This is a genomic window from Haloechinothrix alba (genome assembly GCF_900188115.1).
Lineage (GTDB): Bacteria > Actinomycetota > Actinomycetes > Mycobacteriales > Pseudonocardiaceae > Haloechinothrix > Haloechinothrix alba.
In genome coordinates, this window is sequence record NZ_FZNW01000005.1 from 57672 (window position 1) to 112973 (window position 55302).

Below are 55302 nucleotides of genomic sequence, written 5' to 3' on the forward strand. Positions count from 1 at the left end.
CGGCCCCGATCGCCCGGCACATCCTGGCCAGCGAGAACAGCGTGTGGCGCAAAGTGCTCACCGACCCCGCCAGCGGCGCGGTGCTGGACGTGGGTCGCAGGCGTTACCGGCCCACCGCCGCCATCCGCGATCTCATCGCCGTGCGCGACGCCGAATGCGTAGCGCCGGGCTGCCACCGGCCCGCCCAGCACAGCGACTACGACCACCTGCACGGCTGGCGCCAAAGCGGGGTCACCGCCGAGACCAACGGCGGAGCCAAATGCCGATGGCACCACCAGCTCAAAGACCACCCCCACTGGTTCCTCGACCACGACCCCGCCAGCGGCACCACCACCATCACCACACCAGCCGGCCGGTGCTACACCTCGAAGCGGCGTTCACCACCCGAGGTACGAAAACCCTCCATACTGGACCGGCGCAGCGGATCCGCGCCACACGCGCACGATCCACCGGGCGACCCACCTTTCTGATCCTTCCCGTGGGTGCTGGCATCCCGGCCGAGCGACTGCCCGTCACTGCCCGACCCTCACGGGCTTACCGGCGCGGGCGGACTCCTCGCACGCCTCCGCCAGGCGGAGGCTGGTCAGGCTGTCCCGCGCCGGAGACGGGTTACTCGCCTTGCCCGCCACGATCTCGGTGAACACCCGCATCTCGTTGAGATACGCGGGCCGGTAGCGCTCCTGGAAGCTCGAGTAGGCGTTCGGGCTGAGCCGCGGCCCGTCCGGCTCCGCAGAGTGCAGCGGCGTTCGCGCGTCCACACCGATACCGAGCGAGTCCGCGCTGGTGAACACCTCGGTGCGGCAGTCGTAGCCGACGGGGTCGTGCCGCCCCGCCGACAGCAGCGCGTGCGCCCCGCCCGCGAAACGCAGGGTAGCGACCACGTTGTCCCAGTCGCCGACCTCGGCGAACGAGGAGTTCACCAGCACCGACCCCGAGGCGTAAACCTCCTCGACCTCGTCGCCCACCAGCCATGGAACCGCGTCCAGGTCATGGATCAGGCAGTCCTTGACCAGCCCGCCGGACGAGGCGATGAACTCGGGCGGAGGGGGATCGGCATCGTTGCACACCGCACGAACCAGATACACCCGCCCGGCCTCGCCGGAACGCAACCGCCGATACACCTCCACAGTGGCGGGGTCGAACCGGCGGTGGAAACCGACCACGACCGGCAAACCGGTCGCCTCGATGTCGACGACCAGCGACTCCGTCTCCGCAAGACTCCCCGCCAGCGGTTTCTCGCACAGCACCGGCGTGTCCGCGCTGATCGCCCTACGCACGATATCCGGATGGCTCCCGGTCGGGGTTGCCACCAGCACCCCGTCGGAATCCGACAGCAGCGCGTCCGGATCGGCGACCGACCGTGCCTTCGTGCCCACCGCACCCGCGGCCTCGGCGGACTTGCCCGTGACGGGGTCGTAGAGCAGCACGGCTTCGACCGCGTCGAGGGTAGCCAGGTTCGTGGCGTGCATCAGGCCGATGCGGCCCAGCCCAACCACTCCGATCTTCATCCGTAACCCTTTCGCCGCACGTCGACTACGTCCCGACACTCCGGGCCCATTAGAGCGCTCTATCGGTTAGAGCGCTCTAATCCTGTATGGTGATCTCGGCGGGTGTCAAGGGGAACGCAGCGAGGAGCGTCTGGTGGCCACACCGACTATGGAGGACGTCGCCGAGCGTGCCGGGGTCTCGCGCGCCCTGGTCTCGCTGGTGATGCGCAGCTCCCCCAAGGTCAGCGCGGGGCGCAGGGAAGCCGTGCTACGCGCCGCCGAGGAGCTGGGCTACTCGCCACACGCGGCCGCGCGGTCCCTGGCGAGCAGGAACTCCAGGATCCTCGGCGTACTGGTGTCCGACCTGCACAACCCGTTCTTCGCCGAGATCATCGACGGGATCGATGTCGCCACGCACGCCGAGGGGTTCGAACTTGTCATCAACACCGGCGGGCGCAGCCCTTCCCGCGAGCGCGCGGCCGTGACGAACCTGCTGTCGTTCCGCCCCGCAGGCATTCTCCTCCTCGGGCCCGCCGTGCCTGCCTCGGTGATCGCCGATGCCGCCGCGAAGCTGCCCGTCGTGCTGGTCGCGCGCGGCTCCCGGCTGGCGTCCGTGGATACCGTGCAGGATCACGGCAAGGTCGGGTCCGCCCTGGCCGTCGACCGGCTCGTCGAGCTGGGCCACAGCCGCATCGCACATTTCGACGGCGGGAAGGCCGCCCAGTCCGCTGCGCGGCGCACCGGTTACCGCACGGCGATGCGCAGACACGGGCTCGAACCCGACGTGTTTCCGAGCGAGTACACCGAGGTGGCCGGGGAGAAGGCTGCAGCCGAGCTACTCGCGCGCGGCGACCCCCTCCCCACTGCCGTGCTCGCGGCCAACGACGTGAACGCGATCGGAGCGATCTCCACGTTCGGCCGGGCCGGGCTCCGCGTCCCGGAGGACATCTCGGTCGTCGGCTACGACAACACCTCGCTGGCCGCCTTCCGGCACATCGGCCTGACAACGGTGCACCAGCCGCGCGCCGAGATGGGGCGGCTGGCCACCGAAGCGTTGCTGCAACGGGTGCGGGGCGAGCGCGCCACACCGGTTCGCCACCTGCTGCGCCCCGCGCTCGTCGAGCGCACCACGACCGGCGCGACCTCGTGAGCCCCGGTCGCGCCGGTACGAACCGCGACACCGTCTAGCCTGGGATCACGGGCTCGACAGCGATAGCATTAGGCGGCACCCGTATCCACGTGGCGAGCATGACCTGGGGGCTCCATGACGACCGGACCGGCCCACGAGGAGACCAGGGCGGCACGCGGCCCGGTGCGGGCGGACGAGCGTTCGCTCGCTCCCGACCTCGCCCGGGGGCTGATGTTGCTGCTGATCGTGCTGTCCAACACGGCGTACTTCCTGTGGGGCACCGACTACAACAGCCCGGGCGAGTACCCGGAGCCGGAGTCCCTCGCCGACTCGGCGACGCAGTTCCTGATGATCGCCGTACTCGACGTCCGCGTCTACCCGCTGTTCGCGTTCCTGTTCGGCTACGGGATGGTGCAGCTGTACCACCGCCAACTCCGGGCAGGAAGCGATGAGCGCGCGGCACAGGTGCTGCTGCGCAGGCGCAGCCTCTGGCTGGTGCTGTTCGGCTTCGTCCACGCTGCCCTGCTGCTCGCTACCGAGGTACTCGCGGCCTACGGTCTGATCAGCCTCGTGCTGGGCTGGCTGTTCCTCCGCAGGCGGATGAGCACGATGCTCACGTGGTGCGCGGTCGGCACGGGTGTGCTGACCGTCGGTTTCGTCATGGCGGCCGGGACCGTGGTGGCGCTGGCGAGCGGAGCACTCACCATCCCCGGCGAGGCCGAGCTCGCCGGCACGCGACCGGAGCTGGCAGGCGCCGGTGAGGAAAGTTGGTTCGCCGCGATGGGCGTCCGGCTGACGAGCTGGGCGGTGATCCTGGGGCTGAACTCGCTCGCCGTGGTTCCGCCCGTCGCCATGCTGCTCGGCATGTGGGCAGCGCACCGGCGCGTCCTGGAAGAACCGCACGATCACCTGCCGCTGCTACGGCGGGTCGCCGTGCTCGGCGTCGCCATCGGGCCGGCCGGTTCGTTGCCGTCGGCACTGCAGCACGTAGGGCTGATCGACATCCAGCAGGCAGCCGGCCTCACCTGGGAGCTGCTGTTCGTCATGCAGTGGACCACCGGGCTGGCAGGCGGCATGGGTTACGTCGCGCTGTTCGGGCTCACGGCCAACGCGCTGTCGGCGAGAGCGCGGGCGAGCACCCCGGTGCTGGCGGTGAGCGCGCTCGGGAAGCGGTCGCTTTCCGGCTACCTCAGCCACTCGGTCGTCATGGCACCCGTGCTCGCGGCCTGGGGGCTCGGACTCGGAGCGTCGCTGACCAGTGCGAGCATGGCGGCGTTCGCCGTGGGGTTGTGGCTGCTGACCGTCATCGCGGCACTCGCCCTGGATCGTGCCGGGCTCCGCGGACCGGGCGAATGGCTGCTGCGCAAGCTCATCTACCGCTGACACACCCCGGCGCTGTGGCCCGCTCACACCCCCGAAAATGGCATGCGATCCTCATCGATGATCATGCATGCTCGCGACATGACGGCACACCGGCCCCGCATCAGGTACGCGACCACTCAGGACACATCCGAGATCATCCGGCTCGCCTCGCTCATGTACGAGTCGATCGACCTCGATGCCTCGACGCGAGCCTGGCGGGAAGCGGCACGATCGGCGATCACGGAGCGCCTCGGCGACGGTCTGGCGATCGTCGTTGCCGAACACCCGAGCGGCTCCGGCAGCCTCGTCGCATCCGGTGCGGGGTCGATCTGCACGCGCCTACCCGGACCCGCCAACCTCAGCGCGCGCGTCGGCTACATCCAGTGGGTCGCCACCGACCCCGAGTGGCGCAAGCAGGGACTCGCCAGGCAGATCCTCACAACCCTGCTCGACTGGTACCGCAACGAGGGGATCATCCGGGTCGAGCTGCACGCCACCACGGACGGCGAGCCACTGTACCGCTCGCTGGGTTTCGGTGAGGGCAACTACCCAGGCATGAGGATCTCCCTGCACGACACCGGCTGAGCGGCGCGTACCCGCCCCCTACCGCGCCCATGGGAAACCCTCGGCACCCGCGTCCCGCGCGCGGGTGCCGAGGGTCGACTACCGCCGGCCGATGCTCAGCTCAGCTCCGCTCGCCGGTTCCTGCCGGTTCCTCCTCTCGCGGGACCGACGGGTAACGGATGCTCTCCACCAGCTCGGCAAGGTGGGCGGGCGGCGGCGCCGTCGCCTTGGACACCGCGACGGCCACCAGGACGTTGACCAGCGCACCGATGGACCCGATGCCCTCCGGGCTGACACCGAGGATGTGCTCGTGCGCCTCGGTACCGAACACGTCGAGCGTGTAGATCATGTACGTGATGGTCAGGGCCAGGCCGGCCACGATCCCGGCCGCCGCACCGGTGGCGTTGCAGCGCTTCCAGAAGATGCCGAGGACCAGCGCCGGGAAGAAGCTCGCCGCCGCCAGGCCGAACGCGAACGCGACCACCTCCGCGACGAACGCAGGCGGGTTGATCCCTGCGACGACCGCCACGATCACCGCCGCCGTCATGGCCAACCGCCCGACCAGCAACCGCTCGGAGTCCGACGCGGACTTCTTGATGCGCCGGAAGTAGAAGTCGTGCGACACCGACGAGGAGATCACCAGAAGCAACCCCGCCGCAGTCGACATCGCCGCCGCCATGCCGCCCGCGGCAACCAGGCCGACGATCGGCGCGGGCAGGCCGGCGATCTCCGGCGTGGCGAGCACCAGGATGTCGTTGTTGACCGTCAGGTCCGCGCCCGCGGCGGGGTCGTTGCTGACCGAGTTGATCGTCTCCGCACCGTCGGCCACCGACACCAGACCCGTCGCCGCCCAGTTGTCCACCCAGTCGGGCAGCTGGGCGACCGCGGTCCCGTTCACCCCGTCGAGCAGGTTGAACTTGGTGAAGGCACCGATCGCCGGGGCCGTGGTGTAGAGCAGTGCGATGAAGAACAACGCCCAGAATGCCGAGTACCGCGCACCGCGCACGGTCTTGGTGGTGTAGAAGCGGATGATCACGTGCGGGAGACCGGCCGTACCCAGCATCAGGGCCAGCGTCACCAGGAACACGTCGACCATCGGCCGTTCGGAGAACGCCGCCGTGTACTCGTTGAGCCCCAGCTCGGCGCTGAGCGCGTTCAGCTCGGACAGGATCTGACCGAACGTCACCTGGGGGATCGGCAACCCGGTGAACTGCTGCGCGATCGCCACGGCCGGGATGAGGTAGGCGATGATCAGCACCGTGTACTGGGCGACCTGCGTCCAGGTGATGCCCTTCATCCCGCCGAGCACCGAGTAGACGAAGATGATCGCGGCAGCGACCATCACGCCGCCGGTCAGGTTCAGGTTGAGGAAGCGGCTGAACACGATGCCGCCGCCGTTCATCTGCCCGACGATGTAGGTGAACGAGATGAGGACCGCCGCGACGGCTGCCAGCGTGCGCACCAGCTCGGAGTAGCGGTCACCGACGAACTCGGGAACCGTGTACTTGCCCCATTTACGCAGGTACGGGGCCAGCAGGAGGGCGAGCAGCACGAAACCGCCCGTCCATCCCATGAGGTAGACCGAGCCGTCCGAGCCGAGGAAGGCCACCAGCCCGGCCATGGAGATGAACGAGGCCGCCGACATCCAGTCCGCGGCGACGGCCGCACCGTTGGCGACGGCGGGGATCCCGTGGCCTGCCACGTAGAAGCCCGATGTCTCCTTCACCCTGCTGCGCCAGGCGATCCCGATGTAGAGGCCGAAGGTGAGGACGATGAATACGGTGGTCCACAGTTGTATGTCGGTCACTGCTCCTGCCCCTCCTCAGCACGCTCGCTGACGCCGAACTTGCGGTCCAGGCGATCCATCAGGACCGCGTAGACGAGGATCAGCAGCAGGAACGTGTAGATCGCTCCTTGCTGGGCGAACCAGAACCCGACGGGGAATCCGGCGATGGTGATGGCATTGAGCTGCTCGACGAGCAGAACGCCGCAACCGAGCGAAACGAACGCCCATATCGCCAGCAGCACGACCATCAGCCGAAGGTTGCTCCGCCAGTAGTCGCGCCTCCACTGCTCGAGGTGGTCGGGTGGTCTTTGTGGTGATGCGTGGGTCACGTCCGGGCTCCCTTCGTGCTCGGCGACAGCGCCGACGGCGTGCGGCACGTGACCGCCTCGGGGTGCGCGGTCACCTGTGAGCTCACACACTGATCACCCGCGCGGGGCAGGACAAGGCCCGTTCCCGCAGGCGGCTCCAGCATGATGGTCAGTGGTCGGCATGCGGGGAACGAGCGGTCACGGTGCCCGCCGACGACCGCTCGGGACGGGCAGCGGACCACTCGCACACCGCTGCGAACCTCCGGCGAACTCGCGGCTGTGGATACCGGCCCGCACGCCCTACACTTCGGCCATGACATCGGTCACACACCCCGCGCAACCCGCCACGAAGCATGCCGGGAGCCGGGTACTGCACACCGGCAGCCCCGGCATGCTCTTGGGGGGACTTCTCCTCCTGGTCGGCTCGCTGCTTCCGTGGGTGTCCACCCCCGTCGGCTCGCTGGCCGGGACCGTCGGCCCCGGCCTGTGGACGCTGTGCGCGGGAACGCTGGTGATCGCGGGGGCGCTGCTGCCGTACCAGCGGGTAGCGCTGCTGCACGCGGTGCTTCCGGCCCTGGTCGTGGCGACGATCGTGGTCTGGCAACTCGGCAGGATGATCCACATCAGCGCCACCACCGGCGGCTGGGGCCAGGTCCTGCCCGGCATCGGGCTCGTCATGGTCGCCGGTGGAGCGGTGATCGTGCTGCGGGCCGCGCGGCGCATACACGCGACTAGCTAGGGCCGCCATGACAATCTCCAAGGCCGAGCTGGTGACCCCACGGATACGAACTGGTGTGGGGCACGACAGCACATTCGGTGTGCCACGCACCGTCAGCTTCTGGTGCGCCGAGGTCAACGGCTGGCCACAAACCGGCCCCGGCCAGGTGCTGAGCGACTTACTGCCCGACAACTAGACTCGGCCGTATCGGCTGCCAGTCGATCCGCATGCCCGGCCGCTCGGCTAGCAACGGTGAGTGATGTGGGGTCCACACTCTCGAAGACGGAAGCGCACTACGCGTGCCGCATCGGCTGGTCCACACCCGCCTGCGGGCCCGCTCGCACAGCGGTGAGCTGATCGTCACCGCGATCGCTCACACCGCTGACCCAGAACTGTGTCGGCGCTGCATAACACGAGCACCTACGAATTTCCGCCGACCACCAGGAGGGAACTGCCACAACCGCCACTGGGAAGCCAATGACAATTGACATGGGAGAGGCCGTATGTCCTATGGCAAACCCAGCGATCTGGTCCGAAGCGTCACGAGGGCCGCCCGCATCCTTGAAGAATTGGGAACCTGCCGTCAGGGGCTGACCGCAAAGCAAATTGCAGCCCGCTGTAGTCTCAACCTTGCCACGACTTACCACCTGCTTCGCACGCTGCGCTACGAGAAATATATTGTCCAAGCACCTGGTCATCGATACTGGCTTGGTCCCAGGGTCGCCAGCCATTTCCATGATCTTAAGGCCGCGATCGAACGACCGCCCCAGGTTAGCGAGGTCCTTCGCTATCTCGCTGAAACGACAGGACAAAGTGCCTACTACGGCCAATTCGTCGGCGATCATCTACTCGTCACGGACGTAGTAGAAGGACCTTATTCACCGCACCTCGAACAACTCATGGTTCACGCCGACGAAGCATCCCACGCCACAGCCCTGGGCAAGGCACTCCTCTGGAGCTTACCTAGCCACACCCGCGAGGACCATCTCCGTCAGCGCGGTCTACGACCGTTCACGAACAACACTGTCGTACACCCCGCCGAATTAGACCATGAACTCCGAGCGCTCGGTCACCGCCAAGTTTTCATCGAACAGGAACAATACCGAAACAACGTCTGCTGCGGTGCCGTCCTCATACGTCATAATAACCATACCACGGGCGCCATCGGTATTCCCTCCTCCGCCGACCGTTGGCGACAATCGAATACTCTCCTGATACGCCAACTTCGCAAGGTCGTGGCAGACCTGTATCGTTACCCCAAGTCCGGAGTCGCGTGATCCGAGAGACGCCGAACCCAGCGCTGACGCGGAGAGTTACGAACAATCTCATCCAGCGTTGCCGATACACGACGCTCCCAGCTGTCGCAGCGTGTCCAACGGGCTTCCCAAAATCAGTCGCAGAGCATTTTTGCAGGCAAGTAGCCGAGATGAGTGGAAGCCACGCTGTCGCCGGAGAACTCGATCGGCTGTCGGAAATACAGCGCGCACGTTTGGCTGTCCCTCCATGGCTGGATCCAGCCGGTCCGCGTGCTCGTCGTCGGTCTCGATGAACTCACTGTCCAGCTCGTCCGACATGACCGCGATCTTGTCGAACTCGGCCGTGCCGTCCCCGCGACTCGACGTGGACAACGGCACGCCCTGACCGAACTCATCGACGCAGTGGCCTACCGTGCCACGGTACATGTTGCCAGCCCGGCTCCCGGCCCGTCGTAGATCCGGTCGAGCGCAGACCAACCGCCACCTCTCGTGATCGAGACGCCAGGCTGCACGCGTTCCCTCTACGCGAACGCCTGGCCCGCGACGACGACAGCGGCCGCGAGGGCATGTGCGCCACAGTCGCAGCCACTTGAAGAACCGATTTCTCCTAGTAATGAATTCCTTGGCTTAGGACCCCGGGGATTCCCCAATAATCCACAAAACCGGGCTTCGTCCACGAGTCGCGTTATCTATCGCCCGTGGCTAACCTGCACGAGACGGCCTAGTTCCAGTCGATGTCCGTAAGCTGCCCTACGGACGACCCCTGACGACTGACTTATGAATAACCCTCCGGACCGCACGGTTCAGCGTTCTCCGCACTGAGCACCAATGATCATACCCCACTAATGTCACGCGACCTCGGGCTGGTTGAAAGATTGCTACTCATCGACTCGTCGAAGTGCTCTTCTGGTCTGTAACCGTTGTTTCGTACTATATCCGCAGCCTCCGTCAGGCCCTCTATATATTTACGGAAAAAGGCCGGCGGAACGCGATCCCTTTCCGGGGTGACGGCCCACGTTTCACGCATTTTTTCTACTTCGAGTTCTATAACCCTGGCAATGTTTTTCCGCTCGCGCATGCCCATCTTCAGTCGTCCTGTCATCTTGCGAGTTCGGTATATCATTCTTCACGCGATTTCTCAATTAATCCATGAATATCATTCCTCTACGATCAACGTTCCACTCATCTCCGGATGGACTTGACATGTGAACTCGTAGGTTCCAGGGGATAGTGATTCGACACCGTGAACGTCACGCACGTGCCCGTGATCGACGAGCCCGCTGCTGAAACTCGGATAATCGCATGTTCCATTTCCCGGGTTATTGCCAGTATACGGAGGTGCAGTACAGCGGGGGACAACTTCAACGATGCTGTGTCCAGGGATTCCCGCGCGTCCGTCATAATTGCCGAAGGTAAAGGTCTCACCCTGCTGCACCCGCACGGTTCCGGGGATGTACTGGCCCTCTATCGCGGTGACATCACCCGGGTGATCCTCTCCGGTTACCGGATCGGCAGCCACGGCGCCTCCCGCGCCGATCACGGGCAATACGACTGCGGCGGTAACGAGCCACTTCCGTCGCTTCCTCAATACCGCCTTCCAGTGCCTTGCTCGGTTACTATTGATCCACACTTTTATTCCCTTCCTTCGCTAGCCTGAGAACCGGCCCCTGGCGGCTATCCGACTGACACCCAGGGAAAGGTCGCTCGACCTTTATCTACTGGCCGGCTACCAGGCAGGCCAAGAACCGGGTAGGGCAGGCAGCCCGCGTGGGTTTGCAGGCCGAACACAATTCTCACGGTCTCGCCGTCCTCCGGCGTTGCGCGCAAGGGTATGTTGATCGTCCCCGTCCGCTCGTTCGCGTTGTCCCTCGGTCCCAGGGCAGCGCCGTGCCCAAGCCACCCGCTGGACGAGCCGGTAACGATCGCGTTCATGACCAACGCGTCTGTCAGAATCGCCTCCGTATAGTGAATCTCCACCGACGAAATCGCTTCGCGCACCGTGTGGTTTATCTCAAGAGTCGCCATCGGCCCGTTGCCGACGCAATGCACGAAGGCCGCCTGCCGCGTGTTGCGCTGCGCGACCCCAACCGTTCCGGCGTCCGCATTGACGTTGGTGACCGTAAAGCTATCGCCCCCGGTCGGCCCGGTCTCGTACGGCGGCCGGTGGACGGTGCCCGGCCCGTCCTGAGCGGGAAGCGGCTCGGCCTGCGTGGTATGCACCCTGCCTAAGGCCGCGCCGTCCTGGACCGTGCTCGCACCTGCTGCCCCCGCCCCACCAATTACAGCAGAACGCGCATGCCCGGGATTGTTTCGTCTTCCTTGCATCAGTCTGCCTTCCTGGTTTACTGACCGATTGCGCGATTAAGGGGAGTAGTCTGGCGATTTCACGAAGTTCACGAATTCGCGCCGAGTGCGAGGGCCCAAAATCCTGTTTGTCTTGTACGGTGTCCGTTCCTTGGCGGTTCCGGCGTTTTCGACGTAGCCCTCGCGCAATTTATTCACATCGTCGCAATCGATCTTGTGACGTACCGCGTCAGGGTCAAGCCCGTATGCAGCCGCCGCGTTCCGACCGAGAATCCCATTGCGGATGGTACGTTCCGGATGGGGTCGACCATCGGTTGGCCAGCCGTCGACATTCGGGTGGGTGCTTTGGTAGCTCGTGCCATCAAGAGCATTCTCGCGAGGGTCCCACCGATCACCGTCGAGTCCATGGGGCAGGTTATAAAGCTCCTTCGCCTGCGGAGTAAACTGAAAAGCCCGCATCATCACGTACTGGGGCTGGGGATTGCCGTACCAGATGCAGTCGGTGCCCAGCACGATCCGCCGCGGCCCTACGAAGGTGATGAGCTTGCCCAACAGGTGAGCTGCTTGGCTTGCGTCATGCATCACGTTCCACCACGTAGTGCCGAGTTCAGCATAACTATTGGGCGAATTGCCGTGTTCAAGACCGCGTGGAATGAATCGAGTGGCATCTTGCCCGTTTTCGCGCAGGCTCTTGATGAACGCGTCCACGCCGCGGTTGGAGGAGTTGACCTTGTCATCACCAGGGTACGGTTCTTGACGTTCGCCGTCATAACCCGAGTGGTAGGTGTAGAATGTGACATCCGGGTACAGCCGGGCGATGATACCCATATCGCGCGGCGAGAATTTTGCCGAGTCAAACACCCCGTTAAAGGCAAGGCCTTTATGAGTGCAGATAACGGGCGGTAGACCGTACTTTTGGGACAGATTGCGGATGTGCTCGGTGATGGCAAGGCCGTTATCGTCGTCAAACCACCAACCGTTCATTGCCGGAAACGAACCCAGGGTGTGAAAATTACCGGCTCCGCTGTCGCCCCAGCCGCAGTACAGCTTCCATCCCGACGGGCGAATGTCTCTTGCTGTCTGCTCCATCCACGCGAAGTCCTCGTCCTGGTATATCGGTTTACGGTCACGGCTTATAAAGCCGCGATTGGGCTGCGAAAAGGCATGGATGAAACAGCGCTGCGACCCAGACAGACTGTTCGCAAGGTCCATTGTTTCCTTAGCATGAGCGACAGGGGTGATGTTCGTTTCATCCGGCAGGTTAGGCAGCGCAGTGAGCAGACTGACAGTTGTGGACGAGTCCAGGAACATCTCCTTAAAGTAGTGGAACTGTCCGATATTCTCGATGGGGTCCACTTCGCCGGCACCGAACCCCCGTGGCGGGTCAACTCCCGGCAGCCGCCCCATAGCCTGCGAGGTCCACAGCGCCAGAAACTCTGTGAAGCCGGGGTTTTCGACGCGCCAACGGCCCTCATCGTCGACATGGTGACCTTGAGTATCCAGGATGAACTCGCCCGGTAGGTTGGCGAGCTGGGAGCCGGGGTTCTCCAAATCGCACGCGTCCGTAGTATCCGTGCCATCGGCCCAGGCGAACCGACCCCACGATCCTCCCGTCACCTGATTGACCGCCCATACTCCGATCGCCATGGCCGCTGACGTACGGACGAAGTCGCGCCGATTCATGCTAAACTTCTGGCGCATTTCGTCGATCTTCTCGTTCTGCAGCCCCATAATCGCTCGCTGCTGCTTGCTCGGCGGCTTGGGAACGTATTCGCCATTCGAAGCTGGCATGACGTCAATAGCAGGGTCTTCTGGGGGTTCCGGCTCATTTTTGCCAGGGATCCGCATGGCTACCTCTCCAATCGATGACCTGGTCGCGGCCAATTGGGAGCAAACGGCTATCAGGGATTGAACGCCCGATGCGCTCAGTTAGTGCAGGTGACGCTAAGTCTGTGAGCGGTACCTGACAACACTTACGTGAAGGTAATATGACGCTGTTCAAATGGTGAACAAAGAATTGGGGTGATATTCAAAAGACACACCTACGGGTAGCGCTACCGTTGCTTGCGGAGTGCCACTCATCAGCCCGGTCCGGGGCGTTTTCGATGATCTGGGCATTTCGTGCTGTTTTTACGGTTCGCGGAGGTGCCTGCGAACGACCACGTTGTCGAACCAAGAGGTGCCACCACACCGCCGTACAAACGGCCTGGATGTCGATCCTCCGCACACCGACTCACGTCCTGTTCGGCGCCTTCCAAGCCGATCACGTGCCTTTCGTAGCAAGTTCGCGCTGTCGTATGGTTCGAGATGTGCCCTCATCCGGCGGCGACTCACCGCGTCCCGACTCAGAGCACCGTGAGCAGGGCGGCTACGACATTACCGACGAGTACGACATGCCTGCCGAGGTCGACGCGACGTTCCGCACGCTGCGGCGGGTCGCGTTCGGCTACTTCGCGCTCTTCGTGGTCGTGGTCGCCGCCGTACCCGGGTTGACGCTCGCGCTGGACTGGTGGTCGCAAGGGCGGCTCGTCGGCGGCATGAGCCCCAGCTTCGTCATGGCCGCGTTCGGGCTCTACGTCTTCTTCTTCGCACTGGCCGTCGCCGCGGCCACCCTCGCCAACGCCGTCGAGGACCGCATGCTCGGCGGCCCCGAACGGGAGCACCCCGAGCAACGGGGCGACGCGCCATGATCACGGCGAGCATCATCGGGCTGGCCGCCCTGCTACTCGTCGTGCTCGGCATCGCGCTGGTCCTCCAGCCGCGCGGTGCGTCCACTCTGGATTTCTACCTGGCAGGCAGGCGCGTCGGGGTCGTCACCAACGCCTGCGCCATCTGCGGCGACTACTTCTCGGCGGCCTCGTTCCTGGGGGTCGCCGCTGCCGTGTACGTCTCCGGTCTCGACGGCGTCTGGTACGCGACGGGATTCGCGGCGGGATTCATCCCCGTGCTGCTGTTCGTGGCGGCGCCGCTGCGGCGGTTCGGGGAGTTCTCCATCCCCGACTTCCTGGGACGCAGGCTCACCTCGGACCGGGTGCGACTGACCGCCGTCTGCGTCGTGCAGCTGATCATCCTGTCCTACCTGGTGCCGCAGGCCGTCGGGAGCGGGATCACCTGGGAGTTGCTCGTCGGGCACGGCATCGCCGGGCTGAGCCCGTACGCGACGGGGGTGATCGTGTCCACCGCAGCCATCACCGCGCTCGTCGCGCTCGGCGGGATGCGCGGCACCACCTGGACACAGGCTGTGCAGTTCCTCGTGCTGCTGTGCGCGTTCATCTGGCTGACCGTCGCCGCGATCGGCTCGGGATTCCACTACCCAGAGGCCGTCGACAGGCTCAGCGAACAGCCGCTGACCAACCCGACCGCCACCGAGGAGGGGCAGTGGCACCTGGAAACGGAGCAGGACCGCATCGACGGCGAGGACCCGGCCACCTTCGGTGAGCCCGGCGCCCGCTACGGCAGCCTCGGGCAGTTCGCACTGATCATCACCCTCATCATGGGCACAGCGGGCCTGCCGCACATCATGAACCGGTACTTCACCAGCCCCACCGGCCTCGCCGCACGCATGACGACGGTGTGGGTGCTCGGTCTGGCCAGCCTGTTCTACGCGCTGGCCGTGCTGCTGGGTACGGCAGCGCGCTCGCTCATCCCCGGAGCCGCCGCCGAGCACGCCTGGATGGAGGAGCTGACCGTCGACGGTGTGCTGAAGGTGCCCGAGCACGCGCTGCTCGTCCTCGGCCGGGTGTACGGCGGGGAGATCGGGCTCGGGTTCATCGCAAGCGGCGCGCTGATCGCGGTCATGTCCACCATCGCGGGCCTCCTGCTGGCCTCGGCCGCGTCCTGGGGGCACGACGTCTACGAGCGGCACATCAACCCGCACGCCTCGCAACGCCAGGCGGTGTGGGCCGGCCGTGGCGCGGTCGTGCTCGTCGCGGTTCTCTCGGCGGCGGTCGCGGTCGGCCTGCGGCCCGACTCGCTGACCGCGCTGTTGCCTTCGATCGTGGCCACCATGGTGACCTGGGCATTCGCGCTCGCCGGGTCCGCGCTGACCCCGGTGTTCATCCTGACCATCTGGTGGCAACGCACCACAGCGCCCGCCGCGATCACCGGCATGATCACCGGTGCGCTCACGGCGATCACCATGTTCGCGCTCGGTACCGTCTACGGCGACGCGGGACTCAGCGAGATGCTGCTCACCCCGACCATCGTGGCCGCACCGCTGTCGGCGGTGGTCACCGTGGTCGTCTCCCGCTTCACCACCACCCCGGCCGAGCTGGACCGGCTGTGGCTCAAGCTGCACGGCACCGCCGCCGACCGGCACACGTTACGGCTGGCCAGGCTTACCATCACAGGCGTGACCAGGCGGTCGAAGGAGGCACCATGACGGGGGTGAACCGGGCGCCTGCCGCGCGCCGGCTCGGCGGTGGCGCCCTGAGCAACGGCAGTCTCCCGCTCGCAGCCGCTCTCGCCGTGGCCTGGGGACTGGTCTACCTGATCACGCAGGTTATCGCCGCCCCGCCGCTCGGCGTCGGTACCACACTGCTGATCGGCGTGGGTCTGACGCTGCTGCTGACGGTCGGCTACCCCTCGGCGCTGCGCGGGCCGCGCGGCGCGCGGCTGGTCCCGCGACAGCAGGGCAAGCAAGGCGCGATCAACCGGCCCGGGCAGACCATCGCCGCCGTCGGCAGGTCGATCCCGCTACGATCCGGCCTGACGTCCGAGGCCGCGCAGCGCACCGCACAGCTGCTCCACCCCCTGCTCGGCGGCGACTCGGTGGCGATAACCGACCGGCACAAGGTGCTCGCGTTCCTCGGCCCCGGTTCGGACCACCACACCGTCGGGGACCCACCGCGCACCGACATCTCGGCGAAGGTCCTCGACCGCGCGAAGACGGTGATGGTGCGGCACCGCGCCAAGCTGGGCTGCCCGGAGCCGAGCTGCCCGCTGCAGACGGCGGTTGTCGCGCCGCTGGCGATCGGCAAGCGGGTGGTCGGTGCCTTGAAGGTGTACCGGCTGGACGAGACCCCACCGCCGCGTGGACTGGTCGAAGGCATGGCGGGGATCCTGTCGCTGCACCTCGAGCTGGCCGAGCTGGACCGGGAACGCAAACTCGCGGTGGATGCCAAGCTCGACGCGCTGCGTGCCCAGATCAACCCGCACTTCCTGTTCAACACGCTGAACACGATCGCGTCCAAGGCCCGCACCGACCCCGAAGAGGCCCGTCAGCTCCTGCTGCGACTGTCCGACTTCTTCCGTTACGCCGTCCGGCAGGACGGGCACTTCGCCGAGTTCGGTCAGGAGTACTTCTTCGTCCGCACCTACCTCTCGCTCGAGCAGGCCCGCTACGGGGATCGCTTGCGGGTACGCTACGACGTCGACCCCCAGGTACTGACCACCAACGTGCCGGTGCTGACCATCCAGCCGCTCGTGGAGAACGCCGTCAAGCACGGGCTGGCGAACAAGGTGGACGGAGGGACGGTGACGTTGAAGGCGCGAGTCGACCCGCTGACCCGGACCACCACCATCCAGGTGTCCGACGACGGAGTCGGTATCGAGGACGAGGAGCTCGAGAAGATCGTCTCGGGTGATGTCACAGCGGAAGGTGGCATCGGGTTGCGCAACATCTCCGAACGGCTCGACACGTTGTTCGGGGAGCGATACCGCTTCGACGTCCGGTCGACCGTTGGGCAAGGCACTGTTGTCGACCTGCGTATCCCCTTAGGGTAGGCCGATGCGCGCTCGCTGTCTCATCGTCGACGACGAGGCTCCCGCACGGGCCGAGTTGCGGTACCTGCTGGACACCTTCGAGCACGTCCAGGTCGTCGGCGAGGCAACCAACGCCGAGGAGGCGCTGACGCTGCTTCGCTCGCTGCACTACGACGTCGTGCTGCTGGACGTGCGGATGCCGGGCGGCACCGGCCTCGAGGTCGCGGCGGCGCTACGCGAGGCGACACACCGGCCGAAGATCATCTTCACCACTGCCTACCCGGACCACGCCGTCGAGGCGTTCGACCTGGAAGCTGTCGACTACCTGGTCAAACCCTTCGACGCGGAACGCCTCGGCAGGGCACTGGAACGCGCCCTCTCCGGCGCCCCGGACGAGAGCGAGCCGCAGCAACCCGCTACCGGTGGCGGCTCGCAGGGCGACGCGCTGGGGCGAATCCCCGTACAACGCGGCGACCGGACCGTACTGATCGACCAGTCGTCGATCGTCTACGCCAGCGCGGCACGCGGTTACTCGTACCTGCAGCTCGCCCAGGAACGGGTGCTGGTGAGCCTCTCGCTCAACGAGCTCGAACGCAGGCTGCGGGGGCACTTCTTCCGGGCGCACCGGTCGTACCTGGTCAACCTCGACCACATCACGGAGCTGGTGCCCGACTTCAAGGGCGCCCTCGTACTGGTGATGAACGACCACCAGCACAGCAAGGTCGAGGTCTCCCGCCGCCAGGCCCGCGAACTGCGCCGCCTCCTCGGCATGTAGGTGTGTGCTGAATGACGCTTTCAGTCCACGAGATGGACTGAAAGCGTCATTCAGCACAACACGGTGGTGGGGCGTGGTGAGGTCACCCGTGGACGCCACCGATCAGGCCGGGAAGCTGGGCGATCGAGTCGACGAACTCTCCTGTTGAGTCAACCACTCCCTCGGCGTTCTGGTCGGCGAACTTGCCCGTGCGCACCTGCACGGACCGTGCGCCGGCCGCGCGACCCCCGGCGACATCGCTGAGCGCGTCGTCCCCGAGGACGAGGCACTGGCCGACGTCGGCCCCCGCGGAGGCGGCAGCCAGAGCGAAGAACTCGGTGGACGGTTTGCCCAGTACCCGCGCCTGTGTGCCGGTGGAGTGCTCGAGCGCGGCGACGATCGCGCCCGCGTCGATGTGATCGCCGTCGGCGCGCTTGAAGTACCGGGACCGCTGCAGCGCGACCAGCTCGGCCCCCTCCCGCACCGCGCGGAACGCTTCGTCGAGTGCCTCGTAGCTGAGCACGTCCCGGCAGTCGCCGACGAGGACGTGCGTGTAGGGAGGTGACGTCACCAGACGGTCCAGCAAGCCGTGCACGGCGACGTTGACCAGCGGGTACACCCGCGCCTGGCGGTCAGCGTCGAACGCGGCCCGTGCCGCGGCGATCGGTGTGAAGACCTCGTCCTCCGAGACGTCGAGGCCGAAGCCGACGAGCTGGACCACGATCGTCGCAGGCGACCGCGAGTCGATGTTGGTCACGAAGCGTACCGGGATGTCCCGCTCACGCAGCCATGCCAGGGCCTCCGCAGCACCCGGGACGAGCCCGTCCCCGGAGTACACCGTCCCTTCGATATCGAGCAGTACGGCGCGGACCGTTGCAGCGGACATGCCCGGTCACCTCCACCACCGGCTGGCTCACACCCGTTCCTACTCAGCCAGCGTGCCCGTTCGCGCCCGGTTCCGCACACCGGCCGGATGGCGCGGATGGCTCAGCCGAGCACCCGCTGCTCGGTGCTGGCCAACTCACGCCAGGCGAGACGGAGCCGCCGGATACCGTCCTGCACGGTGTCCCACGGGCGATCCACGCAGATCCGGATCCGGGAGCTCGGTGCGCGGGCGGGAACAGCGATGCTGCCCGGGGCGACGTGGGCCCCATGGCGGGCGGCCAGCGGGACGTAGGAACCGGTGTCGGCCACCGGCAACGCGACCCACAGGACCGACCCACCGGCAGGTTCGGTGACCGTCCAGTCCGGGAGCTCGGTACGCAGGTACTCCACGGCCCGTCCGACGATCTCGCTCAGGCCCGCGCGCCGCCGCGCCGCGAGCTCGTCGAGCTGCGGGAGCAGCTGGAGCACGAGGAGCTGGGAGGGAACGGAGGGACCGAGATCGTTCGCCAGCCGCAGGTACATGGTCCGCTCGATGAAGGCCTCCGGGGCGCGCAACCACCCCACACGCAGGCCACCCCACGCGACCTTGCTGAACGAACCCGCACTGACGACCGTGGCGCTGCGGCACAGGTCGGCCAGCTCGACGGGCATGGGGCCCGCGAAGGCGAGCTCGGCCAGCGCGCGATCCTCCACGACGGTCGTGTCGTGCCGGTCGCACACCGCCGCCAGCGCTCGCAACCGCTCGGACGTCGGCACAAGACCGGTGGGGTTGTGCGGCCCGTTCTGCGTGTAGATCGCTACCGGCCGGTGCTCGGCGAGGGCGCGGTCGAGCTCCTCGGGAACCAGTCCCGCGCCGTCGGTACGCACCGGGACGGGGCGGGCTCCGAGGGAGTCGATGATGTCGAAAACACCGGGATAGCTGGTGTCCTCGACGACGACAGGGGTGTTCCGGGTGGCTACCGCGCCCAAGGCCAACGAGACGGCCTGGTGACCGCCCGCGGTGACGTGGACCTGGTCCGGGGTGGTGGGCCTGCCCCGCTCGCTGTCGTGGTCGGCAAGCGCGGCGCGCAGGGCAGGCAGGCCGAGCGGCTGCACGCCCGGCCCACCGCCTGCCAGCAGGGTGGCGACATCGACCTGCAACGGGGGCAGATGCGCGGCGTCCAGCGGGTTGCCCGCCGCCAGGTCGATACCCTGCGCGGTGGAGAAGTGCTCCGCGATCCTGGTGCCCGAGATGGCCGGGGCGTACCGGTTGCACACCCTGGTGCCGCTGCCCTGGCGCGACTCCACCAGGCCTTCGGCGCGCAACTCGTCGAGCGCGGCAGTCACCGTCGAGCGGCTGATCGCCAGGGCTGACGCGATCGCGCGCTCGGCAGGCAGCAACGTGCCGTCGGACAGCATCCCTGACTGCACACCGCGCCGGACGGCATGGGCGAGTCGCTGTGCCAAGGTCCCGTGGTCGGCATCGGTCCAGCCGGCCAGTACCGAGCCGAGTTCCTCACTGTTCATGACACGGAACTCCAATTGGAGTGTCGATTTACATACCAATCATGCTCGATTGGATCGTGATCTGGCAAGCGATGGCGGTCATGCTGTGGAGGACCCTGGAGGTGTACCACCGATGTTCGCTCCCTACTGCCCTACCTGCCGTAGCCGGATACTGCTGGGAACCCGGCGCATCGTTCGCATCGCGTGGGACGGCACGGCCGACCCCTGCGTCGTGCTGCGTTGCTTCTGCGGCACGCTCGTGCACGCCGACGCGCAGCCACCCGCGGCAGGCTCCGAGCCGGCACATCGGCCCGCAGCCGAGGTCCCGGAGCAGCAGCCGGGCGGTACTCGTGAGCCGGGGCAGGTGGACGTCGGCGGTCACCGGTAGCCGCGCCCCATCCAGAGGCTCTCCCTGCGTCAGCACCACCCCGCCGCTACCGACCTCCTGCCACCGAGTGCGTCTGGACCGGTTTCCTGGCCAGCACGAACCCCTGTGGTGTCTCCTCGGGGAAGTCCCCGTCGTCATCGGGCTCGCGCAGAAGCCGGGCCCGGACGACCAACCCGGCCTGGTTCAGGAGTTCGGCGACGTACTCCGGCTGCCGTCGGTAGAAGTCGAGCGAGATCTCGTGGCCTGCAGCCTCGGTTCGGTGCTTGATCTCGTCGCCCACCTGGAAGGCGAGCTGGACGTAACCGCCGGGCGCCAAGACTCGATGGAACTCGGCGAAGACGCCCGGCAGGCACTCGTCCGGGACATGAATGATCGAGTACCAGGCCACGATGCCACCGAGCGCACCGTCTTCGTGATCCAGAGCCAGCATCGATCCTTCGTCGAAGCGCAGTGCCGGGTATCTCCTTCGCGCCACAGCGATCATCCGCGGCGACAGATCCATGCCGAACACCGACAGGCCAAGACTGTCCAGATGCGCGGTCACCCGTCCGGGGCCACATCCGATGTCGGCCACGGGTCCGTCCGCGGCCCGCGCGAGCTCGGCGAACCCACCGAGCACGGCGCGGTCCAACGGCTTGACCGCCAATTCGTCACGGATCCACTCGGCGTAGTCGCCGGCCACAGTGTCATAGGACCACCGGCTGCGCTGCACGAAGTCGGGCTCAGTCACAAACAGGCATCCTAAGCGGCCCGACCAGGCACGTAACCGCGAGAGCGGTCCCCTCGCGCGGAATCGTCGCGCACGAGCCCCCGCTGGACGAGCTGCTCGATGACCGCGAACAGCTCCACGCGCAGACCGACGACATCGTCGCCACTCATCTCGCCGGGGACCTCACGGGGGCCTGGCGGAAGTTCCTCGACCAGGCCAACGTCGTCCTGCCGGATGGCGCGTTCGAGGAGATGTTCACAGGGGAACGCGACCCGCGGCAACTCGCGGACGAACACTTCTGGTTCGCCCGCGAGCTCCGCGCGACCACCCACTGGCGGCCCGACCTCGCCGCGCTGCGTTCAGCGCCGACGCGCATCGTGGTCGGTATCGGCGAGGAGTCGAGCGGGGAGCTCTGTGACCGGACGTCACGCGCCCTGGCCTCGGCGCTCGGCATCGACCCCACGAGCTTTCCCGGCGGCCACATCGGCTTCGCCGAGGATCCCGACGGGTTCGAGCCCCGGCTGCGCGCGGTCCTGCAGGGCAACTGAGTCAACCAGCGGTCCCATGGGGAGCCCAAGGTGACCTCGGTTCCATAGAGGGAGCCGAACGTTACATCGGGCTCTCCCCTGGCCCGACGCCGTCGCCGGCCGCCCGAGTCGCTGCGAAGGTCACGGCTGCCGCGCTTACCGCACCCACCAGCGTGAGTGTGATCAAGTACCGGGGGCCCAAGCCGTTGTCCACGGGCAGCCCCAGGAACCCGATCGCCGCCGGAACGGCGACCGCGACTCCCGACGCCGTCGCCGGCCGAGCGGCTCCGGCACGACGCAGCAGCCGCCTGCCGAGCCACCACAGGCCGACCAGGACCCCGAGCAGCAGCACCAGCAGGACGTACTGACCGACGTGTGCACGTGTTTCGTAGCCGAGCATCATCGGCCCGATCGTCAGAAAGAGCAACGCGTAGATGCCGATCAGCGCGGCCGGTGCGGGCCAGGCCGCGCCGGCCAACGCCGCGACAGCGACCGGTCGCCACCCTCTCGCAGGGCGCGCACCACCGGAACCCGACGGCATGTCCCCCATCGTTCATCCCCTCCCCGCATGCGGCGGGATCTCACCGTTGCGGATCCGGCCCGAGCGTTCGGCACGTCGCCAACCGCGTGGCGTCTCGACGTCCCGTTCGGTGCGATGATGCCCCGCCGTCCGGGGCTACTGGTAGCGGCTGCGGGACCCGATCAGCAAGCGATACAGGCCCAGGATGGCCAGGGAACCTGCGATAGCCAGTCCCCAGGTCCGGATGTCGAAGAACGTCCCGAGACCGACGTTGAACGCCGCCTGGCCGATCCATCCACCGAGCAGCGCTCCCCCGATGCCCAGGAGGATCGTGATGATGCACCCGCCGGGGTCCTTGCCCGGCATGAGCATCTTCGCGATGGCTCCAGCGATCAGTCCCAGAACGATCCAACCGATGATTCCCACTGGCAGTGTCCTTCCATCCCGGTCGAGGTGCACGGACCGAACGAGCGATGACAGGTGCAGTCTCGCAAACCCGTACGGTACCCGCACCCGCCCGGTGAACGAGGCGTGACGCCCGGCTCACGAGCGGCCTCGTCATCGGATGGGATGCGCCCGCGTCGCGTTCCGTGATGGGATGGCGCCACACGGTCGAGACACGGCGCGCAGGAGGCGATGTGGGATACGCCTACGTGGTCGGGACGTTCGACACCAAAGGCACCGAGCTCACGTACGTCGCGGAGCTGATCACCGCGGCGGGAGTAGCGGCCCGCACCGTGGACCTCGCCCCGACCGGGGCGCGTTCCGAGGCGGACGTGCCGGCAACCGAGGTCGCCGCCTGCCACCCCGACGGCGCCGACGCGGTCTTCACCAGCGACCGAGGCAGCGCCGTCGCTGCCATGACCATCGCGTTCGGCAGGTACCTCGCCGGTCGCGGGGACGTCGACGGGGTCATCGGTCTCGGCGGTTCCGGCGGTACCGCGCTGATCACACCCGCGATGCGGGCGCTGCCCGTCGGTGTCCCCAAGGTCATGGTCTCCACCGTGGCTTCCGGGGACACATCCCGCTACGTCGAGGGCAGCGACATCGCCATGGTGCACTCGGTCACCGACGTCGCGGGCCTGAACCGCATCTCGCGCCGGGTGCTCGGCAACGCCGCCCACGCCCTGGCCGGCGCCTGCGCGCACCCCGTCCCGGTCAGCGACGACCGTCCCGCGATCGGGCTGACGATGTTCGGCGTGACGACGCCGTGCGTGAACACGGTGACCGAGCGGCTCGAGGACCGGTTCGACTGCCTGGTCTTCCACGCAACCGGTACCGGCGGCAAGGCCATGGAGAAGCTCGTCGACGACCGGCTGGTCACCGGTGTACTCGATATCAGCACCACCGAGGTGTGCGACCTCATCGCAGGCGGCGTGCTCAGTGCCGGTGAGGAGCGCCTGGACGCGATCGCCCGGACACGGGTGCCGTACGTCGGTTCCTGCGGCGCGCTCGACATGGTGAACTTCGGCGCACCGGACACCGTGCCCCAGCGGTACTCCGACCGGAACCTGTACCCGCACAACCCGCAGATCACGCTCATGCGCACCACCGAGGAGGAATGCGAGCGTATCGCCTCGTTCATCGCGGGCAAGCTCAACGCCTGCGACGGCCCTGTGCGTTTCCTGCTCCCGGAAGGCGGGGTCTCCGCTCTGGACAGTCCGGGCCAGCCGTTCCACGACCCGCGCGCCGATGAGGTGCTGTTCAGCACGCTGGAGCGCGAGGTCGAACAGACCGCCGACCGCCGCGTGCTGCGGTCACCGCACCACATCAACGACCCGGAGTTCGCCGCTGAGCTGGTGGCCGCTTTCGACGAGATCCACGACGCGCCGCGAGAGGGGAGCTGACGTGCCACGAGTGCCAAGGGACGAGCTGGTATCGCGATTCTCGGCGATGGCCGCGCGGGGCGAGACCATCGTGGGCGGTGGCGCGGGGACCGGCCTGTCCGCCAAGTGCGAGGAGGCGGGCGGGATCGACCTGATCGTCATCTACAACTCCGGGCGCTTCCGGATGGCCGGCCGCGGATCCCTGGCCGGGTTGCTCGCCTTCGGCAACGCCAACGACATCGTCGTGGAGATGGCCCCGGAGGTACTGCCGGTCGTGCGCCACACACCCGTGCTGGCCGGGGTCAACGCCACCGATCCCTTCCTGGACACCGACCGTTTCCTCGGCGAGCTGGCGCGGCTGGGCTTCTCCGGTGTGCAGAACTTCCCCACGGTCGGGCTGATCGACGGGACGTTCCGCGCCAACCTCGAAGAGACCGGGATGGGCTACCAGGCCGAAGTGGACATGGTCGCGGCTGCGCGCGAGGCGGGCATGTTCACCACCCCGTACGTGTTCTCCGCCGAGGACGCACGCGCGATGACGCGTGCGGGCGCCGACATGCTGGTGTGCCATATGGGGCTGACCACGGGCGGCACCATCGGCGCGGAGACCGGTAAGGGCCTGGACGACTGCGTCGCGCTCATCGACGAGTGGGCGGCCGCTGCCCGCGAGGTGCGTGAGGACGTGCTGGTGCTGTGCCACGGCGGACCCATCGCCATGCCCGAGGACGCCGCCTACGTGCTGGCGCGAACCAGCTACTGTCACGGCTTCTACGGAGCGAGCAGTATGGAACGCCTGCCCGTCGAACAGGCCCTTACCGAACAGACGCGGTCGTTCAAGCGGCTGCGGACCGAGCCGGACAACTGAGGAGCACCGATGCCGAAACCCTATGCCAGTGGAATCGTCCCCGCCGATGCGGACGCCGTCTGGGGCCTCGTGCGCGACTTCGACGGCCTGCCCTCCTGGCATCCGGCCATCGCGGGCAGTGAGATCGAGCCGGGCCCCCGAGCCGCCGAGATCGGCGCGGTGCGCAAGCTGGCACTGACCGACGGGAACACCGTACGCGAGCGGCTGGTGCGGCTGGACGACACCGAACGCGGCTACACCTACGACATCCTGGAAAGCCCGTTCCCGATCCGGGGCTACCGCGCGACGATCCGGGTGGCCCCGGTCACCTCGACCGGAGAGGCGTTCGTGGAATGGTGGTGCCACTTCGACGCCGATGCCACCGACGAGGCCGAGCTCGCCGACACCTTCGCGAACGGCGTGTTCGCGACCGGCATCACCTCGCTCGCCCAGAAGTTCGGGGCCGGTGAGCAATAGACCGCGTTCCGCCGATGGATTCGCGCCGTCGGGAGGGCCTGTACCGGTGACAGCCGCCGACCAGGGAGGCCTGTCATTGCGACGAGCACGCTCACCAGCGTCATGCTGGCCGGCACCGACCCTGACAAGCTCCGTTTCTGGCACGTCCAGGCGATGGATACCGGTCAAGCGTCACACGTCGAGCGCGGCCCGCACGATCGCCAGCGCTTCCTCCCGGTCGATACCGAGACCGTCGACGGCGCGGGCATACTCCGCTGCGTGCTCGGCGGCCTGGAGCCTGCTGCGGTCGCCGCTGGAGGAGACGAACGTGCCCGACCGTCCCCTCGTATCGATCATCCCCGCGGATTCCAGCTCGCGGTAGGCGCGGGCGGCGGTGTTGGCGGCGATGCCCAGCTCCGCAGCCAGTGCCCGCACCGTGGGCAGCTTGGTGCCGACGGCCAACGTGCCGTCGTTGATCTGCTGCGCCAGTTGTGCGCGCACTTGTTCGAACGGCGGGACTGCGGAGTCGCCGTGCACGGTGACGTTCATGGGCAGGCCGATCCTAGGTCACGGGTTGCAGCACTAGGGTAACACGATCGTTGGTACAAACCGCGACCCTCACTCGCCTACGCGCTGATCGTCGCTGGTAAGAAGGCTGCACTATTTCCGGGAAAGCTCCAACGAGCGCGGCGCTCCTGTGGCATTCTGTGCCAGGTCGGTGACTCGGGAGATCCAGCATGGGCGGCTACGAAGCGATTATCGGTGAGATCAGGCGGCGTGGCGAGGACGCCATCGACGTCGGCGAGGCCACCGCGAAGGTCGAGCTGGGCGAGGCCGCGGGTGGCATCGCCGCCGCGATGCCGGGCAGTGCCGAGACCCCCGGTGAAGCCGAGCAGCTGAGCGAGCACTGGGAGGGCGTGCTCCGCGACCTCGGCAGGCGCGTGTCCTCGTACGGCGACGACATGGTGCGAGCCGCCGAGCGGTACGAGGAGGAGGACGAGCCCGCAGCGGAGAACCTGCGCCTGCACACGCCCGGGCCAGGAGGTCCGGTGTGAACTGGGGCGACATCCGCGACTGGGATCCCGCGGTCCTGGAGAGCGCGGCCGAAGACCTCAAGGCCGCACTCGACCAGCTGCGGCGGCATGCGGAGGACCTCGGTGGCTCCCATCCCCGCGAGTGGATCGGCGAGGCCTCGCGAGCCGCGCGCACGAAGCGCGGTGAGCTGGTCGATGAGTACGAGGATGTCACACACGCCGCCGAGCCGGTGTGGAAGCAGCTACAAGACGCGGCGGATGCCATCACCGACCTGCATCGCGAGCAGGACGAGGCCGACGAGCTGGCCCGGCGTTACTTCTGGCGGATCACCGATGCCGGGGCGCTGGAGAGCACCCTGGACGGGGTGGAGCAGCTCGACCCCGAGTTCGCCCAGCTACGCCGGGACACCGCCCGCCAGCTGTCCGATGCCATCTCCGCCGTCGAGGACAAGGCCGGGGAGATCGATGCCGAGCTGGCTGCCGCGATGCGGCGTGCGCACTCGCCGACCGTGTTCACCGACGAGGACGGGGACAAGGACCGGTTGGCATTGCCCCCGTCCGGGACCGATCCCGCGCAAGTGAGCGAGTGGTGGCACGGCCTGTCGGCCGAGGAGCGTGCGGAGCTCATCCGCACCGAACCCGCCGCGATCGGCAACCTCGACGGCGTGCCGTACAGCGCCCGCCACGAGGCCAACGTCGCCCGCATCCCGGACGAGCGTGCGCGGTTGCAGGATCGGCTCGACGAGCTGCGGGCCGAGCGGAGCGAGCTACAACGTGGACCGCGCAGGAGCGAGACCTCCGAGCATCGCGAGTACGACGAACGCATCGAACGGGTCGAGAACAAGCTGGACGCGCTGGATGCACTTGATGGTCAGATCGTGGACGGCAACCAGGTACTAGCACTGGACACATCGGGGGCGGGAGTGCGTTCGGCTGTCGGAATCGGTGACGTCGACAGTGCGGCTAACCTGAGCGTGTATACCCCGGGGATGAACTCCGCTGTCGAGCGCAACATGGATCGCTACGTCGACGAGGTAGAGGAACTCAACCGCTACGCCAACAACATGCTTGACAAGGATCCTGCAAGACGAAATGAGACGGCAGCGAGCGTTGTATGGATGGACTACCACGCCCCGCAGACGGTGTCGAGCGTGCTGTCGGATTCCCGAGCGGGGGCGGGCGCCGAGCGGCTGGCGGGTTTCATGGACGGCATGCAGGCAACTCGTGCCGACGATCCGCCGCAACGCCTCGCCGGAGTCAGTCACTCCTACGGCACCACAACCATGGGGTTAGCGCTGAAACAGACTGACGCAGCGGATGCATTCGTCACGCAAGGTTCGCCCGGTTGGTACGGCAGTGAGGATCTCCAGGTACCTGAAACGGAACGGTTCAACCTCTCGGCCCGCGGGGACGCCGTCGCTGACTTCGGTGGCTTCGTTCATGGCGGCAACCCCAGCAATGATCCCTCTGTCCAGGAACTCTCCACCGACGACGCGGTAGCTCCCGACACAGGCGAGGAACTTCATGCTGTCACAGGCCACACTGACTACGCGATAGCCGACGAGGAGATGTCCACCAGCGAGTACAACACCGCGGCCGCGATCATTGGTCAGGAAAGCAACTACATCGACCAGCAGCTTCCCGAACAACCCGAGTTCCCCCACGGAGCGCCATGACCACTCGAATCGTCGCTGCCCTCTCGAGCACTGCCCTCATTGCGCTATCACTGGCCAACTGTACAAAGGATCCCACGGACACGAACGATATGAACCTAGACGAACAGTACGAACAGCTCGCACAGCGTCCCGATCGCGACGAAGCCAAGAATAACTACGAGTCCTTACAAGAAGACGTCCGTTCGGCACTCCGCGATAGATTCGAGTTACCCGAATGGGAAAAGGGAGGTAGCGAGGAGAGCGCAAGCCCGGCATGTACCGAGTTTCCGGAAATCGGGGGGTGGGACGCCGGCAAGGTCACATTGCAGAACTGGGTCACCGAAGAAAGCATCACGATAGATTCCTGGCCAGATGCGAAAGCGGCAGTACAGGATATCACGGGAGAGCACGGATTCGACCAGGTTACTCTCGACGTCGAACAGAGCGACAACTTGACCTACGAACTCATGGACAACTGGGGCGCCAAGCTCACCCTGATGTCGGGTCGAAGCTCCAACACAGTCGTTAGCATCCGGACCGGCTGCCACCTACGTCCCGAGGCCAAGGAGCGCGGCAGGCCCATCTCGAAGGAGGAGCGTCGCGAGATGCCTGAGGAATCCCGCTGACGTAACCCGTGGCAGCGCATGGTCCCGTGGCGACCACCAACCGACGACCCAACCGCGAACCATCCCGCGAGTGACCTCGCACCCGCAGGCTCGTTGAGACAGCAGAATCCACGTCGGGCAACGGGCAACCAGCGAGGACGGAGGCCCCGGGATGTGGTCGACGCTCCGGGTGACACGACGGCGCTCTCGGGCGGTGGCGGTGGTACTCGCGATCGGTGTCGCGCTGTCCACCGTGCTCGCGGGAACGGCTTCGGCGCACGACGAACGGGTGGTCACGGAGCCGGAGAGCACCGGCTACCCCGACTACCGGGACACCGGGCCTTCCGTCGTGGTGTGCAAGCCGAACTCCGCCGACCTCATCCGCACGCTCCCGGCGCCGGTGCGCGAGCGCAACCTGGGGCTGCTGGAGCGCTGCCGCTTCAACCACATCCAGGAAGCGGTGAACTGGGTCGAGCACGAGGGCGAGCCCGGCACGCGGATCCAGGTACTGCCCGGCGTCTACCGGGAGGAGCCGAGCAGGACGGCACGCGCCGAGCGCCATGGTGCGCCGCTGGACCGGCCCGACCTCGCCGAGACGTGCGCACACGTCGCCGAGGACACCGACCACGGGGACGAGGCACTGACCTACGAGGAGCAGCTGACCTGCCCGCACCTGGAGAACCTGGTCGCCGTCCTCGGCGACAGCTCCCCCGGGGACGACTCGGTCGCCTGCGACAGCAGGCTGTGTGACCTGCAGATCGAAGGGACCGGAACCCGGCCGTACGACGTGGTCATCGACGGTGAGTTCGACACCTTCCTCAACGGCCTGCGCGCCGACCGGACCAGCGGGCTGTACCTCAGCAACTTCGCTACCCAGCACTTCGAGTTCAACGGCGTCTACCTGATCGAGACGAGCGGGGCCACCGTCGACCGGGTGGAGGGCAGCTTCAACCACGAGTACGGCTTCCTGAGCTTCGTGTCGTTCGTGCGCTACCAGAACTGCGGGGGCCAGGCCAACGGCGACTCGGCCATCTACCCTGGCGCCTCGCCCAACGTACTGGCCGGTTCCGGATTGATCTCCCGACAGGAACGACCGGAGTTCTCCACCGAGGTCCGCAACTGCCGCAGCCACCACAACGCCCTCGGCTACTCCGGGACGACCGGGAACTCGGTGCACGCCTACCGCAACGAGTTCGACCACAACTCCACCGGACTGGCCACCGACAGCCTGTTCCCCGGCCATCCCGGGACCCCGCAGAACCACGCGCTGTGGGAGGAGAACGTCTTCCACAGCAACAACGTCAACTACGCGGCCCGGCACGCCCAGCAGGGCCAGTGCACGGGACCGCTGGACGAGCGGGACTACGAGGACGGCGCCGTCTGCCCCGCGGTTCCCCTCCCCGTGGGGACTGGCCTGTTCATCGCGGGCGGCAACTTCAACTGGGTCAAGGGCAACGACTTCTACGACAACTGGCGTCAGGGCACCTACCAGCTCTGGGTCCCTGCCGAGCTGCGCGAGCAGGAGCCCGTCCCCGATGCGCACCTGCGCGACGTCTGCGGACCCGACGGCGGCCGGCCGTGCCCGCCGCAGGAGACCTCGCACTGGAACACCTACAGCGGCAACCGGATGGCAGGGAACGTTCCGCAGGGAACCACGCAACCCAACGGGGCCGACTTCGGCTGGGACCTGGAAGGTCAGGGCAACTGCTGGGCCCGGTCCGGTGACGACGCGAACACCTCGGCCGCGGGTGAGGTCACCTACTCCGGTATCGACACGACGATCGAGCAGGAAGACCTACCCGCCTTCCCCGGCTGCCGGGAGCGGGAGGCGACCTACTCGCCGGTGTCGACCAACGCGCTCGAGGCCGGCTGCATCGAGTACGACCCGAGCGACAACCCCGACCCGGCCGGATGCGACTGGTTCGACCCGCTTCCCGCTCCGGACGGGCGGCAACCGGCCTCCCCCACGCTCGAACGGCTCTCGCAGGGCGGCCCGGTGGGTGACTCGGTGCTCGCGTCCCAGGAGGGATACCCGACGGGCGCGCCGACAGTGGTGCTCGCCGCTGCCGAGGAACCGGCCGAGGCACTGGCCGCCGCACCACTGGCCCACGCGCGTGGCGGGCCGGTGCTGCTCACCTCCGGAGACCGGCTCGACGCCGAGACCGCCGAGGAGATCGAACGGCTGGGGGCGACCTCCGCCGTGCTGGTCGGCGACCGGGAGTCGCTGTCCCCGCGACTGGCCGCGGACCTGCGCCGGATGGGCTTCGGCGGTGACGACATCCAGCGCCTTGGTGGGTCGAGCCCCGCCGAGACCGCCGCGGAGATCGCGAGCAGCATGACCGCCACCGACGCCTTCGTCGTCCCGAACGACGGCTGGCGCGCCGCCGGCACCGTCGGCTCCGTGGCCGCGCTGCTGGAACGGCCGATACTGCTGTCCGGGCGGGACTCGCTGCCCGAACCGACCGGCGAGGTGCTCGCCCGGGGCGACATCGAGGCCGTCGACGTGGTCGGCGGTAGCGACGCCCTCAGCGACGGGGTGGTCGACGACCTGTCGACCCGTCTCGACGACGTCGAGCGCATCGGCGGCTCCGACCGCTACGAGCTCGCCCTGAACGTGGTCCGGTTCGCGCTCCAGGCCGGTGCCGACCCGACCGAGCTGTGGCTGGCGGGCGGGGACGACGCCGCGACCGGCGCCGCCGGTTCGGCAGCCGCCGTGGACGAAGGTGTCATGTTGCTGGCAGGTGACGGGGTCGGCGGCACCCCCACGGAGACGTGGCTGAACGAGACACCGAACCACCCCGAGGGTGGTGCCACGGTCGCCGACATCCTGGAACAGGTGCGCATCCTCGGTGACACCTCCCAGGTCGGCTCGGGTGTCACCACCGACCTGGAGGACGACTACGGCGCCTCACGGGGCGACGCCCGTGGCGACCGCAGCAGCGGAGCACCGCTGTGGCACGCGCGCATGCACGGCGGGGCGACCGGCTCCGCCGAGGTGCAGCGGGCCGTGGCCGGGGCGACCGCGCTGCGGCTGCGGGCAGCCGGGCTGGAGCCGGGCGAGACCTACACGGCGACGGTGCAGCGCGGCTCCTGCGACGCGGATTCACAGCCACTGACGTTCGACGGCGGCGAGGAGCTCGGCGCCGAGGTGACCGCGGACGCGCACGGGGTCGCCGTCGCCGACCGGACCGTGTACTCCAGCGCCGGCGACCCCGGGTCGGTCGCGCTGCGGCACGGTGGTTCCCGGGTCGCGTGCGCCGATCTGGGCTGACGGCGCCGGCGTCCTCAGCCACGACCACGCGGTGTGCAGGAAAGGGTTACTCGGCCGCTGCCGGTGCCGCACCGGGATCAGTGACGGTCGCTCATACGGAACGTCAGCGAGATCCGGCGGGCGCCGCCCAGGCCGGGTCCGCGCAGCACCGTCAGGCTCCCCGGCGTGGTGCGCCACTCCCGGGCCACCGTGCCGTCCCGGTCAGTGCAGAGAGCGAGCGGCGCCGAACCTTCCACCGTGAAGATCGCGACCAGTAGGCGATACCGCTTGCCGTCACGATGCACCCCGATGCCGCCCGCTTCAGCCGGGTAACGCTGCACGGTCGCCTCGTTCGGCTCCCACCCGGCGCCGCCGACATCCCCGCCCTGGTCACGCACGAGCCCGACGAGCTCCCGGCGTAGCCGGTCGATCGCGGGCCAGCCGGTGATGTCGTCGCCGTACACGAAGAACTGCCCGCCGTGCTGGCGCACGCCGTAGACACCCACGTGATCCGGCATCTCCTCGAACGGCGCGTCCCTGATCTCGCGGGCCAGCACCTCGCGGAACGGCTCCCCCAGGGCACACGACACGAAGACGCCACCGGAGCACGCCGCCTGGCGCAGCGGTTCACCGAGATCCAGCTCCGGGTGCAGCGCCCTCATAGTGACGATGGTGCCAGCTCAGGCGACCGGGTTGACCCGGACGACGGCCCTGAGGCTCACCAGTCCCGCCGACGCCCCGGCCATGCGGTAGCCGCCGAAGTCTGTTGCCGAAGCCTCCTGCCGCCGTTGCCGGACTCGGCCACTACCTTCGGTCTCATGGTCCACGCTCTCGCATCGCCTACCCTGCCGTCGCCAGTACCGAGCACGCACCACGCACGGCGGCCACGGTGAACCTGCTCCTCGGGCTCGGTGCCGCACTCGGGTACGGCGCAGGCGACTTCTTGGTGGGGCTGGCCGGGCGGCGCGGCGGCGTGTGGCCGGTGCTGGCGGGCACGCAAGTCATCGGCCTGCTCGCCGTACTGGTGGTGCTCCCGTTCGCTCCCGGGGCGTCTCCCGACCCCGCCGACCTCGCATGGGGCCTGGCCGCTGGGCTCGGCAAGGGAGCGGGCGCGCTGTTCCTGCTGCGGGGCATGCTGATCGGGCGGATGAACGTGGTGGCCCCGGTCAGCTCACTGTCCGGGGCGGGACTGCCGATCCTCGCGGCGTTGCTGCTCGGTGAGCGCCCCACACTGCTCGCGTGGGCGGGAGTGGCGCTGGGGCTGCTGGCGATCGGTCTCGTCTCGGCGGGCGGTGAGCAGGCCCGGGCAGGCAGGCTCGGCGGTCGTCTCGCGGCCGGCTTCGGGTTCGGTCTCGCGGCGGGAGGCGGCTTCGCGACGCTCTATCTCGCGCTCGACCGCACCAGCGGCGACAGCGGGATCTGGCCGGTGCTGGCCGCCCAGTGTGCGGTCGCCGCGATCTTCCTGCTCCTTCTGATCGTCAGTGGACAGTCGTTCGTGCCTGCTCGGCCGTCCTGGGCACCGCTGGCCGGTGCGGGGGTGATCGGCACGCTTGCCACCGTGTCCTTCCTGCTCGGCACCCGTGCGGGACTGGTCAGCATCACCGCCGTGCTCGCCTCCCTGTCCCCGGCAGTCACCGTGTTGCTCGCCCGACTCGCGCTCGCCGAACGCCTCCCCGCGCGCCGAGCTGCGGGCCTGGTCGTGGCGATCGCCGCGCTGGTACTGATCGGACTGGGATAGACGCCGGGGACGGGAGCAAACGTGACAGTCGACCTGTCGACCGCCGGGCGTGGTGACTCGAGTCGATATATCGACTTATTCCGGTCAAGGGCACGTCACACGTCAGGCGGGGCCGGCGACACTGACCCCCTGGCGTCGGCAGCCACAGCGAGTCGTTGATCGTAGGTCACCGGAGCCGTCAACGCCGACCCCGGCATCAATGCCGTAGCCAGATGGACGACATCCGACGGACGCAGAACCGGGCCGGGCAGCGGAAATGCCGTGTCGCACGCTCTCGCGGTTCCCGGACACCCATCGACTCGGCGACAGGAAGTGTCGCACTCGTCGTGCTACGTAGCACGGTAAGGAGTGCGGCCGCTCCAGGCGTGCCGCATCAGTCCTTCCCCGCGACGTAGTACAGGTTGAACGGATCAGTCTCGACCTCCCGGACGTCCACGCGGGAGAACCCGGCGTCGTCGAGCATCCCCACGGCCCGTTGACGGCCCCACACCGTGCCGAGCCCGTCCCCGCCGAGTGCTAGCGACACGGTCATGCAGTGCATCGTCGACACCGTGTACAGCCACGGCGCCCACGGGATGTCCTGGTTGTCCTCCAGGTAGCTGGACGCCTTGATATCAGCGGCCAGGAATGTGCCGCCCGGCCGCAGCGCCCGGTACACCGCGCCGAGCACGGTGGCGGGCCGTGCCTGATCGTGGATCGCGTCGAAGGCGGTGATCACGTCGAACGCGCCGGGCACATCCAGCGTCGTGACGTCACACAGCTCGAAACGCACGTTCGACAACCCACGCTCCTCCGCCTCCGTGCGGGCCGTGGCGATCGCCTCCTCCGAGAAGTCGTAGCCGACGAACCTGCTTTCCGGGTACTCCTCCGCCATGATGTTGAGAGCGCGGCCGCTGCCGCAGCCGATGTCGGCCACGTCGACGCCGCGCGCGAGCCGCTCCGGTAGTCCGTCCACCAGCGGGAGGATCGTGTCGATGAGCGAGGCGTCGAAGACCTTGCCGTTCTGCTCGGCCATGAGCGCGTGGAAGTCGTGGAACGCCGCGTAGCCGACCCCGCCACCCTCGCGGAACGCGTCGGTCACCTGCCCCTCGACCTGGGCGAGCAGCGGGATGAACCGCAGGATCGTGGCGAAGTTGTCCGGACCCGCGGCGCGAGTCAGGCACGCGGCGTGCTCCGCGGGAAGCCGGTAGGTGCCGGCGTCCGGGTCGTACTCCACGATCCCGCCCGTGGTCACACCCCCGAGCCATTCGCGTACGTAGCGCTCCTGCAGTCCGGCCCGCTCGGCGAGTTCTTCACTGCGCACGTCCCCCAGCTCCGCCAGGGTGTCGAACAACCCGAGCCGGTGGCCGATGCTGCCGAGCAACGCGACGCTGGCGCCGCTGAGCACCTCGACCATCTTTCCCATGAACTCATCGACCCGTGCCTGGTCGAGCTGCTGCGATGCGGTCATCGTGTCGTCATCTCCTTCACTCCTGGACATCGGCCGGGCGGGCCGGACGTGCCGATCACTGCCCTGCCCACCCTCGGCAGCCAGCATGCGCGACGTGGACCAGCGACGCATCGGGCGGATGACCCATTCGCACCGATCCGGTGGTGGGTACCGATGGGCACGGCCGGCCCTGACACCCGGTCCTACTCGGTGAGGTCCGCGCTGAGATCCCTCTCGAACGCGTATCGTGCGGCGGCGGTGCGTGATCCGACCCCGAGCTTGGTGAAGATGTTCGACAGGTGGCGTGCGACGGTCTTGCGGCTGATGAACAGCGCCTCTGCGATCTCCGGATTGCTGCGCCCCTCGGCCACGAGCCCGAGCACCTCCAGTTCCCGGTCGGACAGCCCGTACGAACCGGCACCGCCGCCACCCGCCTCGCCGAGCCCGGTCGCGGCGTCGATTCCGAGGCGGGCGAACAGGGTGGCCGCAGCCTGAGCCTCGCGTCCGGCCGCCTCGGCATCCCCCATCGCGCGGTACGCGCGGGACAGCGAAACACACGTGCGGGCGGCCTCGTACGGCGCGTCCAGCTCCCGCCACGCACGACACGCCTGCCGCAGGTACGGCAGGGCTCGCTCCGCCCTGCCCTCCGCCAGCTCGACGGTGCCGCGCGCGGCGGCTGCCATCGCGCCGGGCGCCTGGCCCGTCCCGCTCGCGCCCGCTTCCTCCAACGCCGCGCACGCCGCGCGGGCCGTTGCGGTATCCCCGGCGGCGACGGCGATCTCGACCCGAGCCGCGTGCAGCGTGGCCAGCGGGTACGGCTCGCCGCCCGCCGCAGCGATCGCCGTCCGGATCGCCGCGTGCGCGGCCTCGATCCGTCCCTGCCCGAGCCGTAGCAGCGCGAGACCCGGCTGCGGGTCGCGCCCGTGCGCATGCGCGGCGGAGAACGCCTGCTCCGCACCGTCCAGGTCGGCCCGCCTGCGGCGGACCTCCCCGATCGCGTACCAGGCCTCGGCGACGTTGGCCACGGAAATCCCCGCCAGTTCCTCGCACACGCGCGTAGCCTCTCGCTCGGCGCGCACCCAGTCCCCGGCGAGTGCTGCCAGCTGCGCCCGGTGCACCCGGCAAATACCCGCGAACAGCGCCGCCGCGGGAAGTGTCTCCAACCACCGCTCGGTCAGCTCCGTCCACCGTGCCATCCGCCGGAAATCACCCAGCTCGTGGCAGGCCGCGATGGTGTTGCAGTACAGGTTACCCGCCCAGGCGTCGTCGACCTCCCCGGCGAGCACCGCCGTCATTGCCTCGTCCAGCAGAGCGAGGCCACGGCCTGCCTCGCCCGACCTGATCAGTGCCCGGCCCTCGCCGTTGAGCCCGCAGGCCACCAGGGTCGTCTCGCCGTGTGCACGGCCCAGGTCCCGGACGCGGCGCGCCGCATCGACGGCCCCGTCGAGTTCGGCCGCGCCGAGCTGCGCCTCGACCTCCAAGATGTAGCGCAGGTAGCCATGCACCGGCCCCTCGGGCACGGTTTCGGCCAGCCGGGCGGCGCGGCCGAGCCAGCCCGAACCCACCGGCTCGTCCCCGCGCAGCAAGTGATCCACCCCGAGTTCCAGCGCGGCCATCGCGGCAGCGGCCTGATCCCCCTCGTCGAGGTAAGCGCGGTGTACCCGTTCGAGCAGGGCGGCGCAGTCGGACATCTCCCCCAGCCACCAGGCGCACTGGGACAGCGCGTACAGGTCGTCAGTGGACAGCGAGTGCTCGTCGGCCGCGGAGCGGAAGCACTCCGCGGCCGTGCGCCAGTCGCGGCGCCGGTAGGCGTCCCGGGCCGCCCCCAGCGTCTCGCCCAGCTCCGTGCCATCCACCCTCGACGCCCGGTATCGCGGCCGGTAGCGGGCTCAGCGCCGGTCGAGAGCGGTGAGGAAGGCGCGCCACGCGGGCACGGCGACTCGCAGGGCACCACCGGACGGTGCCTTGGAGTCGCGCACCAGCGCCTCGGCGTCCCGCCGCCAGCCGACCTCGACGCAACCCCCGTTCGCCGCGCTGTACGTACTCTTGCGCCAGCCGACCTCGACGCAGTTGCCGCCGTTGCCGCTGTAGCTGCTGGTCCGCCATGCCACGTCGCTGAAGCTATCCCGCTCGGCCGGGGTGATCATCGCTCTCTCCATCCGCGTAGAGTTCCGTCGCCACGGAGGCGATCAGCTCCCGCGATTGTCCCTCATCCAGCGCGGTGTCCTCCAGCGTGGCAAGGATGTTGCGGTACGCATCGATCTCGACGGGAAGCTCCAGGAACAGGCTGGACGTCTCACTCTCCAGGTAGACGATCGGCTTGAACTCCTTCACATCCAGCAACGTGAACGGACCCGACATCCCGGCGTGGGCGCCGACGTGCGCGGGTAGCACTCGCAATGCGATGTGCGGACGAATGGCGACGCGTAGCAAGTGATGAAGCTGGTCGGACATCACGATCGGACCGCCCACAGGTGTGCGCAGCACGAACTCATGCAAGAAGAAGGCGCAGGCTGGGGCCTGACGTCGGCTCAACAGGCTCTGCCGTGCCAACCGCGCCGCCACCCGATCATCAATCTCATCGACAGGCACCCGCCGATTGCCGTCGATGACGGCGCGCGCGTAGTCCCCGGTCTGCAACAAGCCCGGCACGACCACAGTCTGGAAGTCGCTGATCGACAACGCCATACTCTCGTGGTCGATCAGGGTCCGGACCTGTTTGGGGAGCACGGGACCGTGCTGCTGGAACCAGCCCTTCTTGTCCTGGTCGACGGTCAGCGCCATCAGCCGGTCCCGCTCGGCTCCCTTCACCCCGCACACCGCGAGGAAGGCCGAGACGTCGTAGCCCGTGCCGCCGCGCTTGCCGGACAGCAACCGGGATACCCTGCTCGGCGACCAGTCGAGCAGGCGGGCGATCTCGCTGGCGTGGTACCCGGCGTAGGTCATCGCCTGGCGCAGCCCCTCGCCCAGCTCCCGGCTCCGGATGGTGGGTGCTCGATCCTCCATGACCGGCACCGTAGCGAGACGACACGTTGTGTCCGGTGGACAAAACCGTCATTTCACTCAAGCGGACGAATGCGGTGTCCCACCGTCACAGGATGCACTGGCATCCATGGACAGCACAGCCCTCACCCGCGCCGACGCGTTCCACCTGCTGCGGCAGGACCTCTACGGGCACCTCGACGAGACCGAGTACCTGGCGATGAAGACCGCAGGGTGGACGGAAACCGACGCCGACATCGCCCGCGACGTCATCCCCGAGCTCGTCGAGACCATCCGGCAGGTGTTCCGCGTGCACACCGAGGCACAGCCCGGCACCTGCGACTGCGGCGAGCCGTGGCCGTGCCGCACCGTCTCGGCCGTGCACGCCCGCCTCAACGCCACGGGCAGCACCACACACGCCCTGTATGTCGCCGGTGAACAGGAGCGTGTACGGCTCGGACGTGCCCAGCCGCACACCGCCGTCATCGCTTCTGACCCGTGACCGCACACGCCGGTACCACACCCACGTCGGCGATGGAACTCCATCGCGCAGCCCCTCACAGCCGCAGGTGCATGATGTGCAGCCCCACGCGGCCGAGCGTGGGGTGTTCGAAGGCCTCGGGGACGGTGCCGACGATCTCGAATCCCAGCTCCTTCCACAGCCGCACGGCCGCGTGGTTCGACTCCACGACGGAGTTGAACTGCATCGCCGCGTATCCCTGCTCGCGAGCCCATTCCAGCGCGTACTCACCGAGGGTGCGGCCGAGTCCGCGATCGCGCGCTCCGGAGGAGACCATGAACGCCGCCGTGGCCACGTGTGAGCCCGGTCCGGCCTTGTTCGGCCCGATCTTCGCCGTGCCGAGCACCTCCTCGCCCTCGCAGGCGACGACGGTGGTGCCGGGCGGAGCCTCCACCCACACGTCCTGCGCCTGCTCCGACGACCACTCGGGGTCGTAGGCGTAGGTGTCCCCCGCGGAGACGATCTCCCGGAAGATCGGCCAGATCCTCGGCCAGTCCTCGACGGTGTACGGACGGATATGCACGTCCGCACTGTACGTCGAACCGGCCCCGGAAGGCATCCATATCTCAACCGAGGCGAACCGGCCGCACGCACGCGATGCTCTCGGTCACGGGGCGCGCGGATCCATGACATCGAACTGGTTCGGCAGGCCCGCGCGGTACAGCTGCTGATCAACTCGCTTGAACGGTTCGAACTCCGGAGGCCGGAACAGCGGTGTGACCCGGCATCGCGGCTCACCCGACCCTGCCGTGTCGAGCAGCGCGTTCACCGCCTGCCTCCCCCCTTTGTTGGCTCCTTCCATCGTGGTGACGTTGATGTCGTTGCGGACCCAGTCACCCGCCAGGAACAGGTTACGAATCCCGCTCGCCGAACCGGGCCGGTCGGCCCACGACCCGGGAAGCTGGGTGAACAGGGGTTCATCGTTACGGACCTCCGGCGTCCCCGGGTCGATGACGGCCGGATCGAGGAACCAGGAATGCAGCATGTCGTCGGTCAGCACCTCGGTGCCCGAGCCGTTGAGGTGTGCCTTGATCTCGGCCCACGTCTCGCGCGCGATCTCGTCCGGCCTGCAGTCCCGTGCGGCCTTGCCGTTGAACATCCCGGGAGAGGTCCAGTCGGACAGGATCGCCGACAGGCAGTCCTTGACGGTGCCGTCGCCGTACGTGGAGAAGTCGCGCTTCCAGAACTGTGCCTGGCTGATCGAGGTGACCGCCCAGCCCGAGTCGACGTAGTTGACGTGTCCCGGGGTGATCGGCACTTCCTCGGTGAGGTAGAACATCAACCCGTTCATCCAGTCGGTACCGAGTTCGCGGACCGTGTCGAGCTCGGGCGCCGCGTCGAGAACCTCGGGTGTCAGCAGGGCCGTGAACCGTTCCACGGGGATAGCGGAGACGAACCAGTCCGCGCGCACCTGCTCGGTCCTGCCGGAGGTGTGGCTCACGGTAGCTGCACGCACCGCACCGTCGTCGACCAGCAGTTTCTCGACCGCCCACCCGACCTCGAAGCGCACCCCGAGGTCACGCAGATGCTCGACCCACGGGTCGAGCCAGCGCTCGCTCGTCGCACCGTCCAGCACCCGGTCGACCGACCCGCCTTCCTCGTTGCCCCGCCCCATGGCGCTCCAGGCGGTGGCTTCGCCGACGAGCCCGATCGAGTGGGTGCTGGCCTCGTCAGCCTTCATGGCGGCCAAGTTGCGAATCATGCCGTCCGCGAAGAAGGCACGGTACTCGTCGGACATACGATCCGCCCGCACGAAATCACTCCACGGCAGGGCGTCCCACTGCCCAAGGCGCCGCTCATCCGAGCTGGTTACGTAGACAACCGCCTTCTGCGCGAAGAACGCGGCCTCGTGTGGCGGCAGGCGAAACGACGTCTCGGCAACCGAGCGCACCGTCTCCGCGAACGACTCCGGCGTGTACGGGGAAGGCCGCGGGGGAAACGGCTCCGGGAACGGCACAGTCAGGTTGGCCCGGCCGGCACGCGCGCCGAGGTAGCTCGTCGCCCGGGTGAGGTTCTGCCAACACCCCTGCGCGTTGCCCGGGAACGGAACGCGCCGCATCGTGTCCCCGAGGTCGTGGTAGAAGCCGGGGAAGAAACGGAACCCGTGCTCCCCGGGAAGCGCGGGGCCTCCGGCCGGGGAGTCGGGCACCGGGATGCTGCGGGCCTTCCCGCCGAGCGCCTTGCGCTCGTACACGGTCACGGAATAGCCGCGCTCGACCAGCTCGTGCGCGGCGGTCAGCCCGGCCACCCCGGCACCGAGCACCGCGACGTCGCGCCCCTGCCTCTCTGTCGCCGCCCAGCCCTGCCCCGGGCCCGCACTCAGCGTCGCCGCCGTGGCGGCGCCCACGGTTGTCGCCGTGCGGAGAAACCGTCGGCGCGAGTGTGGCGCCCTTCCCGCGCTGGCTTCCGTCATGATCGTCCTCCCGTACTGCCGTCACCGGAACCCAGCGCGACGGGTTCACTACTCGCCGAGGGCGGTGACCTCCGGTACGACGTCTCGAATGATCGTCAGTAACGTGCGTTCGAGCAGGGTGTGTACCTGCTTGCGGGTCAGCCGGCCGTGCCGCAGCCACTCCCGCGTCGTGGCCTCGGCCATCCCGCTGAAGCCACGCAGCACGGCGTGGATCTCGGGATGTGCGCGGACCACCGGGCCCAACCCGGTGACCTCGACGGCGCGGTTCACCGCCCGGTCGCGGGCCTGGTCGATGATCGCTTCCAGCTCCTCGTCGCCACCGCATCCGGCGATGCCGATCGCGTCCAGCCAGATGCTCCGGTTGCGGCTCAGAAGCTCGAGCCACCCGTCCAGGCTCTGCGCGACCCGGTCCTCCACGCTCGCGCCCGGCACGTACTCCGGAACCGGCACCGGCGGTACGTCCATCATGCGGCGCACGACCTCGCGATACAGCTCGCGCCTGGAGCCGAAGTAGTGGTTGAGCAGCGCCCTGCTGACACCCGCCGCCCTCGCGACGTCCGCATTGGACACCCCGTCGAGCCCCCGCTCGCCGAACAAGCGTCGCGCGCACGCCAGGATCTGGTCACGGCGTTCATCCGAACCCAGCCGCGCACCTTCCGGTGTCCCGGGCCGGTCGGTCTCGGCCATGCCGCCTCCACCGCGCTGGGCTGTCGAGCCGCCAAATACTGTTGAACAAAGTACAATTCTAACCGTCGGAGCGTCAACAGATATACGAACCGTCCCGAAGGGGTACCTCGATCGGGATGCCGGTCAGCCGGTTCACCCGCCCAGCGACACCGGTGGCAGGAACTCGCCGATGAGCTCGCGGTGCCACCACGCGCCGGTCTCGCGCCGCTCGCCCGGAGTGGTGAATCGGTAGCGGTACAGCCGCGCCCGCACGTGCGTCGGCGGCTGCTCGGGGAACGGGTTGTGCCGCAGCAGCTTCAGCGTGTCGCGGTCGCCCTCCAGCAGCTTGGCCACCAGCGGGCGGAACCACGGCCCCGCCATGCTCGGCGACAGCGCCGCGAACCACATCAGCCAGTCCAGGCGCAGGTGGTACGGCGCCACCTGCGGGGGACGCCGCGTGACGTCACCGGGCTTGCCCTTGAACTCGTACTCGAACCATTCGGTGTCCGCGCCCGGCGCTGCGTCGCCGGTGCCCTCGAGGACGATCTCGTCGCGCCGCCGCGTGATGCTGCCGAACGCGCCGTAGGTGTTGACCAGGCGCAGCGGGTCGAAGCTGCGGTTCATCACCTGCCGCCGCGAGACCATGTTCGTCACCGGCCCGTAGCTGAGCACGACCACGACCGCGGCGACGAGCAGCACCACCACCCGGAACCACAACGGTGCCTGCTCCAGCTCCGCCGGTGGGGTGACCGGCAGCAGCGCCGTCCATAACCCGTCACTGATCGCCGAGGATGCGATCACGATGGTCAGCACGTTCAGCCACGAGAAGTTCCCGCTGGCCACCAGCCACAGCTGGGTCACGATCATGACGATCGCGGCGATGCCCGCCACCGGCTGCGGCAGGAACAGCAGCACGGGAAGCACTAGCTGCGTGACGTGGTTCGCGGCGACCTCCACCCGGTGCAGCGGCTTGGGCAGGTGGTGGGAGTACCAGCTCAACGGGTTGGGCATGGGCTGGGTCTCGTGGTGGTAGTACAGGCAGGTCAGGTCCCGCCAGCACGGGTCACCGCGGATCTTGATGAGGCCTGCGCCGAACTCCACCCGGAACAGCAACCAGCGCAACGCGAGCAGGATCAGCAACGGCGGTTCCATCATCGCCGGCCCGAGGAAGATCGCCAGGAAGCCGACCTCGCACAGCAGCGTCTCCCAGCCGAAGCCGTACCAGACCTGGCCGACGTTGACGATCGACAGGTACAGCGCCCACAGCAGTGCCCACACCACCATGTGCGCCCACAGCGGCAGGCCGTCACCCAGTCCGAGCAGCAGCGCGGCGGACACGGCCGCGCCGGTCCAGGCCACCACCGCGAAGAAGCGATCCGAGTAGTGCAGGTGGAACAGGCTCGGCGAGGACCGGAACGACACGCGCTCGAGGTACCTCGGGACTGGGGTCAGCCCCCGCGAGCCGATGAGCGCCCGGAACTGCAGGGCCGCGCCGAGGAACGCGACAAGGTAGATCAGCGCGAGCCCGCGCTGGAAGACGACGCTGCTCACCCAGTAGCTCTCGGCACCGAACCAGTCCACGCGCCACCCCCTTCGTCGACGCTCACGTTCCACCGTGGACGGTAACCCGCCACGTGTGGTAGCGCCCGGGCCCAGTGTCACGCGCCGGGCCTCCACACGCACTGCGGGCGCGACACCCGGGGCGCGGTGTCGGACGCGGGCCAGGGCTACCCCGCGGGCTGATTCGCTACACCCGGTCGAGCACCACCACAGGGATCTCCCGGTCCGTGCTTGCCTGGTACTTGTCGTAGTCGGGCCAGACCCCGGCCATCCTCGGCCACAGCTCGGCACGCTCCTCGGCATCGGCCGTTCTCGCCTCGGCCGCGAACGTCTCCGCCCCGACCTGGACCTCGACCCGCGGGTTCTCGCGCAGGTTGAGGTACCAGTCCGGATGGGTGTCCGCACCACCCTTGGAGGCCACCACCACGTAGCTGTCCCCGTACTCCTGGTAGATCAGCGCCGACTTCCTGGTCGCGCCGCTCTTGCGGCCGGTCGTGGTCAGGATCAGTACCGGAGTGTCCTTCAACCAGATGTGCCCGACCTCGCCGTCGGTCTCCTCGTAGCGCCGGACGTGCTCGTCGCCGAACAGCATGCATACCCCTTCCGGACGGGAACGGTGTTCGAGGTTGAGACTACCGATCCATCGGCGGTTGCGCCGTGCACGCGCCGGCCGGCCGCGTTCGCGCGCGGCGGCCCGAAATGGACCGGCCCCTCGGGACAGTCGGGCGCACGCGCCGCACTCGCACCGAACCGCGAGAGACGCCGCAGGCCCGGTCGTTCGCCCCCAGCGAGTCCGGGTGGGCTACCTTCGACGGCGACCACACGACTCCACGAGCAGGGACGGTGCGATGACGGGGACACCCGTGCTGGCGGTGACCGCAAGTGCTGCGGGCGGCCTGGGGGAACTCCGGACCGGGCTCGTCGAGCCCGCACTCGCCGCAGGCTGGCGGGTGACGGTCACGCTCACCCCCACCGCGGCGACATGGCTGGACGATCTCGGCGAGATCCCCCTGCTGGAACACGCGACCGGACTGCCCGTCCGCAGCAGGCCGCGCCTACCCCGTGACCCACGCCCGCATCCCGACCCCGACTGCTGTGTCGTGGCGCCTGCCAGCGCGAACACGGTCGCGAAGGCCGCGCTGGGCATCGCCGACAACCAGGCCCTCACGCAGCTGTGCGAAGCGCTCGGCATGCCGTCGGTCCCGGTCGTGCTGTTTCCCCGGATCAACGCCGCACACGCCCGGCACCCCGCATGGCGCGGCCATCACGACACCCTGCACGAGGCAGGCGTGTGGCTGGTCGAGGGTGCCGACGTCCGGCCGCTGCACGAGCCCGGACAGGCCCCTGCCGGCCAGCAGCTCCCGTGGCAGCACATGCTGGACACCGCCGCGCGCGCGGTGCGTGCCCGCTGAGCCCGGCCGAGGGCGGGCGCGCGAACACAGCTCCGCTCGCGGCGGGCGGGCTACGTCACGGCACTACGCGCCATCGACCCATGTGGACGGCACAAGCACGTGCAGCGCGTTGCGGGCCACCGAGAACTCCTGCGGCGTCGTCGCGACGACCTCGCCGTCGACGTTGATGCGCAGGGACGGATCCGTCTCGACCCGCACGCGGGCCGTGCGGTAGTGCTCGGCGTGGTGGTTGTCCGGGTACCCGTTCTTGAGATTGCGCGCCACGGTCGCGAGCTCACGAAGCGGGCCGTGCTCGAGCACCGACACATCCAGCGTGTTGTCGTCGATCCCGGCGTCGTGCGCGGGAAGCTGGCCACCGCCGTAGTAGCGCCCGTTCGCGACGGACACCTGCAGCAACCGGGGGAACTCCTGGGGTGGGTGGTCGCCGTCCGGGAACGTCAGCCGCGCGGAGAACGGGCGGTGCTCGGCGATTGCACGAACCGTCGCCACCGGGTAGGCCAGCGTCCCGAGACGCCTCTTCAACACCGGGGACATCGCGTGCGCCACCTTCTCGCCGATCCCCGCGGACGCCCGGTTGACGTAGTAGTTGTTCCCGCACAATCCCAGGTCGATGTCGACGACCGTGCCCGCGGCGATGATCCGGCACGCCTCGGACACGTCCGTCGGGATGTGGAGCGTGCGCGCGAAGTCGTTCGCCGTGCCGAGCGGCAGCAGCCCGAGCGGCACCTCGCGGTGAGCGAGCACGTCGACCACGGAGCTGACACTTCCGTCGCCGCCACCCAGGACGACGAGATCGCTACCGTCGTCCACCGCCGCGTTGACGGTCTCGACCAGCCTGGCCGGGTCCTCCAGCGGGTACGTCGACTCCAGTGGGACGCCCAGCTGGGTCAGCTTGTCTCGCGCGGTGACGAACGCGCTGGCGCCGGTGCGTGAACGGGTGTTCACGATGAGCGCTGCACGGGTAGGCGTACGTGACACGACCCCGGCTCCTCTCGCGTGTCCGGACACGAAGTCCACCGAGGAGCGTAGTCGGTCCGCGAGTATGAACCCGGTGAGTTCCCGGGGACAATCACCCCCGGTCACTCAACGCGGAAAAATCTCGCGAACGACCCGGAATGCGCATACCCACACACGGCGCCTGTACCGGGAGTGGCCGGGCCGCGCATCACTCGGCCGGATAGGACTCCGGTCCGATCAGCATCACCGGGCACGCGGAGCTGTGGATCAGCGCGTGGCTCGTCGAGCCGAGCAGCAGGCCCGCGAACCCACCGCGGCCACGGGTCGCGACCACTACGAGCTGTGCCCGCTCGCTCAGCTCGGACAGCACACGCTTCGGGTTGTCCCGTTTGACCACGCGCTCCACCTCGACGTCCGGATAGCGTTCCGTCCAGCCCGCCAGCATCTGCTCGAGCGAGCGCTCCTCTGCTTCCCTGATCGGTTCCCAATCCACGAAGTCCCGGGTCGACTTGAGCATGCGCTCCGCGTCCGCGTCACTCCACACGTGCACGGCCGTCAACGGGGACCCGTGCAGGGACGCCTCCTGGAAGCCGTACGCGAGTGCGGGCCCCGAACGCGAGCTGCCGTCCACCCCGACGACCACCGGCAGGCCCTGCGTCCTGCCTGCGGAGGTGTCCCCACGCACCACCACAACGGGGCACTCGGCGTGCCCGGCGAGCTTCAGCGTGATCGAGCCGAGAGCCGTCCCGATCGCGCCCCCGCCGGAGGATCCGACGACGAGCATGTGCGCCAAACGGGAAGCGTCACGCAGCACGACCGCGGGCGCGTCGGACTCCAGGTGCGTGGCGACCTCGATATCGGCCGCCCGCTTGACCGCCTGCTCGGCCGCCCGCAGCTGTGCCGTCCCTTCCTCACGCAGCGCCTCGCGCACGTCGGCCGTCGGCGGGATCACGCCGGTGTAGAGCTCGGCGAGGTTGATGCTGTAGACCAGATGCACCGACAGCTCGCGGTGCGCGGCTTCCCGCGCCGCCCACCGCGCTGCTTGCAAGGCAGCTTCGGAGCCGTCGATCCCGACGACGAGTGAGCCCGTCTCGTGCGCCACCGTGTCCATCGAATCCTCCCAGTAGTGACGTTCCCCACCAAAGGTACAGGCATGTCCACCCATGGCACAGGAGCCGAGCGTGCCACATCGTCGCGCGCGCTGTGGCAGTGTTGCTGGTATGCGGGGCATCAACATCGCGGAGAAGCTGGCGCAGTTCGACGAGCACTGGTCACCCAAGACGGTGACGACCGTCAACGACTACGACGTCCGGCTGGTCAAGGTGAAAGGTGAGTTCGTCCGCCACCAGCACGCCGACACCGACGAGCTGTTCCTGGTCATCGACGGGGAGCTGACCATCCGTTTCGACGCCGGCGAGGTGACCCTCGGGCCCGGCGAGCTGTACGTGGTGCCGCGCGGCGTGTACCACCAACCGGTCAGCGCGGGTGAGACATCGGTATTGCTGTTCGAACCGAGCAGCACCGTCAACACCGGCGACTCGGGCGGCGAGCTGACCGCCGAGCGCGCGCGGATCTGACCACCGCGGCCGGACCCGGCCGCACCCGGCCGCACCCCTCGTGTTCCGCGGACCGGCACGCGAGAAGTCGACCGTGCTCAGCCACGGGCCGTAGGGTGGCGGTGATGTGTCCCAGCGATGCGACGTCCACCCAGGGTGGCGACCGGCTCCAGGTGGCGGTGGTCGGCGCGGGCCCGTCCGGCCTGTACGCGGTGCGCGCCCTGCTGGAGTCGACGGTCGAGGTCGGCGTCGACGTGTTCGACCGGCTGCCTGCCCCGTACGGCCTGGTGCGCTACGGGGTCGCGCCCGACAACCAGAAGATGAAGTCGGTCATCCGGGTGCTGCACGGCTCGTTCGACGAGGACAACGACGTCCGCTTCCTGGGCAACGTCACCTTCGGTGAGGACATCACGCGGGACGACCTGCGCGCGCACTACGACGCCGTCATCTACGCCACCGGCACCCAGGGTGACCGCAAGCTCGGCGTCGCCGGTGAGGAGCTGCCGGGAAGCTCGGGAGCCAGGGAGTTCGTCAGCTGGTACTGCGGCCACCCGGACGCCGCGAGCCGCGACTTCCCGCTGCGCTGCCGGCACGCGGCCGTGGTCGGTGCCGGCAACGTCGCCCTCGACGTCACGCGGATGCTCGCCAAGAGCTCCGAGGAGATCGCCGGCACGGACGTCCCCGACCGCGTGCTCGATACGTTCCGGGACAACCGCATCACCGACATACACCTGCTGTCCCGCCGCGGCCCCGCGCAAGCCAAGTTCACCCCCGTCGAGCTGCGCGAGATGGGCGAGCTGGTCAACGCCGACATCGTCATCGATCCCGGCGAGCTCGTGCTGACCGAGGACGACGAGCAGCGTGTGGCCGCCGATCGCCAGCTCCGCAAGAACGTCGCGCTGCTGCGCGAGTGGGCCGAGCGGCCGCTGGAGGGCAAGCCCCGTCGGGTGCACATGAGGTTCCTGCACAGCCCCGTACGGATCCTCGGCGAGAACGAGGTCGCCGGTGTGGTCGTCGAACGCAACGAACTGCTCGACGACGGCAAGGTTCGCGGCACGGGCGAGTACGAGACGCTCGACGTGGGCCTGGTGTTCGCCGCGGTCGGCTACCAGGCACTCCCGCTACCGGACGTGCCGTTCGACCACGACACCGCCACGGTCCCGCACGACGCCGGGCGGGTCCTCGACAGCAGCGGCACGCAGGAGCCCGGCGAGTACGTCACCGGCTGGGCGAAACGCGGCCCGAGCGGCGTCATCGGGACGAACAAGAACGATGCGGCCGAGACCGTCAACAGCCTGCTGACCGACCTCGCGGACCGGGCGAGCACCCGCCGACACGACCGCACCGGCATCACCCGGCTGCTCGAGCAACGCGGTGTCGACTACGTCGACTGGGCAGGTTGGCTGCGCGTGGACACCCACGAGACCCGGCTCGGCGAGGCCCAGAACCGCCCCCGCGTGAAGGTTCCCGACCAGCCGTCACTGCTGGAGCTCGCGCGCCGTTACCCGCAGTAGCGGCACGACCCGTCCCGGCCGGACGACGTCACCGTGGGCGCTCGGTCGACGGCGGTGGGCAGGTACCGCGTTCCTCGCCGGTGTCGCACAGCCGCTCGCGGCTGTCCCATTCGAGGCCGTGCCGCGCGTCGTCACCGAGCTGGCGCCGTACGAGGACGCCGGTGTCGTACCCGGTGTCGGCCTGGATCCAGTGCCGGTACTCCTGCCGGTTCACGGCGATGTGATGGCTGTAGAACGGCAACGCGACAGGGGTGGGTCCCCAGTCCGGGTCCGCCCACGCGGAGTAGCCCTGTGCCCGCGCCGGATCGACGTACCAGCAGTCCCACTCCGCCGGTGACGAAGCCCAGCGGCACGTGCGGTGCCGCATGCCTCCGTGCCTGGTCACGTCGGAGTCGCGGGCGATGCCGTGCAGCGTGTCGCTGTCCGCGTCGTAGTGCTCGCGGTACCAGTCCCCGCACGGATCGGCGGCGTCCCTGCAGCCCACCCAGGGTTGCCACGCGGCGCGGCGGCGGTCGGTCTCGCTGCCACCCGCTGCGCAGTAGCGCGCGCTCATCACCCGCGCGGCCTCGTTCGCGGCCTGCCAGCTGTTGATCCGGGCCGAGATCGGCAGGTGCGCCCCGGACCCGGCGGAGTCGAACTGCCACATCCCCACACCGGCATGCCAGAAGACGTCCGGGGACTCGTCCGGGTCTGTGAACGAGTGCAACCCTCGCTGGACGTCCCAGCGGCCGAGCGTCATCGGGGACGGGGCGATGTCTCTCGGCGCCCCGGTCTCCTGCCAGACCACCGCCAGCATCATCGCCGCGAGCTCGTCGCGCGACAGGCCGCAGTCACGGTGCGTCTCGGCGTGCTCGAGCACGTCGTCGAGCGGCTCGTCACCGAAGACGTGTTCCGCCGCGGCCGGCGGGCCTGCCGCGAGCGCACCCATCGCCAGCACCAGCGCGAGTATCGCGCGGCAGGCACCACGAACCGTCGAGCACGTCATGAGCCCACCACCCACAGCATCGGCATCCTCCCGCTCAGGTCCTCGCCGGGATCGGCGGGTTCGGCGTGCAGGAAGTCGCCGAGTGCCTGCGGCATCCCCGGCTCCAGCTCGGGCAGCCGTTCACCCGAGCCGGGTCGGACAACCGGGGTCTCGGCGACGTGCAGCACACGGCCATCGGGGCCCAGCCACGCGATCACCACCGCCGGTCGTTCGATGGAGCTGTCCGCGTGGTTTCGTACCGACCCGAACAGCAGGTACGGGCGCTCGCCGACGTCCTCGTCGCCGAGCAGGTTGCCGACAGCGACATCGCGTGACCCGCCGTGCGAACGCAGCCAGTGCAGCAGTAGCTCGGCCTCGCGTGGGGAGTCCGTGGATACCTCTGCCGGCTCCACCGCCCAGCGCACCTCGGACACCTCGTCAGCGGGCACGTCCGCATCCACCACAAACGGCGCCGGCTCGCCAGGGCGAACCGGATCCACCGGCACCGCAGCCGAGGCCATCGAGAGCGTCACGCCGTGCTCGTCGACCAGCTGGGCGTGGACCGTCACCTGCCCGACGTCCTCGGAGGTCTCGTTGCGCACCAGACCCCTGGCCACCCACTCCCCCTTCCCGGAGGTGCGCACGGTGGAGTCGAGCACGACGGCGTCGTCGCTGGTGACATCGGTCGTGTAGTGCGGGCCCCGGAAGCCGGCGAGGTTGCGGTCCGTCACCCGCGCCACGGCCTCCGTCTCACCGGGCGGCGGCTCGGCGCCGCAGTCGGCCTCGCCGCCGTCGTCCGGCGGCACGCGCAGGCAGTCCCGCTCGTCGTACAGCTCCGGGGAACGCTCGTGCAGCGAGGGCAGCTCGGGCAGGTCGACGTGCTCGGCTCCCACGCCGGTCGCACCGTCCGTTCCGGCGGGCCAGCTCGGCGAGGACGCCGGGATCACCGCGAGCAACACGACGGCAACAACGGCCCAGCCGGCGCGGCTCCTTCCCGACAGGCCGTTTCCGGGCATCGACGCCCACTCCTCCGGTGTGCTCGACCGGCTCACACGCTGCGCGGCACGGATGGCAAAACAATTCAGTCTACTGCCGGGAAGAGAGCGGCATCAATCGTCGTGCCTGCTGTACGTGTGCGGCGCCGGACGGCCGGGCCCGGCGTGCCCTGCTATTCCGCGGTCTCGGCAGCAGTGGGGCTCGCCAGCGACCAGGTGTGGCCGAAGGGGTCGGTGAGCTGACCGTAACGATCACCCCAGAACTGGTCCTCGAGCGGCATCGCCACCGTTGCGCCCGCGTCGACCGCCCGCTGCCACGTGGCGTCCACATCGGGGAGATCCAGGTGGATGGTCACGGGTGACCCGCCGAGCGCCCGCGGGGAGCTACCGTTGCCGTCCCCGTACTCGGGGAAGTCGTCCATCAGCATGACCAGGCCGCCGTTGATGGTGACGGCGGCGTGCATCAGCTTGCCCGACCCGTCCTCTGCCGGTACCCGCATGGCCTCCACGGCGCCGAACGCCGCCTTGTAGAACTCGATCGCCTGCGCGGCACCGTCCACGACCAGGTGCGGTGTCACCGCTGGCATAGGTACGTCTTGATCCGCCATCGTTACTCCTCGATAGGTGAGTTATCGGGCCGGTTCTCGAACAGTCTCACGCCGTACCGACAAGCCGGCTACTGTTTCGACCCGCTGCCGGACCGGAACTCATCGGGACGAGGCGGAAGCCGGCTCGATCTCGTTGCTGTGTCGTCGCGTGGCGTGGCGATCCGCGGACGGTGCGAGTGGTTAGGCTCGGGCCGATCGTGCGGCCGGGCGCCGTACCGGCCACGACACCCCGACTACCGTCAGCCGAGGAAGGCAACGCCGGTGATCGATCTGGTCGTGCTGGCCGGTCTCATCGTCGGCTACGCGCTGGTCTCCGGTCGCGTGCAACGCACGTCGTTGACCGCGCCGATGGTCTTCGTGACCGCCGGGCTCGCGCTCGGTCCCGCGGGGCTGGACGTCATCGGTGGCCCGGTGACCGAGTCCACCGTCCGGGTGCTGGCCGAGGTCACGCTGGTGCTCGTGCTGTTCACCGATGCGGCACGTATCGAGCTGCCCGTGTTGCGGCGGGAGTACCACTTCCCGTTGCGGCTGCTGGCGATCGGCATACCCGCCGCCGTCGCGCTCGGCGCGGGTACGGCGCTGCTCGTCTTCGACGACTTCGGGGTGTGGGAGGCCGCGCTGCTGGCCGCTGTGCTGGTGCCGACCGATGCCGCCCTCGGCGCTTCGGCGGTCTTCGACGAGCGGTTGCCGGTGCGGATCCGGCAGACAGTGAACGTGGAGAGCGGGCTCAACGACGGCATCGCCCTGCCCGTCGTGCTGCTGTTCGCGGCGGCCGCTGGGACGGCCGGGTCCGGTGCGGGCTCAGCCGCGTCGTGGGTGGAGTTCGCCGCCGAGCAGATCGGCCTCGGTGTGCTGGTGGGGCTGACGACGGGCTTGCTCGGTGGCCGGCTCCTCGCACGGGTCGACAGGGCGGGCTGGATCAACGCGACCTACCGGCGCCTGGCGGCACTGGCCGTCGCGGGCCTCGCCTACGGCGGCGCCGAGCTGGTCACCGGAAACGGGTTCATCGCGAGCTTCGTCGCCGGGCTGAGCTTCGGATCCGTCGCACGCAGCCAGTGCCCGCAGGTCCACGAGTTCGCCGAGCGGGAGGGCGAGCTGCTGGCCATCGCGACGTTCACGATGTTCGGCGCGATCATCGCCGGTCCCCGGCTGGCGGACATGGACTGGCGGGTCGTCGTCTACGCCGTGCTCAGCCTGCTCGTGGTGCGGGTGGTCGCGGCCTGCGTCGCGATGACCGGCACCAGGGTGACGTGGATGACCATGCTGTTCTTCGGCTGGTTCGGGCCGCGCGGGCTGGCTTCGATCCTGTTCGGGTTGCTCGTGGTCGAGCATGCCGGGATCGCGGTCTCCGACGAGATCATGGTCGTCACCAGTGCCACCGTGCTGCTGAGCGTGTACGCACACGGGATCAGCGCGGCGCCGCTGGCGCGGGCGTTCGGGCGGCGAGCCAACCAGTACCCGGCGACGGCACCCGAACATTCCCCCGTCACGGAGCACCACGTGCGCAACCGCCCCACGTGACGGCGCGTTCGCGGCCGCGCGCCACGAGTCCGATGCGACCGACCGGTATGTCGTTTCCTGGTTCCGAGCCTCCGCAGCTGTGGTAGCGATCGCTTCACAGCGTGCGCGCGAGCCGCATGCCACCGAAGATCCACCGCGCGGACGGCGGAAAGAAGTTCCGGTAGCTGGCTCGGATGTGGCCGGACGGCGTGACGCAGCTGCCACCGCGTAGCACGTGCTGATTGACCATGAACTTGCCGTTGTATTCACCGATCGCACCAGCGGGCGGCTGGTAGCCGGGATACGGCAGGTAGGCGCTGCCCGTCCACTCCCACACGTCGCCGAACATCTGCCGCGGCCCCTGCCCCTGGCTGGACGGCCGGGGGTGTAGCACGGAGGGATCCAGAAGGTTGCCGCCCACCGGCTGCCGGGCACCGAAGGCTTCCCACTCGAACTCGGTGGGTAACCGCGCGCCGGCCCAGCGGGCAAAAGCATCAGCCTCGTAGTAACTGATATGACAGACCGGCTCGGCCGGATCGACCACGCGAGGACCGGACAATGTAAACACTTCCCACTCGCCGCCAGATCGCGACCAGTACAGCGGTGCATACCAACCCTCGGACTGCACGGTAGCCCAGCCGTCGGACAACCACAGCTCGGGTCGCTGGTAACCGCCGCTGTCGATGAACTCCAGCCACTCGCCGTTGGTGACCGGGCAGTCAGCCAACGCGAACGGATGCAGCCACGCCTGGTGGCGCGGTTGTTCGTTGTCGTAGGCGAATCCGCCGCCGCTGTGCCCGACATCCACGAAGCCGCCCCCGTGCTCGATCCATCCCTGACGCGTCGCCGAGGTCGCTTCCGGCGTGTCCAGCGCCGCGTAAACCGGTGCCAGCGGGTTGCACGAGAGCACATGCTTGATGTCCATGAGCAGCAGCTCCTGGTGCTGCTGCTCATGATTCAGCCCCAGCTCGATCAACCGCAACGCTTCGGCGTCCGGTTCCCGTTCGAGCAAGCGGCGCATCGCCGCGTCCACGTGCGCGCGGTACTCGGATATCTCGCTCAGGCCGGGGCGCGAGATGAGCCCACGCTCCGAGCGCGGGTACTGGGCGCCGACGGTGTTGTAGTAAGAGTTGAACAGGTACGAGTATCGCGGGTGGAACTCCCGGTATCCCGTGTCCGTCGCCGACAGCAGGAACGTCTCGAAGAACCACGAGGTGTGCGCGCGGTGCCATTTGGTGGGGCTGACCTCGGGCGCGGACTGGACCGTCTGGTCCTCCGGCGAGAGCGGGTCGGCCAACCGCTCGGTGAGCCCACGCACCTCCTCGTACTTCTCGGCCAGTTCGGTGATGGCCGGAATCGTCTGTGCCCCCAACATCGTCATGGAACGCTCCTCCCTGCGTTTGCCGAAGGCGGGCCGTATACCCGCCCTACCGACGATCATGGCACGCATCGGGAGTCCCGGGCATGGCGTACGTGGAGCCGAGTGGTTGAACCATCGATGACGAGCGAGTCGTCTGGCAGGCACGCGAAGCGGCCTTGTACGCCCGGGTCACTGCTGATCAGGCACGTGTCCGGCGCTGCGCGATTGAGCGGCTGCGGCGTGACGGGCTCCCCAACCGCCTCCCACGTCGAGACCATATGATCCGCTCGTCAAGCGGACGGTTGATCGCGGTCACGGCGACGCCGCTGAGCCACTCCGACGGGGGCCAGAGCACCTGGCCGACAAGGATGAACCCGATATTCGACGCCGTCAGCTCGGCAATCGTGACGTCGGATTCAGTAGCAGCAAGGGCGGAGGGGACGAGGAAGGTAACGGGCTCTCGTGCGAGCCACGTGCACCAGGCATCGGACAGCAGCGGGCAGGCAGGGGCGATCGCGACCCGATCATGACCGGCCCCGAACCTCAAAAAGCCGCCCTGACCTGCATCAAGGCGGCCTCTGTGCGGGGTGGCCAGGGACGGATTCGAACCGTCGACCTTCCGCTTTTCAGGCGGACGCTCGTACCAACTGAGCTACCTGGCCAAGGATCCCTCGCACGGTGACACGCACCGTGCACCGAGGAGTACGTTGGCGACCCTGACGGGACTCGAACCCGCGACCTCCGCCGTGACAGGGCGGCGCGCTAACCAACTGCGCCACAGGGCCATGTAGTTTTCCGTGCTCCCAACGGGATTCGAACCCGCGTCGCCGCCTTGAAAGGGCGGAGTCCTAGGCCGCTGGACGATGGGAGCCCGGCTAGTCCGGCTAACCGGCCAACCGTGTTCCCAGAGTTCCGCCGGTCCGTCCCTGGGAGCCGCGAATAGCATACGACACCCCCGCACAGCGCACCACAGCGGGTGCCACTAAGCGCGACGTGACGCCGTGACCTGCATCGGACCGTGTCACCGTTGCACGGGAGGGACACCGTCCTCGTCCGGCCGCAACCCGAGCATGTCCAACAGCAGCGCGCAGTCCTCGGCGTCGTGCGCGCTACCGGCGACGGCTCGCCGCGCCCGCTTGAGCTGATCGTCGGAGATCCGAAGCGAATCAGCACCGGACGAACGCTGCGAAGGAACGCCCATGCCGGAGCCCGTCGATCGCGTCTCGTCCTGACGCATGAGGAACTGGCGGACTTCAAGAGAACCACTCATGGTTCCTCCTCCACTCAACACGGCGCTCCTGACGACTAGCCGCGAGGCTAATACTGTGACGTCGCACTCACAGTCCCCCGCAGGGTGAACTCTCAAGAACGCTCTGTTGTTCCTGCACCGGTCGCCGGGAAGCCCTTACACCCGTTCTGCCTTGCGCACAAGGCAGAACGGAGGAACTCTCGGTGACCGCCTGGTGCAGATTTTCCCATCGATCGCTCGCCGTGAACCCGTATTTCGTGTAACAATCGGGGTGCTGACACACCCCCGGTCAGCGCCTGTGGAGATCCCCTCCGGCCCCCGCGT

General features: G+C 68.3%; 58 protein-coding genes and 3 tRNA genes (1 of these 61 cut by a window edge). 27 read left to right on the top strand and 34 right to left on the bottom strand.

Annotated elements, in window-relative coordinates; all coding sequences use genetic code 11:
- Window positions 1-470, top strand: the end of a protein-coding gene (locus tag CHB84_RS05435) for an HNH endonuclease signature motif containing protein (protein ID WP_089300398.1). 895 nt of this gene lie to the left of the window's left edge; the window shows 470 of its 1365 coding nt (coding positions 896-1365); its start codon lies beyond the left edge, outside the window; its stop codon occupies window positions 468-470.
- Window positions 471-512: 42 nt separating this feature from the next.
- On the opposite strand, the gene CHB84_RS05440 is transcribed toward CHB84_RS05435, so the two are convergent.
- Complete coding sequence (locus CHB84_RS05440; RefSeq protein ID WP_089300399.1) at window positions 513-1508, bottom strand: Gfo/Idh/MocA family protein; 996 nt, start codon at window positions 1506-1508, stop codon at window positions 513-515.
- A 133-nt stretch (window positions 1509-1641) separates the two neighbouring features.
- On the opposite strand from CHB84_RS05440, the gene CHB84_RS05445 reads away from it, so the two are divergent.
- From CHB84_RS05445 to CHB84_RS05455, 3 genes are all read left to right on the top strand, one after another.
- A complete protein-coding gene (locus CHB84_RS05445; RefSeq protein ID WP_089300400.1) occupies window positions 1642-2637 on the top strand; it encodes a LacI family DNA-binding transcriptional regulator in 996 nt (331 codons plus the stop codon).
- Between the two features lie 114 nt (window positions 2638-2751).
- Complete coding sequence (locus tag CHB84_RS05450; RefSeq protein WP_217898474.1) at window positions 2752-3999, top strand: DUF418 domain-containing protein; 1248 nt, start codon at window positions 2752-2754, stop codon at window positions 3997-3999.
- A 78-nt stretch (window positions 4000-4077) separates the two neighbouring features.
- A complete protein-coding gene (locus CHB84_RS05455) occupies window positions 4078-4563 on the top strand; it encodes a GNAT family N-acetyltransferase (protein ID WP_176439789.1) in 486 nt (161 codons plus the stop codon).
- 100 nt (window positions 4564-4663) lie between these two features.
- Here CHB84_RS05455 and CHB84_RS05460 read toward each other — a convergent pair whose 3' ends face one another.
- Window positions 4664-6349 carry a sodium:solute symporter family protein gene (locus CHB84_RS05460; RefSeq protein ID WP_089300402.1) on the bottom strand — a complete coding sequence of 562 codons (1686 nt, stop codon included), beginning with the start codon at window positions 6347-6349 and terminating at the stop codon, window positions 4664-4666.
- Complete coding sequence (locus CHB84_RS05465; RefSeq protein ID WP_245818575.1) at window positions 6346-6657, bottom strand: DUF4212 domain-containing protein; 312 nt, start codon at window positions 6655-6657, stop codon at window positions 6346-6348. The genes CHB84_RS05460 and CHB84_RS05465 overlap by 4 nt, the downstream gene beginning before the upstream one ends.
- A gap of 292 nt (window positions 6658-6949) precedes the next feature.
- Here CHB84_RS05465 and CHB84_RS05470 point away from each other — a divergent pair, with 292 nt between their 5' ends.
- The 4 genes from CHB84_RS05470 to CHB84_RS22285 all read left to right on the top strand — a co-directional run bounded on the left by CHB84_RS05470 (window position 6950) and on the right by CHB84_RS22285 (window position 9066).
- Window positions 6950-7375 (top strand): hypothetical protein, encoded by a 426-nt coding sequence (locus tag CHB84_RS05470; protein ID WP_176439790.1) that lies wholly within the window; start codon window positions 6950-6952, stop codon window positions 7373-7375.
- A gap of 7 nt (window positions 7376-7382) precedes the next feature.
- Window positions 7383-7550 carry a hypothetical protein gene (locus tag CHB84_RS22750; protein ID WP_176439791.1) on the top strand — a complete coding sequence of 56 codons (168 nt, stop codon included), beginning with the start codon at window positions 7383-7385 and terminating at the stop codon, window positions 7548-7550.
- Window positions 7551-7857: 307 nt separating this feature from the next.
- The gene (locus CHB84_RS05475) at window positions 7858-8631 is read left to right on the top strand and encodes an IclR family transcriptional regulator (protein WP_089300403.1); all 774 of its coding nucleotides are present in this window, start codon (window positions 7858-7860) and stop codon (window positions 8629-8631) included.
- 153 nt (window positions 8632-8784) lie between these two features.
- Window positions 8785-9066, top strand: a complete 282-nt coding sequence (locus CHB84_RS22285; protein WP_141134578.1) for a hypothetical protein — start codon at window positions 8785-8787, stop codon at window positions 9064-9066.
- Window positions 9067-9442: 376 nt separating this feature from the next.
- On the opposite strand, the gene CHB84_RS22290 is transcribed toward CHB84_RS22285, so the two are convergent.
- From CHB84_RS22290 to CHB84_RS05490, 3 genes are all read right to left on the bottom strand, one after another.
- Window positions 9443-9712, bottom strand: a complete 270-nt coding sequence (locus tag CHB84_RS22290) for a hypothetical protein (RefSeq protein ID WP_176439792.1) — start codon at window positions 9710-9712, stop codon at window positions 9443-9445.
- A 572-nt stretch (window positions 9713-10284) separates the two neighbouring features.
- Window positions 10285-10830, bottom strand: coding sequence for a hypothetical protein (locus tag CHB84_RS05485; RefSeq protein ID WP_089300405.1), 546 nt, complete (start codon window positions 10828-10830; stop codon window positions 10285-10287).
- A 141-nt stretch (window positions 10831-10971) separates the two neighbouring features.
- Window positions 10972-12705, bottom strand: a complete 1734-nt coding sequence (locus CHB84_RS05490; protein ID WP_141134580.1) for a hypothetical protein — start codon at window positions 12703-12705, stop codon at window positions 10972-10974.
- A 518-nt stretch (window positions 12706-13223) separates the two neighbouring features.
- Between CHB84_RS05490 and CHB84_RS05495 the strand changes: the two genes are divergently transcribed.
- The 4 genes from CHB84_RS05495 to CHB84_RS05510 are packed head-to-tail and all read left to right on the top strand — an operon-like array spanning window position 13224 to window position 17392.
- Complete coding sequence (locus CHB84_RS05495) at window positions 13224-13604, top strand: hypothetical protein (protein ID WP_245818576.1); 381 nt, start codon at window positions 13224-13226, stop codon at window positions 13602-13604.
- A complete protein-coding gene (locus CHB84_RS05500) occupies window positions 13601-15295 on the top strand; it encodes a solute symporter family protein (protein WP_089300407.1) in 1695 nt (564 codons plus the stop codon). Before CHB84_RS05495 ends, CHB84_RS05500 begins: the two co-directional genes overlap by 4 nt.
- Window positions 15292-16638, top strand: coding sequence for a sensor histidine kinase (locus CHB84_RS05505; RefSeq protein ID WP_245818577.1), 1347 nt, complete (start codon window positions 15292-15294; stop codon window positions 16636-16638). Before CHB84_RS05500 ends, CHB84_RS05505 begins: the two co-directional genes overlap by 4 nt.
- 4 nt (window positions 16639-16642) lie before the next feature.
- The gene (locus CHB84_RS05510) at window positions 16643-17392 is read left to right on the top strand and encodes a LytR/AlgR family response regulator transcription factor (RefSeq protein ID WP_089300408.1); all 750 of its coding nucleotides are present in this window, start codon (window positions 16643-16645) and stop codon (window positions 17390-17392) included.
- Window positions 17393-17474: 82 nt separating this feature from the next.
- Here CHB84_RS05510 and CHB84_RS05515 read toward each other — a convergent pair whose 3' ends face one another.
- Window positions 17475-18257, bottom strand: a complete 783-nt coding sequence (locus CHB84_RS05515; protein ID WP_089300409.1) for a TIGR01458 family HAD-type hydrolase — start codon at window positions 18255-18257, stop codon at window positions 17475-17477.
- A 101-nt stretch (window positions 18258-18358) separates the two neighbouring features.
- Window positions 18359-19762 (bottom strand): aminotransferase-like domain-containing protein, encoded by a 1404-nt coding sequence (locus CHB84_RS05520; protein ID WP_141134581.1) that lies wholly within the window; start codon window positions 19760-19762, stop codon window positions 18359-18361.
- A gap of 112 nt (window positions 19763-19874) precedes the next feature.
- Between CHB84_RS05520 and CHB84_RS05525 the strand changes: the two genes are divergently transcribed.
- The gene (locus CHB84_RS05525) at window positions 19875-20129 is read left to right on the top strand and encodes a hypothetical protein (RefSeq protein ID WP_089300411.1); all 255 of its coding nucleotides are present in this window, start codon (window positions 19875-19877) and stop codon (window positions 20127-20129) included.
- A gap of 46 nt (window positions 20130-20175) precedes the next feature.
- Here CHB84_RS05525 and CHB84_RS05530 read toward each other — a convergent pair whose 3' ends face one another.
- Both CHB84_RS05530 and CHB84_RS22755 read right to left on the bottom strand, forming a co-directional pair.
- The gene (locus CHB84_RS05530; RefSeq protein ID WP_089300412.1) at window positions 20176-20859 is read right to left on the bottom strand and encodes a class I SAM-dependent DNA methyltransferase; all 684 of its coding nucleotides are present in this window, start codon (window positions 20857-20859) and stop codon (window positions 20176-20178) included.
- A gap of 11 nt (window positions 20860-20870) precedes the next feature.
- Window positions 20871-21008, bottom strand: coding sequence for a hypothetical protein (locus tag CHB84_RS22755; RefSeq protein ID WP_176439793.1), 138 nt, complete (start codon window positions 21006-21008; stop codon window positions 20871-20873).
- Window positions 21009-21089: 81 nt separating this feature from the next.
- Here CHB84_RS22755 and CHB84_RS05535 point away from each other — a divergent pair, with 81 nt between their 5' ends.
- Entirely contained in the window at window positions 21090-21386 is a 297-nt protein-coding gene (locus tag CHB84_RS05535; protein WP_089300413.1) for a hypothetical protein, read from the top strand.
- Between the two features lie 61 nt (window positions 21387-21447).
- Here the strand turns inward: CHB84_RS05535 and CHB84_RS05540 are convergent, their stop codons facing one another.
- Window positions 21448-21906, bottom strand: a complete 459-nt coding sequence (locus tag CHB84_RS05540) for a hypothetical protein (RefSeq protein ID WP_089300414.1) — start codon at window positions 21904-21906, stop codon at window positions 21448-21450.
- A gap of 135 nt (window positions 21907-22041) precedes the next feature.
- Window positions 22042-22311, bottom strand: coding sequence for a GlsB/YeaQ/YmgE family stress response membrane protein (locus tag CHB84_RS05545; RefSeq protein WP_089300415.1), 270 nt, complete (start codon window positions 22309-22311; stop codon window positions 22042-22044).
- 212 nt (window positions 22312-22523) lie between these two features.
- Between CHB84_RS05545 and CHB84_RS05550 the strand changes: the two genes are divergently transcribed.
- The 3 genes from CHB84_RS05550 to CHB84_RS05560 are packed head-to-tail and all read left to right on the top strand — an operon-like array spanning window position 22524 to window position 25032.
- Window positions 22524-23732, top strand: coding sequence for a Tm-1-like ATP-binding domain-containing protein (locus tag CHB84_RS05550; RefSeq protein WP_176439794.1), 1209 nt, complete (start codon window positions 22524-22526; stop codon window positions 23730-23732).
- Window position 23733: 1 nt separating this feature from the next.
- Window positions 23734-24576 (top strand): phosphoenolpyruvate hydrolase family protein, encoded by an 843-nt coding sequence (locus CHB84_RS05555; protein ID WP_089300417.1) that lies wholly within the window; start codon window positions 23734-23736, stop codon window positions 24574-24576.
- 9 nt (window positions 24577-24585) lie between these two features.
- Window positions 24586-25032: an SRPBCC family protein gene (locus CHB84_RS05560; RefSeq protein WP_089300418.1), complete on the top strand. Its 447-nt coding sequence runs from the start codon at window positions 24586-24588 to the stop codon at window positions 25030-25032.
- A 171-nt stretch (window positions 25033-25203) separates the two neighbouring features.
- Here CHB84_RS05560 and CHB84_RS05565 read toward each other — a convergent pair whose 3' ends face one another.
- Window positions 25204-25560: a GntR family transcriptional regulator gene (locus CHB84_RS05565; protein ID WP_089300419.1), complete on the bottom strand. Its 357-nt coding sequence runs from the start codon at window positions 25558-25560 to the stop codon at window positions 25204-25206.
- A 188-nt stretch (window positions 25561-25748) separates the two neighbouring features.
- On the opposite strand from CHB84_RS05565, the gene CHB84_RS05570 reads away from it, so the two are divergent.
- The 4 genes from CHB84_RS05570 (at window position 25749) to CHB84_RS05585 (ending at window position 31576) form a co-directional block, all read left to right on the top strand.
- The gene (locus tag CHB84_RS05570) at window positions 25749-26066 is read left to right on the top strand and encodes a hypothetical protein (protein WP_089300420.1); all 318 of its coding nucleotides are present in this window, start codon (window positions 25749-25751) and stop codon (window positions 26064-26066) included.
- Window positions 26063-27721: an alpha/beta hydrolase gene (locus CHB84_RS05575; protein ID WP_089300421.1), complete on the top strand. Its 1659-nt coding sequence runs from the start codon at window positions 26063-26065 to the stop codon at window positions 27719-27721. The genes CHB84_RS05570 and CHB84_RS05575 overlap by 4 nt, the downstream gene beginning before the upstream one ends.
- The gene (locus CHB84_RS05580) at window positions 27718-28326 is read left to right on the top strand and encodes an LppA family lipoprotein (RefSeq protein WP_089300422.1); all 609 of its coding nucleotides are present in this window, start codon (window positions 27718-27720) and stop codon (window positions 28324-28326) included. Before CHB84_RS05575 ends, CHB84_RS05580 begins: the two co-directional genes overlap by 4 nt.
- Window positions 28327-28519: 193 nt before the next feature.
- Entirely contained in the window at window positions 28520-31576 is a 3057-nt protein-coding gene (locus CHB84_RS05585) for a cell wall-binding repeat-containing protein (RefSeq protein ID WP_141134582.1), read from the top strand.
- A gap of 77 nt (window positions 31577-31653) precedes the next feature.
- Here the strand turns inward: CHB84_RS05585 and CHB84_RS05590 are convergent, their stop codons facing one another.
- On the bottom strand, window positions 31654-32217 hold the full coding sequence (locus tag CHB84_RS05590; protein WP_089300424.1) for a 2OG-Fe(II) oxygenase family protein: 564 nt from the start codon (window positions 32215-32217) through the stop codon (window positions 31654-31656).
- 18 nt (window positions 32218-32235) lie between these two features.
- A complete protein-coding gene (locus tag CHB84_RS22760; protein ID WP_176439795.1) occupies window positions 32236-32382 on the bottom strand; it encodes a hypothetical protein in 147 nt (48 codons plus the stop codon).
- Between the two features lie 62 nt (window positions 32383-32444).
- On the opposite strand from CHB84_RS22760, the gene CHB84_RS05595 reads away from it, so the two are divergent.
- A complete protein-coding gene (locus CHB84_RS05595) occupies window positions 32445-33293 on the top strand; it encodes a DMT family transporter (RefSeq protein WP_141134583.1) in 849 nt (282 codons plus the stop codon).
- 373 nt (window positions 33294-33666) lie between these two features.
- Here CHB84_RS05595 and CHB84_RS05600 read toward each other — a convergent pair whose 3' ends face one another.
- The 4 genes from CHB84_RS05600 to CHB84_RS05615 form a co-directional block, all read right to left on the bottom strand.
- Window positions 33667-34743 (bottom strand): class I SAM-dependent methyltransferase, encoded by a 1077-nt coding sequence (locus CHB84_RS05600; RefSeq protein ID WP_089300426.1) that lies wholly within the window; start codon window positions 34741-34743, stop codon window positions 33667-33669.
- A gap of 182 nt (window positions 34744-34925) precedes the next feature.
- Window positions 34926-36578, bottom strand: a complete 1653-nt coding sequence (locus tag CHB84_RS05605) for a helix-turn-helix domain-containing protein (protein ID WP_089300427.1) — start codon at window positions 36576-36578, stop codon at window positions 34926-34928.
- 33 nt (window positions 36579-36611) lie between these two features.
- A complete protein-coding gene (locus CHB84_RS05610) occupies window positions 36612-36869 on the bottom strand; it encodes a DUF397 domain-containing protein (protein ID WP_089300428.1) in 258 nt (85 codons plus the stop codon).
- Complete coding sequence (locus tag CHB84_RS05615; protein ID WP_089300429.1) at window positions 36844-37728, bottom strand: helix-turn-helix domain-containing protein; 885 nt, start codon at window positions 37726-37728, stop codon at window positions 36844-36846. Before CHB84_RS05615 ends, CHB84_RS05610 begins: the two co-directional genes overlap by 26 nt.
- A gap of 106 nt (window positions 37729-37834) precedes the next feature.
- Here CHB84_RS05615 and CHB84_RS05620 point away from each other — a divergent pair, with 106 nt between their 5' ends.
- Window positions 37835-38206, top strand: a complete 372-nt coding sequence (locus tag CHB84_RS05620) for a hypothetical protein (RefSeq protein WP_089300430.1) — start codon at window positions 37835-37837, stop codon at window positions 38204-38206.
- A 55-nt stretch (window positions 38207-38261) separates the two neighbouring features.
- Here CHB84_RS05620 and CHB84_RS05625 read toward each other — a convergent pair whose 3' ends face one another.
- The 5 genes from CHB84_RS05625 to CHB84_RS05645 form a co-directional block, all read right to left on the bottom strand.
- On the bottom strand, window positions 38262-38747 hold the full coding sequence (locus tag CHB84_RS05625) for a GNAT family N-acetyltransferase (protein WP_245818578.1): 486 nt from the start codon (window positions 38745-38747) through the stop codon (window positions 38262-38264).
- A gap of 84 nt (window positions 38748-38831) precedes the next feature.
- Window positions 38832-40637, bottom strand: a complete 1806-nt coding sequence (locus tag CHB84_RS05630) for a hydroxysqualene dehydroxylase (RefSeq protein ID WP_089300432.1) — start codon at window positions 40635-40637, stop codon at window positions 38832-38834.
- 48 nt (window positions 40638-40685) lie between these two features.
- Window positions 40686-41324: a TetR/AcrR family transcriptional regulator gene (locus CHB84_RS05635; RefSeq protein WP_089300433.1), complete on the bottom strand. Its 639-nt coding sequence runs from the start codon at window positions 41322-41324 to the stop codon at window positions 40686-40688.
- 132 nt (window positions 41325-41456) lie between these two features.
- A complete protein-coding gene (locus CHB84_RS05640) occupies window positions 41457-42884 on the bottom strand; it encodes a lipase maturation factor family protein (RefSeq protein WP_089300434.1) in 1428 nt (475 codons plus the stop codon).
- Between the two features lie 166 nt (window positions 42885-43050).
- On the bottom strand, window positions 43051-43455 hold the full coding sequence (locus tag CHB84_RS05645) for a nitroreductase family deazaflavin-dependent oxidoreductase (RefSeq protein ID WP_089300435.1): 405 nt from the start codon (window positions 43453-43455) through the stop codon (window positions 43051-43053).
- A gap of 256 nt (window positions 43456-43711) precedes the next feature.
- Here CHB84_RS05645 and CHB84_RS05650 point away from each other — a divergent pair, with 256 nt between their 5' ends.
- Entirely contained in the window at window positions 43712-44275 is a 564-nt protein-coding gene (locus CHB84_RS05650; RefSeq protein ID WP_089300436.1) for a flavoprotein, read from the top strand.
- Window positions 44276-44338: 63 nt separating this feature from the next.
- On the opposite strand, the gene CHB84_RS05655 is transcribed toward CHB84_RS05650, so the two are convergent.
- Together CHB84_RS05655 and CHB84_RS05660 are read right to left on the bottom strand one after the other, a co-directional pair.
- Window positions 44339-45253: a lipid kinase gene (locus CHB84_RS05655; RefSeq protein ID WP_089300437.1), complete on the bottom strand. Its 915-nt coding sequence runs from the start codon at window positions 45251-45253 to the stop codon at window positions 44339-44341.
- A gap of 187 nt (window positions 45254-45440) precedes the next feature.
- Entirely contained in the window at window positions 45441-46343 is a 903-nt protein-coding gene (locus tag CHB84_RS05660) for a universal stress protein (protein WP_089300438.1), read from the bottom strand.
- Between the two features lie 109 nt (window positions 46344-46452).
- Here CHB84_RS05660 and CHB84_RS05665 point away from each other — a divergent pair, with 109 nt between their 5' ends.
- Window positions 46453-46809, top strand: coding sequence for a cupin domain-containing protein (locus CHB84_RS05665; RefSeq protein ID WP_089300439.1), 357 nt, complete (start codon window positions 46453-46455; stop codon window positions 46807-46809).
- A gap of 104 nt (window positions 46810-46913) precedes the next feature.
- The gene (locus CHB84_RS05670) at window positions 46914-48302 is read left to right on the top strand and encodes an FAD-dependent oxidoreductase (RefSeq protein ID WP_089300440.1); all 1389 of its coding nucleotides are present in this window, start codon (window positions 46914-46916) and stop codon (window positions 48300-48302) included.
- A 28-nt stretch (window positions 48303-48330) separates the two neighbouring features.
- Here the strand turns inward: CHB84_RS05670 and CHB84_RS05675 are convergent, their stop codons facing one another.
- From CHB84_RS05675 to CHB84_RS05685, 3 genes are all read right to left on the bottom strand, one after another.
- Window positions 48331-49287 (bottom strand): hypothetical protein, encoded by a 957-nt coding sequence (locus CHB84_RS05675; protein ID WP_141134584.1) that lies wholly within the window; start codon window positions 49285-49287, stop codon window positions 48331-48333.
- A complete protein-coding gene (locus CHB84_RS05680) occupies window positions 49284-50282 on the bottom strand; it encodes an FxLYD domain-containing protein (protein WP_089300442.1) in 999 nt (332 codons plus the stop codon). The genes CHB84_RS05675 and CHB84_RS05680 overlap by 4 nt, the downstream gene beginning before the upstream one ends.
- 152 nt (window positions 50283-50434) lie before the next feature.
- Window positions 50435-50869, bottom strand: coding sequence for a VOC family protein (locus CHB84_RS05685; protein ID WP_089300443.1), 435 nt, complete (start codon window positions 50867-50869; stop codon window positions 50435-50437).
- A gap of 261 nt (window positions 50870-51130) precedes the next feature.
- Here CHB84_RS05685 and CHB84_RS05690 point away from each other — a divergent pair, with 261 nt between their 5' ends.
- Complete coding sequence (locus CHB84_RS05690; RefSeq protein WP_089300444.1) at window positions 51131-52390, top strand: cation:proton antiporter; 1260 nt, start codon at window positions 51131-51133, stop codon at window positions 52388-52390.
- A gap of 94 nt (window positions 52391-52484) precedes the next feature.
- Here the strand turns inward: CHB84_RS05690 and egtB are convergent, their stop codons facing one another.
- From egtB to CHB84_RS05715, 5 genes are all read right to left on the bottom strand, one after another.
- Window positions 52485-53750: an ergothioneine biosynthesis protein EgtB gene (gene egtB / locus CHB84_RS05695; RefSeq protein WP_089300587.1), complete on the bottom strand. Its 1266-nt coding sequence runs from the start codon at window positions 53748-53750 to the stop codon at window positions 52485-52487.
- Between the two features lie 567 nt (window positions 53751-54317).
- Window positions 54318-54391: transfer RNA gene (locus tag CHB84_RS05700), tRNA-Phe, on the bottom strand.
- 46 nt (window positions 54392-54437) lie between these two features.
- Window positions 54438-54514 (bottom strand) — tRNA-Asp (locus CHB84_RS05705).
- Between the two features lie 13 nt (window positions 54515-54527).
- Window positions 54528-54600: transfer RNA gene (locus tag CHB84_RS05710), tRNA-Glu, on the bottom strand.
- A 150-nt stretch (window positions 54601-54750) separates the two neighbouring features.
- The gene (locus CHB84_RS05715; RefSeq protein ID WP_089300445.1) at window positions 54751-54999 is read right to left on the bottom strand and encodes a hypothetical protein; all 249 of its coding nucleotides are present in this window, start codon (window positions 54997-54999) and stop codon (window positions 54751-54753) included.
- Window positions 55000-55302: the final 303 nt, after the last annotated feature.

Excerpts from the sequence above, each read along its gene's own strand:
- CHB84_RS05440 (WP_089300399.1), bottom strand. The coding sequence starts at position 1,508 with ATGAAGATCGGAGTGGTTGGGCTGGGCCGCATCGGCCTGATGCACGCC.
- CHB84_RS05450 (WP_217898474.1), top strand. The coding sequence starts at position 2,752 with ATGACGACCGGACCGGCCCACGAGGAGACCAGGGCGGCACGCGGCCCG.
- CHB84_RS05455 (WP_176439789.1), top strand. The coding sequence starts at position 4,078 with ATGACGGCACACCGGCCCCGCATCAGGTACGCGACCACTCAGGACACA.
- CHB84_RS05470 (WP_176439790.1), top strand. The coding sequence starts at position 6,950 with ATGACATCGGTCACACACCCCGCGCAACCCGCCACGAAGCATGCCGGG.
- CHB84_RS22750 (WP_176439791.1), top strand. The coding sequence starts at position 7,383 with ATGACAATCTCCAAGGCCGAGCTGGTGACCCCACGGATACGAACTGGT.
- CHB84_RS05475 (WP_089300403.1), top strand. The coding sequence starts at position 7,858 with ATGTCCTATGGCAAACCCAGCGATCTGGTCCGAAGCGTCACGAGGGCC.
- CHB84_RS22290 (WP_176439792.1), bottom strand. The coding sequence starts at position 9,712 with ATGACAGGACGACTGAAGATGGGCATGCGCGAGCGGAAAAACATTGCC.
- CHB84_RS05490 (WP_141134580.1), bottom strand. The coding sequence starts at position 12,705 with ATGCCAGCTTCGAATGGCGAATACGTTCCCAAGCCGCCGAGCAAGCAG.
- CHB84_RS05500 (WP_089300407.1), top strand. The coding sequence starts at position 13,601 with ATGATCACGGCGAGCATCATCGGGCTGGCCGCCCTGCTACTCGTCGTG.
- CHB84_RS05505 (WP_245818577.1), top strand. The coding sequence starts at position 15,292 with ATGACGGGGGTGAACCGGGCGCCTGCCGCGCGCCGGCTCGGCGGTGGC.
- CHB84_RS05510 (WP_089300408.1), top strand. The coding sequence starts at position 16,643 with ATGCGCGCTCGCTGTCTCATCGTCGACGACGAGGCTCCCGCACGGGCC.
- CHB84_RS05515 (WP_089300409.1), bottom strand. The coding sequence starts at position 18,257 with ATGTCCGCTGCAACGGTCCGCGCCGTACTGCTCGATATCGAAGGGACG.
- CHB84_RS05520 (WP_141134581.1), bottom strand. The coding sequence starts at position 19,762 with ATGAACAGTGAGGAACTCGGCTCGGTACTGGCCGGCTGGACCGATGCC.
- CHB84_RS05525 (WP_089300411.1), top strand. The coding sequence starts at position 19,875 with ATGTTCGCTCCCTACTGCCCTACCTGCCGTAGCCGGATACTGCTGGGA.
- CHB84_RS22755 (WP_176439793.1), bottom strand. The coding sequence starts at position 21,008 with ATGAGTGGCGACGATGTCGTCGGTCTGCGCGTGGAGCTGTTCGCGGTC.
- CHB84_RS05535 (WP_089300413.1), top strand. The coding sequence starts at position 21,090 with ATGTTCACAGGGGAACGCGACCCGCGGCAACTCGCGGACGAACACTTC.
- CHB84_RS05540 (WP_089300414.1), bottom strand. The coding sequence starts at position 21,906 with ATGCCGTCGGGTTCCGGTGGTGCGCGCCCTGCGAGAGGGTGGCGACCG.
- CHB84_RS05560 (WP_089300418.1), top strand. The coding sequence starts at position 24,586 with ATGCCGAAACCCTATGCCAGTGGAATCGTCCCCGCCGATGCGGACGCC.
- CHB84_RS05565 (WP_089300419.1), bottom strand. The coding sequence starts at position 25,560 with ATGAACGTCACCGTGCACGGCGACTCCGCAGTCCCGCCGTTCGAACAA.
- CHB84_RS05570 (WP_089300420.1), top strand. The coding sequence starts at position 25,749 with ATGGGCGGCTACGAAGCGATTATCGGTGAGATCAGGCGGCGTGGCGAG.
- CHB84_RS05580 (WP_089300422.1), top strand. The coding sequence starts at position 27,718 with ATGACCACTCGAATCGTCGCTGCCCTCTCGAGCACTGCCCTCATTGCG.
- CHB84_RS05590 (WP_089300424.1), bottom strand. The coding sequence starts at position 32,217 with ATGAGGGCGCTGCACCCGGAGCTGGATCTCGGTGAACCGCTGCGCCAG.
- CHB84_RS05600 (WP_089300426.1), bottom strand. The coding sequence starts at position 34,743 with ATGACCGCATCGCAGCAGCTCGACCAGGCACGGGTCGATGAGTTCATG.
- CHB84_RS05610 (WP_089300428.1), bottom strand. The coding sequence starts at position 36,869 with ATGATCACCCCGGCCGAGCGGGATAGCTTCAGCGACGTGGCATGGCGG.
- CHB84_RS05615 (WP_089300429.1), bottom strand. The coding sequence starts at position 37,728 with ATGGAGGATCGAGCACCCACCATCCGGAGCCGGGAGCTGGGCGAGGGG.
- CHB84_RS05620 (WP_089300430.1), top strand. The coding sequence starts at position 37,835 with ATGGACAGCACAGCCCTCACCCGCGCCGACGCGTTCCACCTGCTGCGG.
- CHB84_RS05630 (WP_089300432.1), bottom strand. The coding sequence starts at position 40,637 with ATGACGGAAGCCAGCGCGGGAAGGGCGCCACACTCGCGCCGACGGTTT.
- CHB84_RS05635 (WP_089300433.1), bottom strand. The coding sequence starts at position 41,324 with ATGGCCGAGACCGACCGGCCCGGGACACCGGAAGGTGCGCGGCTGGGT.
- CHB84_RS05645 (WP_089300435.1), bottom strand. The coding sequence starts at position 43,455 with ATGCTGTTCGGCGACGAGCACGTCCGGCGCTACGAGGAGACCGACGGC.
- CHB84_RS05650 (WP_089300436.1), top strand. The coding sequence starts at position 43,712 with ATGACGGGGACACCCGTGCTGGCGGTGACCGCAAGTGCTGCGGGCGGC.
- CHB84_RS05660 (WP_089300438.1), bottom strand. The coding sequence starts at position 46,343 with ATGGACACGGTGGCGCACGAGACGGGCTCACTCGTCGTCGGGATCGAC.
- CHB84_RS05665 (WP_089300439.1), top strand. The coding sequence starts at position 46,453 with ATGCGGGGCATCAACATCGCGGAGAAGCTGGCGCAGTTCGACGAGCAC.
- CHB84_RS05670 (WP_089300440.1), top strand. The coding sequence starts at position 46,914 with ATGTGTCCCAGCGATGCGACGTCCACCCAGGGTGGCGACCGGCTCCAG.
- CHB84_RS05675 (WP_141134584.1), bottom strand. The coding sequence starts at position 49,287 with ATGACGTGCTCGACGGTTCGTGGTGCCTGCCGCGCGATACTCGCGCTG.
- CHB84_RS05680 (WP_089300442.1), bottom strand. The coding sequence starts at position 50,282 with ATGCCCGGAAACGGCCTGTCGGGAAGGAGCCGCGCCGGCTGGGCCGTT.
- CHB84_RS05685 (WP_089300443.1), bottom strand. The coding sequence starts at position 50,869 with ATGGCGGATCAAGACGTACCTATGCCAGCGGTGACACCGCACCTGGTC.
- egtB (WP_089300587.1), bottom strand. The coding sequence starts at position 53,750 with ATGACGATGTTGGGGGCACAGACGATTCCGGCCATCACCGAACTGGCC.
- CHB84_RS05715 (WP_089300445.1), bottom strand. The coding sequence starts at position 54,999 with ATGAGTGGTTCTCTTGAAGTCCGCCAGTTCCTCATGCGTCAGGACGAG.